This window comes from Mesorhizobium sp. M0968, from assembly GCF_040319065.1.
Taxonomy (GTDB): Bacteria; Pseudomonadota; Alphaproteobacteria; order Rhizobiales; family Rhizobiaceae; genus Mesorhizobium.
This window is the reverse complement of the sequence record NZ_JAMYNL010000005.1, coordinates 1-54,333: the sequence shown is the minus strand read 5'-3', so window position 1 is coordinate 54,333 and position 54,333 is coordinate 1. Positions and strand designations below refer to the sequence as shown.

The following is a 54,333-nucleotide window of genomic DNA, read 5'->3' as shown; positions in this document are numbered from 1 at the left end:
GAGCGGCCGCGTCAGGGCGTTTTCGGCTTGATGAGCGTCTCTATCGGAACGGCGACTTTTGGAGGCCGGACCGTACTGGTTCCACCATCGACGGCCAGCCCGCCGCTGTTGAGATAGCGTACCGTATAGTGCAGCTCATAGCCGGGAACTCTGATCCATGTAGGCTTGGGATTGAACTGGTCCGGCGGCCTCGAATACCACTTCGGGATCTGCATGATCTTGGAACCGGCACCGAATCCCGCAGTCTTGGCCGCTACTGCGAAGGCGCTGTCTCTGGGGTCGTTCGGCGGCTGGTCGACATTGCCGATGACGACCAGCGAATCGTATTTTCGCGCGTCCAGCCGTACTGCGGGAAGGTTCAGCGCAGCCACGTCGCCTTCGCGCATCGTCAGCGCCTTCTGACGGCCATCCTCATTGGCATAGACGTTGAGGTTTATGGCCTCGGATTCCGCATAGACGACATTGTTGTGGAAGTCGCGGGCTGGCAGGCGTGTGAGGCTGTCGAAGGTCACTTCAACCGTCGGCTTGGCTATGGCGTCCGTCACCACCAGGTTGCGCCGCGGCACCGTCCAGAAGATGAGATCATCGCCGGTGGCCTGCGTGCCGGCATCGGAGCCGTCTATTGCCGAGCATTTCGAATTTGGAACCGGCGTCGTCACCGGCAGGGGTGCCGAAAACGAGCTGCGTACCTGAGCGTCGATGTAATTGCCGACGTTGAAAACGTCTTCGAGGATGTTGCCGCCCTCGAAGCTCGCTGGGCCGGGTTGCGAGCGGATGATGACCTGGCTGGAATCGGTCTGCCAGCCGCTGCAGAAGACGTTGACGTCTATGGGAATGCCGATGTGGCGGTCGGAGGTCACCGGGATCGAGACTTTGATGGTCAGGATGTAAGGAACTTTGACAAACCAGCTGTTCGGCTGGTTCAGCATCTGCGTCGCAAAGCGCGACGGCCGCCATTGCTTCAGCGATTCGATCGATGCGCGTGACGATCGTCCCTGGGCGGCCAGCTGTGCGTTGGTGGCGTCGACCTTGGCTTGCGCCAGGTTGCGGACGGTGTTGGTGATCAGGAACACGCCGAGTTCGGCTTTGCAGGGCCTGTTCGATTGTGTGGCGTTGCATGGGGCAAGTGCCGCACTGGGAACCGGCGGCCCCGAAGGCGGCGGCTGGGCGGCCGCGGCGGCCGCCATCAGGCAGAAGAACAGCATCGTGCAGGTTTTCAACATGGTATCCTCGCTCTTTCGGTTGGAAACCACCCTCCGGCTAGACAACACCATTTCTTCGACAGCGGTTCATCGCCCGCATGGGGGACGAACCGCGAAACATCGGGCCGGCCCAGCGACGTCGAGCCGCCGTCCTTTCGGATTGGATATCTACTGCTTCACGACGCCTTTGGTTGTCGCCATCGGCGCGACGACCTTGGGCTTGGGGGTTTTCGGGCCGGGGTCGACTACCAATGCGGCCGTGCAGGAGCATTTGCCCGAACCGCAGTTCAGGTCGCCCTTGCACATTTTGGAATGCCGCATATCGGTGCAGTCGGCGGTCCCGGAGCAGGAGCAACTGCCTTGCCCAATCGTTCCGGACTGACATTTGAAGCTCCATGCCGGATCGGCGGCAAGGCCGGCCACAGCGAGCGATACGGCAAAAAGCGTCGTCGAGATGAGCTTGCGCATGAATACCTCCCGGTTCTATCGAGCGATGGAACCACGAAGCAGCAACGCCTTCATCTCCCGCGCGGGGGACGAACTCGCATACCGGTGACGATCGTCAATGCTGTCCCTTCAGCACGACGAGATAGCCGCGTTCGACGCGAAGCCGGAACGCGATTTGCCCTGCAGTGCCGGGATCCTTGGAAACCTTGTCGATGACATAGCCGCTGGGATGCGAGCCAAGCCATTCTTCCGGTTTGTCGGTGCTTTCGAACGGCTTTTGCAACCGGGCCAGGAAGCCGACTTCGCCCTGATAGTCGAAAGCCACGGCCCAGTCCGCATCCTTTCGCTCGTAGATGAAGTTGGCGAGCGGCGTCAGATCATAGCGTTTGAACGCGGTCGCCGACGCCACCGCGTGGCCAATGCCGAAAAGGACAAGCATGACGATGGCCGAGCTCTTCAGCCTGGCGAGCGGGATCTCCGCCATGAAATAGCCGAACAGGATGACCACGAACGGCAACATCGGCACGACATAATGAGGCTGCTTGCCGGATATCGCGCTGAACACCAGAAAGACGGCAACGAACGAGAATGACAGCAGGCGCAAGGCGCGCAGATCCGGCGACTTCGCGTCGATCAGGCTGCGTATCCGCGTGAGCAGCTTCAACCGCCACACCTCGGGTATGAAGATCCACGGTATGAACATGACGGGCAGCAGCAGCAGATAGAAATAGAACGGCCGGCCATGCGAATTGCGCAAATTGCCGGTGACACGCCCCGCCGACTGGTTCCAGACGAGATCATAAACGAAATTGCCTTTTGTCAGGATGGTCGCCGGCACCAGCCAGATCGCCACCGGAATCAGCGCGGCGAGCAGGGCTAGGCCCACTCCAGCGAGGAAGTTCGGTGTCGTCAGTCCCGCCCGCCGGTCGCGCCAGAACGGGTAGAACAGGATGGGCGCGCCGATATGGATCAGCACCACTGGGCCTTTCGTCAGCACGCCCGTGCCGATGAACAGCCCGGCCAGAACGGCCTGCCAGCGGTTGCCGCTGCGGGCAAAGGCAATCAACGACAACAGCGCGGCGAGCACAAAGACCGTCAGCAACAGGTCGAACAGGATCAGCGTCGAATAGATGACGAACACGCTGCTTCCGGCAACCAGCCAGGGGATGCGCCGCGCGATGTCGTCGCGGCCCGGAAACAGGGTCTTTGCCAACGCCGTCGTCAGCCAGATGACGAGCGAGGAGGCGGCGAAGATGACCAGCATCGCCGCCGGCCGGCTGGCGCCGAAAATGTTCCAGACAAGGTCGATAAGCCAAAACAGCAGTGGCGGCTTCTGCAGATAGGGCGCGAAATTCATCGTCGGGACGAAGATCTGTCCGCTCAGATACATTTCCCAGGTGACGCTGAGATATCGCGTTTCGTCGACGGGCAGCAGTGGCCGGAAAGCGACCGCGATTACGATCAGCCCAAGCAGAAAGAGGTAGGGGAGCAGTCGCTCGGTAGATGTCGGTGTCAAAGATCGAGATCCGCGCCAGAAACCATTTTCATTCCAGCCGAGCATAGTGCCGCGTTTCTGGACCGCGAACGACCGCACCATGATTTTGGCCGAATTGCAACGATGCCGGTTTCGTTTCCCAGATTTTGCGGACGATGGTGTCAAAGGTTTGAAAAACTTACCGGCCGAGTCTTTTGGACCGCTGCCGGTCCGGGGAACCTGAGCAAAATCAACTGGAGCGCAACGGCGGTGACAATTCGCGCATCAACAGTTCGAGCTCGCGCTGATCGCCGGTACCGGTCTTGTCGAAGATCGTCGCCAGCTGCGACTTGACGGTGCCGTCCGAGACGCCGCCGGCCGCGGCGATTTCCTTTCGCGTCAGGCCGGCGGCAACGTGACCGGCGACTCGCCTTTCTGCCGCGGTCAGTCCGAACAGCGCCGCAATGGCGTCCAGCGCCGGGGTCGGTGTCGAACCCGCCGCGGCGATGAAGATCGCTGCGGCGGCGCGTTGCGAGATGCGCGCCGAGATTTCACGCCGCGCCAGCGGCATGACATGGGCCACCGCCGGAACCACCGTCCTGGCCAGGGGAATGTTGATGCCGCAAGGTCCGAGCGCGAATTCGTCGCGCGTGCCGAGCTGGACGGCACGGCCGATCGCGGCGTTGGCGTTGGCATAGGTGAAGGAAAGCTGTCCGCGCACGCTAGCGACCGAGATGTTTTCGGCGAGCAGCGCTTCGGCTGACGGGTTGGCGAAGATGATGGTCATGTCTTCGGCCACGATCAGCACCGGATGGTCGAGGCTTTCGATGATGGAGCGGAAGATTTCGGCCCTGCGCCGCTCGGCCTCGAACAGGTCGCCGATGGTCACCGCGCGCCGCACATGCGGTGCCAACAGGCAGACAAGCTCGAGATCCTCGCGGGAAATCTGGCGCCTGTCCCTGTCGGTCACCACCATCAACGTGCCGATCCGGGTCGGCCGCTTCATCAACGCCACCCAGAAGAAATCGTCCAGGCGGTTGGGTTGCACCCATTCGCGCACGATGCGGCTTTCGAGCCATCTCTGTCGCGTATCCGGGCCTTGCAAAGCGTAGATCGAATCGACGGTGAACGGCACGTCGATCTCCATCTTGGGAACCGCCGCATAGAACGGCACTTGCGAGCCGTAGTCATGCTTCAACGGCTCAAGAACTGCGGGATCGCCGCAGGACACCGAAAATCGCGCGGAGCTGCTGATCGTGTCGATGACGGCGAGCATGGCAAGCTGGCCTTCCGCCAGATTGCAGATGGCCTCGAGTGTCGCCTGCCAGCGGTCGACGTCGGCAATCGAATCGTAGATCGCCTCAACGACCTGCGGCAAGGCCGTGCCCGCCAGCGATGACATGAGCCCCTCTCATTTGCCGTCCTTGAGGCAACGAAGCTTCAACTGCTAGAATAACGCTGCGTAAGGTTGCCAACAACCTATTTCATCTGCTTCGGACGGCCGCGAAAATAGCATGAACGTATCGCTTTCCCGTCAGCCATTTGCTCGCCTGTTGCGGCAAGACCCTTGCCTTCGCAATGCCGTGACGCCATAAGCAGGAACAGGCGCCGCAGCCGCCGCGAGGACTTGCTTCAAGGACTTGCCACGAGGATTTGGATGAAGACTTTCCTTCTGCAGTTTTTCACCTGGTGGAACAGCCAGACATTGGGAACGCGCTTCCACACCTGGCGGCACGGCAAGAAGGTCGGGCAGGACGAGGTCGGCAACGTCTACTATGAGGGCGGCGTCGATTCGGAAGGCCGCACCCGTCGCTGGGTCATCTACCGCGACTATTCGGAAGCCTCGGCGATTCCGCCCGGCTGGCATGGCTGGATCCATCATCGTGTCGATGTTGCGCCGCCAAGCGAAGACTACAAGCCACGCGACTGGCAAAAGCCGCATGTGCCGAACCTCACCGGCAGCCCCGCGGCCTATCGCCCGAAAGGCTCGGTGCTGACCAACCAGCATCGTCCGCAGGTGACGGGCGACTACGACGCCTGGACGCCTGGTTCGTGATCGATCGCCGCGACACGCGCGCGGTCCCCACGGGGGCGGTCCCACGAGGGCGGTCCTTTGTCGCCACAATTGCTGTTTAGCTGTTTGCTGATCCGACAGCAGCAACTAGCCTTGGCGTTAAGAGAATCACCCGGGCGCAAACCACCGGACCTTGCATGAGCATGTTCAGCCGAATTTTGACGGGCGGATTAACCGCGGTCGTTCTCGCTTCTATGGTGGCGCTCGCTACTGCGCAGGAATTGGCGCCGCCTGCGCCGGACGCGTCGGTGGCGCCTGCAGCACCGGCAGTATCCGAGCGCATCACCAATCCAGTCGCTGAATTCGCCGGCATCGACAAGATCACCGGCCGTATCATCACCTTCGATGTTTATATCGACGAGACGGTTCAGTTCGGCGCTTTGCAGGTGACGCCGCGCATCTGCTATTCGCGGCCCGAAAACGAAGAGCCGAAGACGGATTCGTTCGTCGAGGTCGACGAGATCACGCTCGATCGGAAAATACGCCGTATCTTCACCGGCTGGATGTTTGCCGAAAGCCCCGGGATCAACGCCGTCGAGCATGCCGTCTATGATATCTGGCTGAAGGGCTGCAAGCAGAAGTCCGACGTGCCGGCACCCGCCGCCCCCAAAACCAACTAGAATCTGTCAGTGCGCGGCGCATACCGCGCCCTGCGGAACCGCCGCGTTGCCCGAGCGTTGGTGCCTCTCTACGGAGGAGGTTGCCATGATGATGGCCAACAAGAACGAACTTCTCGACATCGAAAGGGGATTCTGGAGCGGCGGTACCGACTATTTCAAGGCCAATGCCGATACCGACTGCCTGGTGGCTTTCCCGCAGATGGCGCGGGTGATGAGCAATACCGATCTGGCCGCAACTGCCACGGACCCGAACCGCTGGCGCGATCTCGACATCGACCTCAAGGGCATCATCGAGCCGGGCAGCGACATCGTCATGCTGACCTACGAGGCGCGTGCGACGCGGCAAGATGGCGAAGCCTATGCGGCGCTGGTCAGCACCGGCTATGTCCACCGCGTCAATGGCTGGAAGATGATGTTCCACGCACAGACGCCGCTGGTGACGGCAGCAAAAGGCTGACCGGCCGCAAGAGCAATTCCAGGAAGTGTGAACGGCTTTCCGTCCGGAATTGCGTTTCCGTGAAACGATGAGCCATTCCAGGTTATGGAAAAAACACGGCCTCGCCCTTCAGCGCCTCGGCCAGCATCTTCTCGTACTTGCCGCGCGGCACGTCGATTGCACCGAAGCGTTTGAGATGCTCGGTGGTGAACTGCGTATCGAGCAGTGCAAAGCCACGCGCCTTCAGGCGTTCGACGAGGTGAACCAGGCAGGCCTTTGACGCGTCGGTCTCCCTGGCGAACATGCTCTCGCCGAAGAACACGCGGCCGAGCGATACGCCGTAGAGCCCCCCGACCAGTCGGTCGTTGTGCCAGGCCTCGACCGAATGGCAATGGCCCATCCGATGCAGCTCGATATAGGCTTCGCGGATCGGCGCGTTGATCCAGGTCGACCGACGTTCCTCGCGCCTTTCGGCACAGGCCTCGATCGTTGCCTCGAAGTCGAAATCGATGCGGAACTCGAACAGGTTCTTGCGGATCGTCTTTCTCAGGCTTTTCGGTATGTGGAACCCGTCGAGCGGAATGATGCCGCGCGTCTCCGGCCGCACCCAGAATACTTCGGGGTCATTGGCGCTTTCGGCCATCGGGAAGACGCCGGAGGCATAGGCTTTGAGCAAAAGGTCGGTCGGGATGCGATAACCGGGTGCGTAGGGACGGGTCATCGCTTCGCCCTGTATCACTCGCCTTCGGCCAAGTATTTTTCCAGCCAGTGGATGTCGTAGTCGCCATTGGCGATGTCGGCGTTGCCAACGAGGTCGCGAAACAGTGGCAGCGTCGTCTTGATGCCGTCGACGACGAATTCGTCGAGCGCGCGCCGCAGCCGCATCATGCATTCGACGCGGTTGCGGCCATGCACGATCAGCTTGCCGATCAGGCTGTCGTAGTAGGGCGGGATCTTGTAGCCCGAATAGACGCCGGAATCGACGCGGATACCGAGGCCGCCCGGCGTGTGGAAATGGGTGATGGTGCCCGGCGAGGGGGTGAAGGTGCGCGGATCCTCGGCATTGATGCGGCATTCGATGGCATGGCCGTGGAAGCGGATGTCCTCCTGGCGCACCGAAAGTCCGCCGCCCGAGGCGACGCGGATCTGCTCGTGCACGAGGTCGATGCCGGTAATCGCCTCGGTCACCGGATGTTCGACCTGCAGGCGCGTGTTCATCTCGATGAAATAGAACTCGCCGTCCTCATAGAGGAATTCGATGGTGCCGGCGCCGGAATAGCCGAGATCGGCGATCGCCCTGGCGCAGACGCCGCCAATATGCGCGCGCTCCTCGGCATTGAGAGCCGGCGAGGGCGCTTCTTCCCAGACCTTCTGGTGGCGGCGCTGCAGCGAGCAGTCGCGCTCGCCGAAATGCACGCCGCGCCCGGCGCCGTCGCCGAACACCTGCACTTCGATATGGCGCGGCTTCTGCAGATATTTCTCGATATAGACTGCGTCGTCGCCGAAGGCCGCACCCGCCTCCGAGCGTGCCGTCTGCAGCGCCACCTCGAGATCGGCCTCGCTACGCGCCACTTTCATGCCGCGCCCGCCGCCGCCGGCCGACGCCTTGATGATCACGGGGTAGCCGATCGCGGCGGCAATGCGCTTGGCTTCCTTGTCCTCGGTGACCGCGCCGTCGGAGCCGGGCACCACGGGAATGCCGAGGCGTTTTGCGGTACGCTTGGCCTCGATCTTGTCACCCATGATGCGGATATGGTCGCCGGTCGGGCCGATGAAGGTGATGTTGTGCGCGGCGAGGATGTCGGCGAACTTGGCGTTCTCCGACAGAAAACCGTAGCCGGGATGCACCGCGTCGGCGCCGGTGATCTCGCAGGCGGCGACGATCTGGTGGATGTTGAGATAGCTGTCGCGCGACGGCGGCGGGCCGATGCAGACGCTCTCGTCGGCGAGACGCACATGCATGGCGTCGGCGTCGGCAGTCGAATGCACCACCACCGTCTGGATGCCGAGCTCCTTGCAGGCGCGCAGCACCCTGAGGGCGATTTCGCCGCGATTGGCGATGAGGATTTTCTGGAACATCTTTCGCCTGTTCCCGGCTCTACTCGATCACGACGAGCGGCATGCCATATTCGACCGGCTGCGCATCTTCAAACAGGATCGCCGTCACCGTGCCGGCGCGCGGCGAGGGGATCTGGTTCATCGTCTTCATTGCTTCGATGATCAGCAGCGTCTGGCCTTCCTTGACCTTCTGGCCGATTTCGATGAACGGCCTGGCGTCGGGCGACGGTGCCAGATAGGCGGTGCCGACCATCGGCGAGGCAACGGCGTTCTTCGACACGTCGGGCGTCGCCGGCGCGGCCGCTGCCGCAGGCTGCGCGGCTGCCGGGGCATAGGCCGGCTGAGCTGCGGCGACAGCATGGACGGCCGGCGCCTGCCGCGAGACGCGCACCTTCAGGTCGCCCAGCTCGACCTCGATCTCGGTCAGGTTGGTGTCGTTCAGTATGCCCGCCAGATCGCGGATCAGCTGCTGGTCAACACCGTTCTTCTTTATCGACATTTTCGAGCCTTCTGTTTGTTGGCCGGTCATAGGCGTGCAGCCAGCGCCTGCAGCGCCAGCGTGTAGCCGAGCGGCCCGAACCCGCAGATCATGCCGACGGCGACCGGCGCGACCATGGAGACGTGGCGGAATGGTTCCCGCGCGTGGATGTTGGAGAGATGCACCTCAGCGACCGGCAGCGGCGCGACGGCGCGGATGGCATCGTGAATGGCGATCGAGGTATGGCCGTAGGCGCCCGGATTGATGACGATCGCGGCGGCCTTGTCGGCGGCCTCGTGGATCCAGTCGACGAGGTCGCCCTCATGGTTCGACTGTCGGAAATCGATCTCCAGCCCAAGTTCGGCACCTGCCTGCTTGCAGTCGTCGGCGATCGCGGCAAGCGTCTTGCCGCCATAGATGCCTGGCTCGCGCTTGCCGAGCGCGTTGAGATTGGGGCCGTTCAGGACGAAAACCGTTTTCAAAAAATGCCGACCTTTCCCGGCGCGGCTAAGCCGGCGCGCCGGACCCTCTATAATGGGCATAGACGCTGGCGAAAAGAGCGCAAGTGCGTTCTTTCGCCGTCCACAACAGCCGGAAAACGGCCCGTGCCGGAAACCCGCAGCCTAATCGAAACCCGAACGCTGATCAGAGCGCGGCCTTCGCCGCCTCGATCTTTTCGGCCAGCACTTCCTGGCCAAGCGCGCCGAACACCACCTCGTTGCCGACGACATAGGACGGCGTTCCGGTGATGGCGAGCTTGGTGGCGAGGTCATAGGTCTTGGAGAAGGCCTCGGTGATGCTCGGGTCCTTCATCTTTTCGCGCAGCGCCGCCTCGTCGGCGCCGAGCGACAGCGCCACCTTGATCGCCGCCGCCTCGGTGGCGCGCCCCTGGCCGCCGAGCAGCGCATTGTGGAATTCGCCGTATTTCTCCGGCTTCATCAAATGGAAGGCCATCGAGACGACGCTCGCCTTCTGCGAATCCGGGCCGAGGATCGGGAACTCCTTGAGTACGAAGCGCAGGTCCGGATCGGCCTTGGTCAGCGCGCGCATGTCGTCGATGGCGCGTTTGCAGTAGCCGCAATTATAATCATAGAATTCGACGATGGTGACCTTGCCGTTCGGATTGCCGACAACACCGTCGAATGAGGAATTGAAGATCTGGTCCTTGGCGTCTTTGATGACGCCGAGACTGGCGACGCGCTGTTCTTCCTTCTGCTTGGCCTCGAGTGCCTGCTGGGCCTCCAGAAGCACTTCCGGGTTCTTCAGCAGATAGTCGCGGACGATGCCTTCGACTTCGGCACGGTCGAGCTTGGTACCTGAGGACGTCGTCTGGGCAAGCTGTGCCGTGCCGGCCTTCGCCGTCTGCGGATTGCCGGCGACGAAGCCGAACGCCAGCATGGCGAGAGCCGCTGCCACTCCGGTAGTGCCCAGCAGAATTGCCTTGGTCATGATCCTCGATCCTCTTGCCTGTGTTCGGGTCCGCCCGGTTTGGCTGTGTCGCAGCCTGCGTCCGAAAGGTTCACTTCTTCTTACCTGATGGTGCGTAGTTTATAATGTCCTGCGCGCGAAGCCAGCCCGGCTCGCCCCGCTTCATGCTCTGCTGCGCCCGCATGGCGAAGATTTTCGCATTCTTGTAGTCGCCGGAATAGAAATGCCCTTCGGCGGTTGCAAGCTCGGCGGCCGGGATGTTGCCGAGTTCCCCGTAAGCCTGTGCCAGATAGCGGTATCCGGCGGCGTTTTCGCGATCCCGTCCGAGGCCGGTGTTGATCTGCGCCACCGCCTTCTTCAGCGAATCCTGCGTGCCGATCGCCATCAGCGCCTGGCCGTAAGAGACCGGCAGCAGCCCCGATCGCGCCGGATCGAGGCTGACCGACTTGGCATAGGCGTCCGCCGCATCCTTCGGCCGGTTCGCCTTCATCAGGATGTCGCCGCGTAATTCCTGGAAATAGGGATTTTTCGGCTGTTCCTTGATCAACGCGTTGGTCTTGGTGAGCGCCGACGCCAGATTGCCGAACAGATAGGTCATCTGCGCGTCGCCATAGCGTGAGGCGACGCTGCCGGGGTTCTTGCGCATCAATCGCGACGCCGCCGCCTGGCCCTGCATGTAGGCGGCGATCTTTATGCGCATCATGTCGTGGCGCTGCTGCAGTGCCGGCGGGTCCACCTTGTCGACGTAAGGGCTCTGCTTCACCAGCACTTCGAGATTGGCGATACGCTCCTGCGGCATCGGATGGCTGATCCTGTAGGGATCGACTTGCGCGCCCGAGAGCGACAATGCGTTCTGGAAGCGGCCAAACGTCTTCAGCATGCCCATGCCGGACTGGCCGGTTGCATTGAGATAGGTGATCGCCGAACGGTCGGCGGTCATCTCTTCGGTGCGCTGATAAGCGAGGATACTGCGTTGCGCCATCTCGCCGCCGCCGGCCACCACGCCCATGCCGGCGCCGGCGAGACCGCGGCTGTTGCTGGTGGCGCCGGCCACCATGGCGCCGGCGCCAAGCAGCGTCGCCAGGATCGCCATCGTCTTGGCGCGCTCGAGCTGTTCTCGCAATTTCTGCTGGTGTCCGCCGGCGATATGGCCGGCCTCGTGGGCAATGACGCCAATGATCTCGTTGGGCGTTTCGGCCGTCATCAGCGCGCCGGTGTTGATGAACAGCCGGCGGCCGGCAACAAAGGCGTTGAAGCTCTGGTCGTTGACCAGCACGATGTTGATGGCGTCGCCCGACAAGCCCGCCGCCTTGAAGATCGGCCGCGCGTAATCGCGCACCAGCGCCTCGATCTCGGCATCGCGCACAACCGGCACATTCTGCGCAAAGGCATTGACCGAGCCGGCTATGGCGACCACCACGGCAAGCGAAAGCATCGCGAGGGCGCGCGCTGTCCTGGCGATCGTCGATTTGGGTCGGCTCAACATGGCAGGTCCACTGGTAGACGAGTGGGCGAAGGATGAAAAGTCGGCAGCCTAAACTTACCGAACTTGTGATCCCCACACCAATCGGGCATTTGTGCGGCGCGGCCAGCATGGCCGGCACGTGCGGACAAGTGTGGTGGATTGAAAATGGTTGTTTCGCTTTCGCGCCGCGGCGCGGTCGAACCGTTCCATGCCATGGACATCCTGGCCGAGGCGAATCGGCTGAAAGCCAAGGGCCTGCCGGTCGTTTCCATGGCCGTCGGCCAGCCTTCCGATCCGGCGCCGGCCGGGGTTCGCGAAGCGGCGGCCAATGCCTTGAAAACAGGCCGCATCGGCTATACCGACGCGCTGGGCCTCGCCGGCCTGCGCAAGGCGATCGCGGCGCATTATGGCGAGCATTACGGGCTTGACGTTTCGCCCGAGCGGATAGCCGTCACCACCGGATCGTCGGCTGCCTTCAACCTCGCTTTCCTGGCAATGTTCGATCCAGGCGACCGCGTCGCCATCGCTGCGCCCGGCTATCCTGCCTATCGCAACATCATGGCCGCGCTCGGCATCGACATCGCCGAGATCGAGTTGGACGGCGCCGCCTATCTGCATGCCGAGCACCTGCAAGCCGCGCATCGCGAAAAACCGCTGAAGGGCGTGCTGTTCGCCAGCCCGGCCAACCCGACCGGCGCGGTCATTCCCGCCGGCGATCTCGAGGCGCTGGTCAAAACGGCGCAAGAGCTCGGCATCGCCGTCATCTCGGACGAAATCTATCACCGGCTGGCCTATGCGGCGCCCGACACGACGGCGCTTGCTTTCGGCGCGGATGTGACGGTGATCAATTCCTTCTCGAAATATTATTGCATGACCGGCTGGCGCATCGGCTGGATGGTGCTGCCGCAGGAACTGGTGCGGCCGGTCGAGCGCATCGCCCAGAGCCTCTACATCTCGCCGCCCGAACTGTCCCAGATTGCCGCGATCGAGGCGTTCAAGGCGACGCCAGAGCTGGAAGCGGTGAAGGCGCGCTATGCCTGGAACCGCGAGCTCCTGATGCAACGCCTGCCGGAGCTCGGCTTTGCTTTGGCCGCGCCTATGGACGGCGCGTTCTACGCCTTCTGCGACGTCACCAGGCACACCAATGACAGCATGGCGTTTGCGCGCCGGATGCTTGCCGAGGCGCATGTGGCGGCGACGCCGGGCCGCGATTTCGACCCGCTGCAAGGCCATCGCACGATGCGCTTTTCCTATGCCGGCAGCCACGACGACATGGTCGAGGCGATGGCGCGTATCGAACGCTGGCTGAAGTAGCGGGGGCGACGATGCCGGAGCTTGAACAGGCGCCCCAGCTTGAACAGGCGTTGCGCGAGGTCGCTGCCGAAATGGCGGAGCGTACCGATCGCGGCGACGTCGCCAGCTATATCCCCCAGCTCGGCAAGATCGATCCGAAAAAATTCGGCATTGCCGCGGTGACCAATGACGGCCGCATGCTGACCGCGGGCGACGCCGACGAGGCGTTTTCGATCCAGAGCATCTCAAAGGTGTTCACGCTGACGCTGGCGCTCGGCAATGTCGGCGACGCGCTGTGGCAGCGGGTTGGGCGCGAACCTTCGGGCAATCCGTTCAACTCGATCGTCCAGCTCGAGCACGAGAACGGCATTCCGCGCAATCCATTCATCAATGCCGGCGCCATCGTCGTCTCCGACATCCTGCTTGCCGGCCATCAGCCGCGCGAGGCGATCGGCGAGATCCTGCGCTTCATCCAGTTCCTGGCCGATGACGACACCATCGTCATCGACCGCGAGGTCGCGGCGTCCGAACGCGCCACCGGCTTTCGCAATTTCGCGCTTGCCAATTACATGAAATCGTTCGGCAATCTTCACCATGCGCCGGAACTGGCGCTGGGCGTCTATTTCCACCATTGCGCTATCGCCATGAGCTGCCGGCAACTGGCCCTGGCTGGCCGCTTCCTTGCCAATGGCGGCAAGAACCCGGCGACCGGGCATTCCGTCGTCTCGGCAGAGCGCGCCCGCCGCATCGGCGCGATGATGCTGACCTGCGGCCACTATGACGGCTCCGGCGACTTCGCTTTCCGCGTCGGCATTCCCGGCAAGAGCGGCGTTGGCGGCGGCATATTGGGGATCGTGCCGGGCGTCGCCTCGCTTGCCGTATGGTCGCCAGGCCTCAACGCCAACGGCAATTCCAGGCTGGGTTCGATCGCGCTGGAAAAACTGGCGAAGACGATGAACTGGTCGATCTTCGCGCCATAGTGTTGTCGCCTGAATTGGAGCAAAAAATCCCGCGCAGCCGATCGGCAGCGCGGGACTTTTTTTTAATCAGAAAGTCTGGCTAATGCGCGGAAAGGCTTAGAAAAAGCCCTTCCGCTGCCACCAGCCGGCACGCTTCGGCTTGTCCTCGGCCTTTGCTTCCTCGGTCTTTGCCTCGTCGGCCTTTGCCTCGTCCGGGACGATCGAGGAGACGACCGGCACGACCGGAGCATCCACCGGTACGGGCTTGCGCCGCGACGGCCGGACCTTCGGCGTTTCCTCGGCAGCCGCCACTTCGGTCTCCTGCGGCACCGGCGCGGGGGTCTCGCCGGAAGCCACGGAGGCGGCCTCGGCAGCCGATGTCTCGGCGCCCGCAATCTCGGCAACTGCTTCCGCCGCAACCTTCTTCGGCTTGGCGGCGCGGCGCGGCTTCTTCGGCTTTTCGGCGCTCGGCGTGTCGTCGTTCGCCGGAGCACGCACCGCAAGCTCTTCGGCCGGCGGCGCACCTTCCGGCTCGCCGGTTACGGGCTGTGCTTCCGACACCGCACCTTCCGTTATGGCGGCTGGCTCGCCGGGGGCAGCTTCCAAGCCGTCCTCGCCGTCCTCACGGCGATTGCGCTTGCCGCCGCGCTTGCCGCGCCGGCGCTTCTTGCCGTGACTGTCGTCCGCCACTTCCGCCGTTTCGGCCACAACACCTGCCGGCGCTTCATGTTCCGCTTCGGCGCCTTGATCGCCGGCGGCTACGAAGGCATCGTCTATCGGCGCCGAAACGGAAGCACCTTCCACAGCAGCGCCATGCTCGCGATCGCCATGTTCGCGTTCCCCGTGTTCACGATCCCCGTGTTCACGATCCTTGCCGCCGCGCCGTCTGCGGCGCTTGCGGCGCTTGCGATCGCGGCCTTCGCCGTCCTCGCCGGTCCTTGGCTGCTGCGGCTGCTGGGCAGGGCGTGGCTGCTCGGCCTGCACCGGTTCCTCGTCTTCCTCTTCGATGACGATCTCGTCCTCGGGTTCTTCCGGCTCGACATAGGCCGGGAACGTGCGCGCCTCGACAAAGCCTTCCGGCTTTTCGGCCAGCGCGCCGCGGAAGATGGCATAGTGTTGTGCACCGACCGCGTCATCGGCTTCGATGGTGATGGTCACGCCGAAGCGATGCTCGAATTCCACCAGCGTGCCGCGCTTGTGATTGAGCACATAGAGCGCGGTCGCCGCCGGCGTCCGCACCGTGATGTGGCTGCGCGAATCCTTGAGCAGGAATTCCTCGATTGCCCGCACCACCATCAGCGCGACCGACGAATCGGAGCGCACATGGCCGGTGCCGCCGCAATGCGGGCAAGGCTTCATCGTCGATTCCAGCACGCTGGCACGGATGCGCTGGCGCGACATCTCCATCAGGCCGAAATGCGAGATGCGGCCGACCTGGATGCGGGCACGATCGTTCTTGAGGTGATCCTTCAGCCGCTTCTCGACGGAGCGGTTGTTGCGGTTCTCCTCCATATCGATGAAGTCGATGACGATGAGGCCGGCGAGATCGCGCAGCCTCAATTGCCGGGCGACTTCCTCGGCGGCTTCCAGATTGGTGTGAAGTGCGGTGTCCTCGATCGAGTGCTCCTTGGTGGAACGGCCCGAATTGACGTCGATGGCGACCAGCGCTTCCGTCTGGTTGATGATGATGTAGCCGCCGCTCTTCAGCGTCACCTGCGGCTGCAGCATGCGGTCGAGCTGCGCTTCGATGCCGTTGCGCACAAAGATCGGCGTCGTGTCGCGGAACGGCTGAACCACCTTCGCGTGGCTCGGCATCAGCATGCGCATGAAGTCCTTGGCCTCGCGGTAGCCTTCTTCGCCGGAAACCAGGATCTCGTCGATATCCTTGTTGTAAAGGTCGCGCACCGAGCGCTTGATCAGGCTGCCTTCCTCGTAAACCAGGGCAGGGGCCGTGGATTGCAGCGTCAGATTGCGGACGTTTTCCCAAAGCCGCATCAAATATTCGTAGTCGCGCTTGATCTCTGCCTTGGTGCGGCTTTCGCCTGCCGTACGCAGGATGACACCCATGCCTTGCGGCACTTCGAGATCGGCGACCACTTCCTTCAGCCGCTTGCGGTCCTGCGCATTGGTGATCTTGCGCGAAATACCGCCGCCGCGGGCCGTGTTCGGCATCAGCACCGAATAGCGGCCGGCCAACGACAGGTAGGTGGTCAGCGCTGCACCCTTGTTGCCGCGCTCTTCCTTGACGACCTGCACCAGCAGGATCTGCCGGCGCTTGATCACTTCCTGGATCTTGTACTGGCGACGGACCGGCTTGCGGCGGTTGCGCACTTCTTCCAGCGCGTCCTCGGCGCCGACCGATTCGACCTCGTGATCGTCCGGATGCGAGGATTGCACCTCTTCCAGCATGCCGCGATCATTGTCTTCGGAGGTTGCTTCGCCGCTTGTCTCGGCCCCGCTTGTCTCGGGCCCGCTTACCTCGACTTGCGGGACGGCTTCCGAGATTACGTCGGCATCGACGCTGGCAGCGATGGAACTCGAACCGCCTTCGGACGGCTCGGTCTCACCGCGATCGGCGGCTTCATCGCTCTGCCCGGCGGCACCCTCGCTCTGTCCGGCAATGTCGGACATGGTGTTGTCGTCAACCGCATCCAGCTTTTCTGCGACGGCATCTTCGCCATTCTCGCCGTCGGCCGCGCCTGCCTCGCGCCTGTGCTCGCCGCGGTCGCGGCTCTTGCCGCCGCGCCGGCGTCCGCGCTTGCCACGGTCGCGGCTCTGGCGGTCCTCGCCTTCGGCGGCTTCCTCGTCCTCTTCGTCCTGGGCTTCCTGTGCTTCCGCACGCAGCAGCGCCTGACGGTCGGCGACCGGAATCTGGTAGTAGTCGGGGTGTATTTCACTGAAGGCGAGGAAACCGTGACGGTTGCCGCCATATTCGACAAAGGCTGCCTGAAGGGAAGGTTCGACGCGCGTTACGCGGGCGAGATAGATGTTTCCTTTGAGCTGCTTCTTGTCCTGGGATTCAAAGTCGAATTCTTCAATACGGTTACCGCGAACGACGACAACGCGTGTTTCCTCCGGGTGGGAGGCGTCTATCAGCATTTTGTTGGGCATTATTTCGTTTCCTCCCGGCAGCCGTCGGCCGCAGCTTGCGAGGCAATGCCCGCTGCCGTGGACCTGGAACATGGGTGCCGGACAATTGAACGTCCGCCGGCCGCTGCCTGAGCGCCATGGCGGTGCCGCCCGCAGCCGTAGTGGCGCGGTTTGTTGCGGACCTTTCCATGATTGCGCTTGAAGCCATCGTCACCAGCAGAACCTTTTGAACCAAAGCCCGGAAAAAACCGGACCAGCTTGTTTGCTCATACAGAGCCGGCACGGGACAATCCCGGCCGTTTTGCTCACGCAGGCGATTCCCCCGCCACGGGAGCACGCCTGCGAAAATCGTCGCGATCACCGATGCCTTCTTCGCCTGAAGCGAAAGGAGCCGTCTTGCGTCTGACCTGTAGCAGGAAGCTGCGGAGGAGGACGGTTCCAGGATTGCAGTGATCCACCATCGCTTTTATGATTTGGCGGGTTGGAAGGCAACCCCGATTCCCGATGCCGGCAAAAAGCCGTTCCGCAGCGGAAGCCCCGGTCCCAAGCCTTCCATGAAAAGGCTTGGTTAACCTTCTCTGGATACCAATCGTTAATCGAGTTCGCGGTCTGCCGGCACTTTGACAAGCGGCAGGGCACTTCGACAAGCGATCGGGCATGACGCCAAAACGGGAGCGACTGGTAGAAAGATGGGACTGGCAGGCGTCGCAGACAAGGGCCGTCATCATGGAGGCTGGTTCTTCCGTACCGTCTACCTGCTGTCGCTGATCCTGGCTTGCCTGGTCTTTTCGCCGCTTTCGCGTGCTGCCGACGCACAGCTTGGTGCCACAAGCTACAAGATGGCCGGCGATGCCACCAAGATGCGCATCGTCATCAATTTCGACCGCGAGCCCGACATCAAATGGTTCCTGCTGCGCGGCCCCGATCGCCTGGTCATCGATCTGCCGGCCACGAGATTCGCCTTCAATGCCAAGGATGTAAAGCCGCGCGGGCTTGTCCGTGCCGTGCGTTACGGCGAACTCGGCGAGGGGAAATCGCGGCTGATTCTCACCGGCAAGGGACCGTTCGCCGTCGACAATCTCGACGTGCTCAAGAACGGTGACGGCAACGGCTACCGCATCGCCATCGACATGTCGGCGGCCTCGCAGCGGGAATTCGATGCAGCGCTCGCCAATCAGGCGCTGACCACCGGTTCGACGGTCTCCGCCGACAAGGCCGGCAGGGTCGGTACCGGGCCGGTCTCCAATCCGGGCCATCGTTTCACTGTCGTCATCGATCCCGGCCATGGCGGCATCGACGGCGGTGCCGAGGGCCTGAACGGGACGGTCGAAAAGAACGTGACGCTCGCCTTTGCCATGGAACTGCGCGACAAGCTCGCCGCCAGCGGCAAATACGACGTGTTCCTGACGCGCGAAACGGACGAGTTCCTGCGGCTCGACGACCGCGTGCGCATTGCCCGCCAGCATGAGGCCGACCTGCTCATCTCGATCCATGCGGACACGATCAGCCTCAAGGGCATTCGCGGCGCAACCGTCTACACCGTGTCCGACAAGGCTTCCGATCCCGAGGCGCAGGCGCTTGCCGACCGTGAAAATCTTTCCGACCAGTTCGCCGGCATGGAGATCAAGGACGACAGCAAGGAAGTGACCGATATCCTGATCGACCTGATCCGCCGCGAGACGCATAATTTTTCGATGAGCTTCGCCCATACTCTCGTCGGCCAGCTTTCCACCAGCGTCGGTCTGATCAACAACCCGCAGCGTTCTGCCGGCTTCAAGGTGCTGAAGGCGCCGGACGTTCCATCCGTGCTGGTCGAACTCGGCTATCTGTCGAACGCCAAGGACGAAGCGCAGTTGCTCAGCGCCGATTGGCGCAACAAGGCGACCCAGAGCATAACCAACGCCGTTGCCCTGTTTGCTTCGGCCAAGAGCGGAACGGGGGCCGGAGGCTGAAATGTCCGCCGGCGCCCACAACCTGAAGCAGCGTTGCACGGCGACAACACCCTGTGCTTTTATTTCCGGCATTCGAAACCGAAATCCCGCGCTGCCGTATTTTGCCCACATGGTCGCGACATGGATTTTGCGATTACGGTTTGGGATCGTCCCGAAAGCTTGCGTGAAGGGCGGCTTCGTTTAGGAAATTCCCGAACCAAGGACTGGAGCGGGTATGATTCGTCTCATTGGCTATTTCTTCGGCATCGGCACGACGCTGGCCCTTTTGGTCGCGGCGGGCGTGGCGATCTATATCGGCCATTTGTCGAAGGACCTGCCCGATTACGAGGTGCTGGCCAAATACGAGCCGCCGGTGACGACCCGCATCCACGCGTCGGATGGCGCGCTGATGGCCGAATATGCGCGTGAGCGGCGGCTTTATCTGCCGATTCAGGCGATCCCGGATCGTGTCAAGGCGGCCTTCCTGTCGGCCGAGGACAAGAATTTTTACAATCACCCCGGCATCGACGTGACCGGCCTTGGCCGGGCCATTGTCGTCAACCTGCAGAATGTTGGTTCGGGAAAGCGCCAGGTCGGCGCCTCAACGATCACCCAGCAGGTGGCGAAGAACTTCCTGTTGTCTTCAGACCAGACCTACGAGCGCAAGATCAAGGAGATGATCCTCGCCTTCCGCATCGAGCAGGCCTACTCGAAGGATCGCATTCTCGAGCTCTATCTCAACGAGATTTTCTTCGGCTTCGGCGCCTATGGCGTCGCCGGTGCTGCGCTAACCTATTTCGACAAATCGGTGAACGAGCTCACCGTGGCCGAAGCCGCCTATCTCGCCTCCCTGCCGAAGGGGCCGAACAACTACCATCCCTTCAAGCATGCCGATCGCGCCTTGGAGCGCCGCAACTGGGTCATCGACCAGATGGTCGAGAACGGCTACGTCACGCATGAAGAAGGCGAGAAGGCCAAGGCCGAGCCGCTCGGCGTCACGCCGCGCCGCACCGGCAACTATCTCTTCGCCGGGGAGTATTTCACCGAGGAAGTGCGTCGCCAGATCATCGCGCGCTACGGCGAGAATGCGCTCTACGAAGGCGGCCTTTCCGTCCGCACGACGCTCGATCCGAAGATGCAGCTGATTGCCCGCAAGGCCATGCAGAACGGACTTATGAAGTTCGACACGCTGCGCGGCTACCGCGGGCCGGTCACGAGCATCGACGTTTCCGGCGACTGGGGTGTGCCGCTGGGCAACGTCAAGCGGTTGGAGGATGTGCCGGAATGGTCGCTGGCCGTCGTGCTCGACAGCTCGGCCACCGGCCTGTCCATCGGCCTGCAGCCGACGCGCCAGATCTCCGGCGAAATCGTCAAGGACCGCGTCGAAGGCACCGTCAGCAAGGAAGACATGAGCTTCGCCATGCGCCACGTGGTCGACGGCAGGACCGTCAAGGCGAAGTCGCCGGCCGACGTGCTGAAGCCGGGCGACGTGATTTTCGTGCAGAAGAACGACGGCTCGGACAACAGCTACAGCTTGCGCCAGGTTCCCGAAGTGGAAGGCGGCCTGATCGCCATGGACCCGCATACCGGACGCGTCCTGGCCATGGTCGGCGGTTTCTCCTACGCGCAGTCGGAGTTCAACCGGGCGACGCAGGCCATGCGCCAGCCGGGGTCGTCGTTCAAGCCGATCGTCTATTCGGCCGCCCTCGACAATGGCTATACGCCCGCCTCCGTGATCATGGACGGGCCGATCACCATCCAGAGCGGTAACACGACCTGGACGCCCAAGAACTACGACGGAACGGTGGCCGGCCCGGCGACCTTGCGGTCCGGCATCGAGAAATCGCGCAACCTGATGACGGTGCGGCTTGCCAACGACATGGGCATGAAGCTGGTCGTGGAATATGCCGAGCGTTTCGGTGTCTACGACCACCTGGCGCCGTATCTGCCGATGGCACTGGGATCCGGCGAGACGACGGTGATGCGCATGGTGTCGGCCTATTCGATCATGGCCAATGGCGGCAAGTCGATCAAGCCGTCGCTGATCGACCGCATCCAGGACCGCTACGGCAAGACCGTCTTCAGGCAGGACGAACGCGGCTGCTCGAACTGCAACGCCGCCGAGTGGCAGAACCAGCCAGAGCCGGAGCTGGTCGACAACTCCGAGCAGGTGCTCGATCCGATGACCGCCTACCAGATCACATCGATGATGGAGGGCGTCGTGCAACGCGGCACCGGCGCCACCATCAACGAGCTCGGCCGTCACATCGCCGGCAAGACCGGAACGACCAACGACGAAAAGGATGCCTGGTTCATCGGCTATACGCCGAACCTCGTTGTCGGCCTTTATATGGGCTACGATCAGCCGAAAGGCCTTGGCAAGGGCGCGACCGGCGGCGGCCTTGCCGCGCCGATCTTCAAGGATTTCATGCGCGTGGCACTGGACGGCACGCCCAATGTCGACTTCAAGGTTCCGGACGGCATGAAGCTGATTGCGATCAATCGCAAGACCGGCATGCGAGCCAACGCGGGCGACGCCGGAACCATCATCGAAGCCTTCAAGCCGGGTACCGGTCCCGCCGACAGCTACTGGGTGATCGGCATGGGCGCGGACGGCTCCAACGCCACCGGCGGGGCGCTGTCGCCGCAGGCCAACCAGGCCATCCAGTCGGGCGGCGGCGGGCTCTACTGACAATCGCTACATCGGGTCGGGCCGGCTTGACGATGATGGTCGAGCCGGTCCATTCCGCTTTACAGGGGCCGGTACATTACAGGGGCCGGCGCTTTACAGGAGACCGTGCCGTCCCTATGTATCGCGCCATCAAACCGCCATCCAGCAACAGGACAGAACAGCCAGCCATGCGCGCGGAAACGCAAAATATTGTCGACGAGATCAGGCAGGCGATCACCCTGCTGAGGAGGCATCTTTGACTGGGACCAAGCCATAAAGCGGCTTGAGTACCTGAACGTCCGTGCCGAGGATTCGAGCCTCTGGAACGAGCCGCTGGAAGCACAAAAGCTGATGCGCGAGCGTCAGGGCCTCGAGGAAGGCATTGCCGCGGTCAAAGGCCTCACCCAGGCCCTGGAAGACAATATCGGCCTGATCGAGCTTGGCGAGGAAGAGGGCGACGAGGGCGTCATCGCGGAGGCCGAAGCGGCGATCCGCTCGATGCGCGGCGAGGCCAAGGCGCGCCAGATCGAAACGCTGTTGTCGGGCGAGGCGGACGCCAACGATAGCTATCTGGAAGTTCATGCCGGCGCCGGCGGCACCGAAAGCCAGGACTGGGCCTCGATGCTTCTGCGCATGTATACGCGCTGGGCCGAGCGCCGCCGCTTCAAGGTCGAGGTGCTGGAGGTGCATGACGGCGAAGAGGCCGGCATCAAGTCCGCCACGCTGCTGATCAAGGGCCACAACGCCTACGGCTGGCTGAAGACGGAATCCGGCGTGCATCGTCTCGTGCGCATTTCGCCGTATGACAGCAATGCGCGCCGCCACACCTCCTTCGCCAGCGTCTGGGTCTATCCCGTCATCGACGATACGATCGACATCGACGTTTCCGAATCCGACGTCCGTATCGACACGTATCGTTCCTCGGGATCGGGCGGCCAGCACGTCAACACCACCGATTCGGCCGTGCGCATCACCCATCTCGCCACCGGCATCGCGGTCGCCTGTCAGGCCGAGCGCTCCCAGCACAAGAACAAGGCCAAGGCCTGGGAAATGCTGCGCTCGCGGCTTTACGAGGAAGAGCTGAAGAAGCGCGAAGCGGTGGCGAACGCCACGGAAGCGTCGAAGAGCGATATCGGCTGGGGCCACCAGATACGGTCCTACGTGCTGCAGCCCTATCAGTTGGTGAAAGATCTGCGCACCGGTGTCGAGAGCACCAGCCCGTCGAGCGTGCTCGACGGCGACCTCGACGATTTCATGGAAGCCTCGCTGTCGCAGCGGATCGAGGGTGGCGCCGGCGAAACGGTGGCCGATATCGACTGAGGCCGCCGGGCACCAATCCGGCAGGAATGTGGGTTCATCACGCGAGAGTTACGGCCATCGTGCGAGAGTGACGAGCTCTCAATTTGCACCTACCTGTCGTTCTACAACTTTGTTTTTCGTAGAGTTTTTCAAAATCGATTTCGGCTTTTGACGCGGATGCCTCGGGCCTGCCGGTGCCAAGCCTGGAACCAGCGCGAGCCAAATCCCGTTATTGGCGATCCCGCTGCCGGGGTTGACCAGGTTTCGTCAATCAGGACGGCAGGTTGGTTCCGGCTGCAGAGGTCGGCGTTCAGTTGCGACAGCAATTGCTTGCGCCGACCAAGGAATCAGCCCAGCATTCATGCGCTGGGGAGGAAAAAAGCATTTATGGCCGGACGCGGCGTATCTGCGACCTGACGATCCGGCCACTGGGAAGACACGTTCCGGGAACGGGCAAGCGAAATGCTTGACAACCGTTGATAGGAACTGCGCTCATGCCTGCTCTCACAACCAGACCGGCCCCAGTCGCCCGCACGGCGCGCCGACTCCTGAATTCACTTGTCGCGGCAGTGGTTTTGATAGCTGCCGCCATTCCATTTGCGGCGCCTGCTCTGGCGCATGATGCCAAGCCGACCGCGGCCATGCCGCAAGGCTGGAGCTATCCCTTCTCCTGCTGCTCGGGCTATGATTGCCGCGAGGTCTCTCAGACATCGATCAGCGAACGTCCCGAGGGCTATGTCATCAAAGGAACCGGGGAAGTCGTGGCCTATAGCGACAAGCGGATCAAGAATTCGCCCGACGGCGAATATCATTGGTGCTCCGTTGCCGGTGCCAATGACGGAAAGACCATCTGCCTGTTCGTGCCGCCATCGTCCTACTAGCGCATGACGCCCAAAAGCTTGCCCACGGGCTGACCCGAGCGTGTGCAGCGGTTTTGGATCGATGGGCCTTCGATCTGTGCATCGCAGGCTCACAAGCCTGCTGACCGGCAGTTGTCAGGAGCGTTTCTTTATGCTGCCTTTGCCGTACGGGGCGGCGGCATTGTGAGGGACCAATTCATGACCATCAAGGCAAGCTGCCACTGCAAGGCGACGACGTTCGAGGTCTCGCAAGCGCCGCAGACAGTGACGCGATGCACCTGTTCCTTCTGTTCAAAACGCGGTTCGTTGTGGGCCTATTACACCCCGTCGCAATTCAGGCTCACCAGCCCGCCGGAGAATGTTTCATTCTACCAGTGGGGATCGAAAACCATAAAACACGGTTTTTGCGCCACCTGCGGCTGTGGGACCTTCACCGAGACGCCGGACTGGTCGACAGGCGAGCCGAATTTCGACAATCCGAAGATCAGCGTGAACTCGCGGCTGTTCGACGATTTCGATCTCGACAAGGTCGAAGTGGTGGTCATCGACGGCAAGAATCTCTGGTAGCCGGTCGAATTGCGGTGGTCGCGCGAGCCGCTGCAGGCGTGTGGAATTGAGCCGGGGAAAGCCGCGGCAGCGGCTTTTGCTGGTCCGCTTTTCGCCGCATTTCATGTTACAAGTCGCTGGAAGGGCTGATGCGGTGCGCCGTTGCGCGGCCGTGGAATGGAGAGGGACCACCATATGAAAAAGATTGTGCTCGCCGTCGTGGCGACGGCTGTGCTCGTGAGCGCATGCACCACCGATCCCTACACCGGGGAACAGAAGGTTTCCAACACCGCTGCCGGCGCCGGTCTCGGTGCTTTGGCGGGTGCCGGGCTCGGCATGCTTGCCGGCGGTAACGACCGCCGCAACGCGCTGATCGGCGCGGGCATCGGCGCGCTTGCCGGCGGTGCCATCGGTGCCACCATGGACCAGAACGAGGCCGAACTGCGCCGACAGCTTCAGGGCACCGGCGTCAGCGTCACCCGCACCGGCGACCAGATCATCCTCAATATGCCGTCCGACATCACCTTCAACGTCGACCAGGACGCGGTGAAGGCCGGTTTCTATCCGGTGCTGAATTCAGTGGCCCTTGTGCTGAAAAAGTTCCGCCAGACCACGGTCGACGTGTTCGGCCACACCGACTCGACCGGCGGCGACGAGCACAATTTCGACCTGTCGCAGCGCCGCGCCCTGGCGGTCGCCAACTATCTGTCCGGGCAGGGCGTCGATTCTCGCCGCTTCGCCGTCACCGGCTTCGGCAAGACGCGTCCGATCGCCTCCAATGCGACGGCTGCCGGCCGGGCTCAGAACCGCCGCGTCGAGATCCAGCTGTCGCCGCTCACCTGAGGCAAGCACATGAACCGAGAGCGGCCCCGCAAGGGGCCGCTCCAATGGTTATGCCGGGCCACCGACCGTCGGCGCCCTTCGTTCGTGATGTCAGGACCGGGCCGGCTGATCGACAATCGCGGCAACGATCCGGCGCACGATCGGAAGCACAATCAGCAGACTGGGAAACGCGACAAGCCATGAAGCGCCCCATGCATAGCTCCAGGCCGCTATAAACCCGTTCGTCCAGCCTGCGCCGATTGCCGTCGAAACCGCCGAGACAATCGAGGACATCAGAATCGAAAGAACCAACGGCATCACCACCGCGCCGTAGGAGGGCGGCAGCTTTCTCAACTTGAAGGCTCGATCCGGTGATGCTTGCATCGAAATCTCCCAATCAGAAAAAATGTGCGTCAGCGTTACTGTGAGGACGATCAGGCGGCATATGCCGTCTGCAGCGCCAATTCCCGAATGAAGCTTCGCAGCGAACGCGGCTCGCGGCCAAGCGCGGCACGCAACGTCAGGCTGTTCCCGCCGAGGCCGTATTTGGCGTAGTGGCTGTGTACTTTGGCCAGCATCTGCAACTGCCGGTCGGTATAGGGAAGGCGGGCCTTCGCCGCCCAGTCCTGAAATGTCGGCTCGCCCGCCGAAACCGGCCGGCCAAGCGCTTCGCTCATCATGGCGACGACCTCTTCGCGGCTGTGCATACCGTCGGCGCACAGCTCGAGGGTCGCATAGGACAAACGCGCTTCGGTCAGTGCGATTGCCGCCACTTCAGCCACATCGCGATAGTCGACGCGGGCGAGCTTCGCCGTCCTTGGAAACGGCTCGGCGAAAACGCCGTGCTCGACGACGGACGGCCAGGCCGGCGCGATATTTTGCATGAAATTGGCCGGGTGCAGAATGGTGTACTCCATGTTCGTCGAATAGAGGGCAGCTTCAACGGGTACCTTGCTTGCATGGTTTTCCAGCCTCGTATTGGTCGGCTGGATCACCGACGAAAAGACGAACTTTCGAACGCCTGCTCGCGCCGCCGCCTCAACCATGGCAACCCCCATGGCGGCTTCGTCGGGAGCAAAGGCCGGTCCGATGTGAAAGACACCGTCGACACCTTTCACGGCCTGCTCAAGGCTCCGATGGTTGCGCAGATCTCCGATCGCGATCTCGGATGCGCCGCCTTTCCGGGCTTTTTCGGCACTCGCGGCGTCACGAACAAGCGCTCGAACCCTGGCATTGCGGCGGACGAGTTCAGGCACCACCAAACCGGCAACGCGGCCTGCGGCGCCTACGACCAGGACCGTTGGACTGGGTGTTCGCATGACGATCTCCTTCCTTCGAGTCTGCCTTTCGGCCTGTGCAGGGAAGATAAAATCTAGCGAACTTCGTTACAATTGATCGATTTTGCGATAGGTTCTCCCGATTTTCGGTAGAAAGGAGCGATGAGCGATGAGCCGGATAGATGATTTCGAAGCCTTCATTGCCATTGTCGAGCATGGCAGTCTGACGGCTGCCGCACGCCGGCTGAACCGCTCACTGCAGTCGGTCAGCCGGTCCCTGGCGACATTGGAGGAATCAATCGGGGTCGAGCTTCTGCACAGGACGACACGCCGCTCGACGCCGAGCGAAGCCGGAGCGGCCTTTTTCCAGCGCATCAAACCCGCCGTCGAGGAAATTAACGAAGCCAGGCTTCAGGCGGCCAATCGACGGTCGGAGCCATGGGGCATCCTGCGTGTCAGTGCCCCGGTTCTGTTCGGCCCGGACTTCCTCGTGCCGGTCATCGCCGATTATATGCGGACATATCCCCGGGTCGAGGTTGACCTCCAGCTTTCCGATGAATTTGTCGATCTCGATGCCGAGCGCCTCGATTTGGCTGTCCGAATCGGCAATTTGCCGGATTCCAATTTACGTGCGAAGCGCCTGGGCGCGCTGCGGCGCGTGGTGTTCGGCGCACCTGCCTACTTCCAGCAACACGGCCGACCGGCCCATCCGCTCGAATTGCGTGAGCATCAATGCATCGTACGAACCGTCGACGGCCGCCCAGGCGAATGGATGTTTCAGATTGAAGGCAAGCCCCGGCCGGTGAAGGTCGCGGGTACCTTCCGGTCGAATTTGATGATATCGATCTATGCGGCCGCGGTTCACGGATTGGGTCTGGGCTACTCGCCGCTTTGGCAGGTAAAGCACCTGGTGGACGATGGCCGCCTGGAACTGGTTCTAACCGAATTCGAGCCGGTGCCGGTGCCGATACACGCCGTGTGGCCGGAAGGCAGGTCGTCCTCAGCCAAAGTTCGCGCTTTTCTGGACCTGCTGGCATCCCGCCTGGAGCTCAGGGATCTTTAGCTACATAGCGAGCCTAGCGGCATACGGATCGCCGGCAGCACCAAAATCGACCGCCTCGCAGCAACGCCACAAGATTACCGAGAGCAGTACTTCTCAAAAGAGGGTGTTTCGCGCGTCGGCGGGGCCGCGCGCGAGCCGTGTCAGACCTTGGCCACGATCCGCATGAAGGCCGGCATGTCGTCGCCGAAGCCGACGGTCGCGTCATTGTCTTCCTGGCGCTGGCGGGCAGGGCGCTCGCGCTGCGGCCTGGTGTCGCCCCGTTCCGGCGCGCGCCGTTCGTTGCGATCGGGCGAAGCCTTGCGTTCAGGTGAAGCCTGGCGCTCGCTGTTTTCCGAGCGGATCGCCTCTTTGCGGGTACGCCGCTCGTCGATGTCGGCGACGGTGGCTTCGGCCACGACCGGCTGTTCCGCGCTAACTGCTTCCGGCGCTGCTTCTTCGCTGCGCTTGGCGTGGCGTTCACGCGGTTTGCGCTCGCCCCTGTCCTTGGCGTCATCCTTGCGACCGGCACGGCGTGGCGCACCGCGGCCACGGCGCGGGGCCTCATCCTCGCCGCCTTCGCTGGCAACGACCGTCGACAAATCGCCGTCATGCCACTCGATCTTCGTGCCGATCAGCCGCTCGATGGCGTCGATGTATTTGGTGTCCGACTTGGTCGCGATGGTGAAGGATTTGCCCGAGCGCCCGGCACGGCCGGTACGGCCGATGCGGTGGACGTAATCCTCCGCGTGGATCGGCACGTCGTAATTGAAGACATGGCTGACATCGGGAATGTCGAGGCCACGCGCCGCGACATCCGAAGCAACGAGGTAGCGCAGCTTGCCGTCACGGAAATTGGCCAGCATCTGCATGCGCGCGCGCTGGTCCATGTCGCCGTGCAGGGCGCCGGCGTCGAAGTCATATTTCAGCAGCGAGCGGAACAGCTCCGATACCTCGATCTTGCGGTTGCAGAAGATGATGGCGTTCTTCAGCTCGGCATCCTCGGCTTTCATCAGATTGCGCAGCGTCTCGCGCTTGTCCCATGGTTTCGGGCCGGATTTCACCAGCCGCTGGATGATGTTGGTGGCGGCCGATGCTGCCTTCGACACTTCGACGCGCACCGGTGCGTGCAGGAATTTCTCGGTGAGCTTGGTGATTTCCGGCGGCATCGTCGCCGAGAAGAACAGCGTCTGCCTGGTGAACGGGATCATCTCACAGATACGCTCGATGTCGGGGATGAAGCCCATGTCAAGCATGCGGTCGGCCTCGTCGATGACGAGGATCTCGACGCCGTTGAGCAGGAGCTTGCCGCGCTCGCGATGGTCGAGCAGGCGGCCGGGGGTCGCGATCAGCACATCGGCGCCGCGCTCGAGCTTCTTGTCCTGCTCGTCGAAGGACACGCCGCCGATCAGCAGTGCGATATTGAGCTTGTGGTTCTTGCCGTATTTGACGAAGTTTTCCTCGACCTGCGCGGCGAGCTCGCGCGTCGGCTCGAGGATCAGCGTGCGCGGCATGCGGGCGCGGGCGCGGCCCTTTTCCAGCCGGGTGAGCATCGGCAGGACGAAGGACGCTGTCTTGCCGGTGCCGGTCTGGGCTATGCCCAGCACGTCCTTGCCGAGCAAGGCGTGCGGGATAGCACCAGCCTGGATCGGCGTCGGCTCGGTGTAGCCGGCATCGGTAACTGCGGAAAGGACCTTCGGCGACAGGCCGAGGTCTGCGAAGGTCAACGCTTCTTGAGCGATCTGGGTGTCTGAGGACAAGTTTGGCTGTCTTTGGCTGGTTCGGGGGCGCAACATATGCAGTCGCGGCAAGCGCCGCGCGCCTGCAAGATCGGTATTGCAGGTAGGCGCAAGCCCACGATTTGTCAACACAAACGGGCGGCATTGGCGCGATTGTGAAGCCGTAAGCTTAATCGCGATGGTTACCGCTCGTCGATGGCCCGCTCTTCAGCAAGGCGACATTCTCGCACCAGCGCAGGTGTTGCAGATCAGCAACGCCAGGATGCATTCATTCTGACCACACGCCAAAGTGCCATTTGAGATTTGAAATAACTCAGAAACTAGCCACAAGTGATTCATCTATTTTTCTTGGCTAAGGGGGCCACATTATGAAGAAAGCTTTTCTCTCCGCAGCGTTTCTGGCAGCGGCCTTGACTCCGGCGATCGCGGCCGATGTCGTGGAATTGCCGGTCGCATCAACGTATAACTGGACGGGCCTCTATCTAGGCGCACATGTCGGCGGTGGCAGCAGCAAAGTAGACTGGGAATATACTGTTGGCGGGACGGCTGATCATGATGGCAGCGGCGCCCTGGGCGGCGTCCAGGCCGGTTACAATTTCCAGAGCGGAAATATAGTCTATGGCGTCGAGGCGGACATCTCGGCCGCCCATATCGATGGCGGCACGGATTGTCCGAACCCCACCTTCTCTTGCGACTCCGATGTAAAGATGCTCGGATCGCTGCGTGGCCGAATTGGCTATGCGATGGATAGGCTGCTGATCTACGGTACCGGCGGTCTCGGCTTCGGCAGGGTTGAGATTAGCACAAGCGGTCCGATCGGGACCAACGGCACCTCGAAAACCAGAGCAGGCTGGACCCTGGGCGCGGGCCTGGAATATGCCTTTACCGATCACTGGTCGCTCAAGGGCGAATACAAATATTTCGATCTGGGCAAGAGCGATTATGCAGTCGACACCGGCCTGAATGTCGAAGCAAAGGTCCGCATACACACCGGAGTCATCGGCTTGAATTACAAGTTCTGATCGCAACGATCGGCCGCCGCAACACTTGTGTTGTCAAATAGGAACCCGGCCTCGTGCCGGGTTTTTATTTGCACGGTCTGTTCAATACCTGAACTGTTCGGCGAGAATGCGCTCGTTCCACGAATGGTTGGGATCGAACAGCAGCGTCGCCGTTGCCGTCGGCGATTCCCTCACCGTGACCGTCGTCACCGCCTTGACCTCGGTGTGGTCGGCGGCGGCGTTCACCGGCCGCTTTTCCGGCTCCAGAATGTCGAAACGCACGATCGCCTTGTTGGAGAGCAGCGCGCCGCGCCAGCGGCGCGGACGAAACGGGCTGACCGGGGTCAGCGCCAACAGCGGAGCGTCGAGCGGCAGGATCGGCCCGTGCGCCGACAGATTATATGCGGTCGAGCCGGCCGGCGTCGCAATCATCACGCCGTCGCAGTGCAATTCCTCCAGCCGCTCTTGCCCATCCACGGTGATGCGGATCTTGGCCGTCTGGTACGACTGGCGCCAAAGCGCAACCTCGTTGATCGCGAGCGCCGAAATCGTCTCGCCTTCGGCCGTCACCGCCTGCATCTCCAGCGGACGGATCGTTTCGGCAACGGCCGCCGCGATGCGCCCGGTCAAGCCGCTGGCGCGGTATTCGTTCATCAGGAAACCGATGGTGCCACGGTTCATGCCGTAGACCTTCTTTCCCGTGCTCATCGTCTCACGCAGGGTCTGCAGCAGAAAGCCGTCGCCGCCGAGCGCCACGACGATCCCGGCTTCTTCGACGGATGCCTGGCCGTAACGCGCAGAAAGGCTTTCCAGCGCTGCATTGGCGTCGGCCGTACCGGATGAGACGAAGGCGAAACGGCTGGCGGTTTTGCTCATGGCTCTCAACGACAACCGATTGGCGACGACCGTCTGGCGACCGATTGGCGGCGACCGGTTGCTGGGCCGCGCCAGCGCCGGGTTAGCATGGGTGGGCATTTCTGCAAAGGGAGGGAGGTGCCTGGAGATGGCGACCAAACAAGCCGCACTCGCGCATCATGTCGGAGGACAAAATGATGTGATGGTTAAGGCCCACCTTAAACTCTCGTAAAGCCGGATCGATCATGTTAGCCGGCAGCGGACGGGCGGCGTGGGGGCTAACCAGTCGAGGCCGATCTATTGCCGCTGGCACGCTTGATTATTGTCTTCCTGATGCTGGCAAGTTTTGCCCTGGCTTTTGCGGAACTGGTGCGCCAGTCGGAGGAAAAGAGCTTTAGACCCGAGCCCACGGCCTCACGCTGCGGCGACGCGGCGGGGACACCCTGTCCGCAAAGGGCGCTTTGACGCCACAGCGCCAGTGCTTATCGGGCTTGCAACAGATGGCAGCCGGCCTGGCGCTTTTGCGCGAGATACTCGTCGACAAGCTGGCGATAGCGGACTTTGCCGAAGCTCGGGAAATGGCCGCCGTGCACGACCGAGACATCGAGATCGCGCATGCGCAGCAGCGTTTCGACATAATCGTCGATATCGGAGTGATAGACGTCGTCGATCAGCGGGCCGTCATAGATGATGTCGCCGGAAAACAGGATGCCCGTCCTGTTTTCGTAGAGCGCAATGCCGCCGGGTGAATGGCCGGGCGTGTGGATGACCTCGAAGGCACGGTCGCCGAGATCGACGATGTCGCCTTGCTCGAGCAACCGGCCGGCTGGTGCGGGCAGGATCCGGTAGCGCTTCGTGTCCCAGCCTTGCGGCATGCCGTCGAACATCTCGTCGGTGGCATAGCGGTCGGCAACCGTCCATTCGTTGCGTGGATCGGCGAGGATTTCGGCCTCGGCCGGGTGCACGCAGCGGTCGGGAAATTCGTGATGGCAGCCGATGTGATCGAAATGGGTGTGGCTGGCCACGCAGGTGAGCTTGCGCTCCGTGACCAGCGGCACGAGGCGGCGCAGACTGAAATGGCCGAGGCCGGTGTCGAACAGAAGATCGCGGTCGCGGCCGCGCACATGCCAGATGTTGCAGCGGAAGAACGGCTTGATCCACGGCTCGTGGATCAGCGTCACGCCATCGCCCATGCGGATAGTTTCGTACCAGTCAGGAGCGTCGATGATTGGAAGCGTGCTCATGTTTGGTCCGCAAGCAGGATGACGTCGCCAGCATCGCACGATACCGCGACAACGTCGCCCGCCTGGACGGCCGATGCTGCCGCGACCTTGGCGATGAAGTGCAGCGCCGGGTCGGTCGTGGAGGTCCCCAGCACACGCTTGAAGCTGCCCTGGAAGACGACGTCGCTGACCTTGGCCGTACCGAGCGCCACGGCACCGCCGGCAGCGCCGAAGACAAGATGCTCCGGGCGGATGGCCAGCGCAACGGTCGAGCCGGCCGGCAATGTGCCGGGCAGCGAGAGCGACCCAAGCTTCGTGGTGACGGCGATTTTGCCGCTCTTCGCCTCGGTCACCGTTCCCGATATCAGCGTGCTTTCGCCCATGAAAGTCGCGGAAAAGCGCGTCGCTGGCCGGGCATAGACGCGCTCGGGCGGTCCTTCGTCCTCGATGCGCCCGTCATTCATCACCACGCAATGATCGGCCAGCGCCATCGCCTCTTCCTGGTCGTGGGTGACGTGGATGAAGGCTGTGCCGACGCGTTTCTGGATCGCCTTCAATTCGTCCTGCATCTGCCGGCGCAATTTCAGGTCGAGCGCGCCGAGCGGCTCGTCGAGCAACAGCACCGCCGGCTCGACCACCAGGGCGCGCGCCAGTGCCACGCGCTGCCGCTGACCGCCGGAAAGCTGGTGCGGCTTCTTGTCGAAGGCAGTGGCCAGCCCAACCAGCGCCAGCGCCTCGCGCGCCCTTGCTGCCCGGGTTGCGGCATCGACACCCCGCATGCGCAGGCCGAAGCCGACATTGCTGCCGACGCTCATATGCGGAAACAGCGCGTAGTCCTGGAACACGGTCGTCGTCGGCCGCTTCGCCGGTGGCACGGCAGTGCAGTCCTCGCCGCGGATCAGCACCTTGCCTTCGCTCGGCGTGACGAAGCCGCCGAGGATGGACAGAAGCGTCGTCTTGCCGGACCCGGACGGCCCGAGCAGGATCGTGTAGCTGCCAGGCTCGATCGTCAGCGAGACGTTCTTCAGCACGGTATGCTGGCCGAAGCGATGCGAGACGGAGCTTATATCGACCAGTGGCGCACTCATGCCGGCTTCCTCCGCAACAGCATCAGCTCGAACAATACCACCAGCACGATGGAGACGGCGAAGACCAGCGAGCCGACGGCGTTGGTCTTGGGATTGAGGCCGGAGCGCAGCAGGTTCCAGATCTCGACCGGCAGCGTCGTATCGAAGCGCGTCAACAGGAACGAGATGACGAATTCGTCCCAGGAGAAGGTCATCGACAGAAAGAAACCGGCGAAGATCGCCGGTGCCATGACAGGCACGGTGATCAGCAGCAGCACCTTCCATTCGGGCGCGCCGAGGTCGCGCGCGGCGCGCTCGATGTTGATCTGGTGGTCGCCCATCTGGCTGTAGACGATGGCAAAGCAGAGCGGCAGGTTGATCACGACGTGGCCGATTCCGGCGGCAGTGAGCGACTTCGGCACGCCGGCCCAGTTGAACAGCACCAGCAGCCCCATGCCGATGATGAGATAGCTGACGGTCAAGGGCAAGGTGATCAGCCCGCGCATCAGCCCCGAGCCCGGCAAAGCGAAGCGCGCAAAACCCCAGGCCGAGAGAAAGCCCAACGTGACGGCGGCAGCCGAGGAGACGACCGCCACCAGCAGCGAATTGACCAGAGCCGAAGTCAGCCGCGTGTCGGCGAGCACTGCCTCGTACCAGCGCAGCGACGGTCCGGTGAAGGGCGGGATCGGAAACGACGTTGCCTGCAGCGAAAACAGCACCAGAACGATGACCGGTAGAAAGATGAAGCCGTAGATGGCGATGGCGTAAAGGCCGGAGACGAGGCGGATGAGCGCGCGCATGGTCAGGCCCGCTCGATCTTCAGCCAGCGGGAGCAGGCGAGATAGGCAATGGTGACCACCGCCATCAGGATGATCGACAACGCCGAAGCGAGCGGAAAGTCGCCGCGCCGGCCGATCTGCATCATGACGAGCTGCGGCATCAAAAGCTCGTTGTTGCCGCCGAGGATCTGCGGCGTGATGTAGTCGCCGATGCACAGCACGAAGGTGAGGAAGGCGCCGACCATGATACCGGGGAGCGTCAGCGGCAGAACGACATGCAGGAAAGTCCGAACCGGCCCGGCGCCGAGGTCGGCGGCGGCCTTGCGATAGCTGGGGCTGAGCTGCTTCAGATTGGCGAAGATCGTCAGCGTCAACAGCATGACGAAGAAATGCACGAAGCCGATGACGGTGGCCAGCCGCGTATTGGCGAGCTGCAGCGGTTCGCTGAACAGGCCGGAGCCGGTCAACGCATGGTTGACGACGCCGTTCTGCGCCAGCACCAGCAGCCACGAATAGGAGCGCACGACATAGGAGGTCCAGAACGGCAGCACTGCCAGCATCAGCGCCAGCCGCTGCCAGCGCTCCGGCACCTGCTCGGCCAGGATCCAGGCAAAAGGATAGGCGAGCAGCACGGAGATCACGGTGACGATCGCTGTGACCTGCAGCGAGTTCACCATCGCCTGCCAGTAGGACGGATTGGCAAAGAACTGGCTGTAGTTGGACAGCGTGAAGCCGCCGCCTTCATGTGCCGTCAGGCTGGATACCGCCATGGCGACGAAGGGCAGCACAAAAAACAGCAGCGTCCAGCCGAGCGCCGGCGTGACCAACGCCCAGGGCAGGGCACGCCCACTGTTGACGGCGTTCACGACCGGCAGCCGGTCATTGCGCCTGCAGCATTTCGGTCCAGACGTCCTGCATCTTCTTGTCGAGGTCGGCGTTCGGCGCAGGATAGGACTGGGCGCGGGCGAGGAATTCCGGCTGCTCGTCAAAGCGCAGGATCTTCTTCTGCTCGTCGCTCAACGCCGCCTTGCTGTTGGCCGGCATTCCCCAATAGCAGGACGAGGTGGCGAGCCGCGCCTGGCCTTCGGGGCTCATAATGTACTGGATGAATTTAAGCGCCAGCTCCTTGTTCTTGGAATCCTTGAACATTGCCAGCGACTGCGACCACAGCACGGCGCCTTCTTTCGGGATAGAGAAGTCCAGGGCAGGGTTTTCCTTGGCCAGCCCCGCCGTCACCCATTCGCCGCCGCCGACCAGAATGTCGACCTCGCCGGTCGCCAGCGCCGTCTGGCTGGCGGTCACTTCGCCGACCAGCTTGGCGTTGGCCTTCATTTTGAGCAGCTCTTCCTTGATGGCGGGAAGGTCGGCTTCGGTCAGGTCCGCCGTCTTCTTGCCGATCGCCAGTGCGGCCATGCCGATGACCGGCAGGTAATAATCGTAGATGGCGATCTTGCCCTTGTATTTGTCGCCGGTCAGCGCGGCAAGCGACTGCATGTCGGCCGGGTCGACCTTGGTCTTGTTGTAGCCGATCGTGTTGTAGCCGAACTTTTCGGTGATGCCGTAACGCTTGCCGTCAACGACGGTGGAGCTGTCCATCTTCACCTGCGGAAACAGGTCGGCTAGCGGCAGCTTGTCTTCCGGCAGCGGCTCGAACAGGCCTTTTTCGACGCCGCGCGGTACGTCGATGCTGTCGATCACCATCACGTCCCAGTCGCCGGGCTGCGATTGTTCGACGATCGCCAGGCCGGCGCCGGTGCCTTCAAACTCCTTGACATTGACCTTGACGCCGTTCGCTTCCTCGAACGGCTGCAGCAGCGCCGGATCGGCGTGATCGCACCAGATCAGCGCGTTGAGATCCTGCGCCTGAGCGAGGCTGCCCGCCGCCAGCAGCAGTGCTGCCGCGGCACACGCGCCTTGGAGATGGCTCTTCAGAACGGAAAGCGGATTCCTGACGGTTGGATTGGGGGTCTTTGGATTAATGGACATCGAGTGTTCTCCCATGCCTTTTTGGCTTGTAGGAAAAAATTGAACCAATTCTAAAATTGAGTCAATTCTGTTTTTGTGGCAAACAGCCGCTATGAGCGGATTGCGGGCAAGGCAGAAGGCGGATCGGCACCGCCGCATCATCGAGGCGGCGGCGGCGCTTTTCCGCGATGCGGGTTATGAAGGCGCCAAGATCGAGACCATCGCCGCGCAGGCCGAAGTCTCGGTCGGTACCATCTACAATTACTACCAGAACAAGGGCGACATCCTCGGCGCCATCGTCTCGATGGAGGTCAACGAGGTGCTGAATGCCGGGCGCGGCGTCGTCGCCAACCCACCGGCCAATGTCGGCGACGCTCTCGATACGCTGCTCGGCATCTATATCGAGCACTCGCTGCATTATCTCAGCAAGGAGATGTGGCGGCAGGCGATGGCGATCTCGACGCAACTGCCCGACAGCCCGTTCGGCCAGGCCTATACGGGGCTGGACCGCGCCCTGACCGAGCAGATCCGCGCGCTGATCGTCCGCCTGCAGGCGCTCGGCCTGGTGCGTCGCGACATCGACGGGCCGGCACTCGGCGAACTCATCTTCAACAACATGAACATGATGTTCATCGAATTCGTGAAGCGCGAGGAGGCGAGGATTGCCGAACTGCGCACGGCGATACGCAGGCAGAACAGGATATTGGTGGCGGCGATCGGAGTGTAAGAAGATCAAGAGCGAGTTGGGCCTGCAACACAAATCGCCGCAGCCGGAGCATCGCCTACCGGCTGATCAGCCATAGAATGGCCGAGAGCACGATGCTGACCAGTATCCCCGTGGTGATAGGGACATAAAGCCTGAAGTTCTCACGCTCGATCACGATATCGCCTGGCAGCCTGCCAAGGCCGGTCCGAGCCAACCAAGGCCACAGCAGGCCTATGGCAACTATGCTGAGACCAACCACGATCAGAGTTCGCGACATGGCAGCATCCTGCCGATAAAAATGCCGGACGCCTAGTATGGACCCGGATCACCCAGCCGTTAGGCCTGCTCGAGCGAGGATTTCAGGAGCCGGCATGACATGCCCGTGCGGCTTGCAGTAGACGGGGTCGATCGCGCGATAGCCGAGCAGATGGCCGAGTGGCGCCAGGATCCCCAGCGCCACTCGCTGAATCGCAGGTGGCGGGTGCGTGAAGACGATCACGTCGGCAAATTCTCTGGCGATGACTGCTGCCTGAAGCGGCGAAGGTCTACCTTTTCTGTCCACCTTGCCGGCATTGGCCAGGCCGAAGAGCATGCCGATCAGCAGCTCGAAACGGTTCGGGTCGACATTGTCCGCACCTGGCGCCCGGTCGACTTCGACCAGGACATGCGCTTCTTCGGTTTTGCTGCTGTTCCACCAATCATGTGCGACGCCTGCTTCGACCATGGCGGATTGGCCAGGCCCCAGGGACAAACTTTTCCCGGCGATGCAAGCGTCGAGACGGCCACGGAGGATGGTAAACCGTTCCGTCAGGTTCGGGTGGAAGTGCTCGCCCACCACTGCGGCTCCCGGCCGGGCGGTCAGATGAGCGATGCCAGGTCCCTGGCCGCGGTCTTCGGTGCCACGCAGGATGACCGCATATTCGCCGGTCACCTTGTTCTCGTAGACATCTCCACAGCGTGACATGGATCGGCTCCGGAGTTTCAGAGCACCACTGCCCGGCAACTCTATCGTCAAAGGCTTGGTCGTTCAACGACGCTCCAACGGGCGATTGCGGAAACACCAGTTGCCGGCTCTTCGTCAACGCGGGCGATCAGCGCTCTACCGAACATGCTTAGGCGGCCGCGCACGCGGAAACGGCACGACCGTCAGTGGCGCCTTGCGGAATTCCGCGATGGCTATTTCTTCAATCAGCGCGTCGAGGGCCTCGTTGACGCGTCGGCTCGTTTCATCCGCGCCGCAGAGGCGGTTTTGTGCGCACTCCAAAAGCTCGCGCGCCGCGGCGAAATCACTTCGCATGACAACACCCTTTGGTTTTTGGCCCGCCGCACCGACATTGTCGGCGCGCTTAATTGAGCGAGTGCTAATATACACAGGGGCAATTTAATCGAATGCTGTTAAATGGCTTGGGGACGAGATCGGAAGAATCACTCGACGCCGGCGGCTGATCAAGGCCGTAGGCTCAGAAATTCCGTCCTTTAAAAGCCTCCATAATTCGGTCATCGCTTAAGGCCACGTCCAGAACACCAATCAGCCGCTCGCGAGAATTTAGAGCCTTCTGGCGTGACGGGGCGTGGGCAAAGAAATTCGTGGTCACCGAACCAGTCAGTCCGTTGAACCCATCTAAATTGACCTTGATGGGGGCTAGCTCAAAATGAACGGTCCAGTCGTCGCTCGCCGATTGGTTTTCGATGGCGTCGCCAACGGAATTGAAAAGACTCGCCCAATCTTGCGGCGCGATTTTTGAGTACCAAGAGCTTACGACTTGGACGTAACCACCCGCTATTTCCCTTCGATGCTTTTCAAGCGCCAAATCGGTATGGGATCCCAGATCGCATCCCACCGAAAATAGAGGCGCCTCGCTAGCGGCCAACCTCATCAAAAAGCCTTTGAGATTCGCTGAGTTCAAACACTCAGGGATTTGCGCAGCAAGATCAGCGCGGCCTCTGATGTCGACGAATCCGCAGTTACTTCTGGTCGCGCTGTGGAATGCCGGATACGGCACTGTGATTGCCTCAGTCTTTTCCGAATTGGAAATCTCTGCTGCCATTTCGACAAACATCCTCGCTAACGATAACTTATATTTCTTGTGGTGGATTCTCAAACGCCCGTTCTCTGCATCTCAAGGAGATTATTCCATGGCCGAAACCAGCATTGAGTGGACCGACGCGACCTGGAACCCTGTGGCGGGTTGCTCGATCGAATCGGACGGCTGTAAATTTTGCTATGCTATGCGGATGGCAGCACGCTTAGAGGCGATGGGCGTAGAAAAGTACCAAGGCCTGACTCGGAAGAGTGGCGGCCGTGCGAAATGGACAGGCAGGGTGACGCTGGACAGAAAGTCTCTTTTGATACCGGCAACATGGTCTAAGGCCCGTCGAGTGTTCGTGAATTCGATGTCGGATCTGTTTCACGAGGATGTGCCTGCTGAGTTTATACGCGACGTTTGGAGCGTGATGGCTGAAACACCGCGTCACACGTATCAGATATTGACAAAACGACCTCGGCGGATGACCGAGGTTCTCAAGCGGGATGATTTTCCGGTTTTGCAGAACGTTTGGCTCGGTACGAGCGTCGAGGACGGAAGGGTGCTGGCGCGGCTGAACGAACTCCGCGACGTTCCTGCCGCGGTTAGGTTTGTTTCGTTCGAACCGCTGATCGGCTCTGTCGCCAAAGCAAATTTGTCGGAGATACATTGGGCAATCGTAGGGGGAGAAAGCGGGCCTGGAGCCCGCCATATGGAACCCGGCTGGGTGGACGAGATCGAGGCACTGTGCCGGCGTGCAGGCACGGCGTTCTTTTTCAAGCAATGGGGCGGCCGAAACAAGAAAGCGACAGGCCGCACGCTTAACGGTCGAACTTATGACGAAATGCCTGCATCGGAATGCATCATGCAGATTTGACTATTGCACTGAAGAAATACCCGCTGCAACATATCGTCTGCCGTAGGTCGACGTTTGCTTGGCCATACGGTCCGGGGGCAGCAACACGTGCAAGAAATTTATTCGGGCCGCGAGCAGACGGCGGCGAAACACTTTATTCTGCAAAAATACCTGCAGTCCCTAGCGTTTAAGGTGCTCCTCGGTGGCTATCCTACGTTGACCTACGTCGACGGATTTTCTGGACCATGGGAGGCCCGGACTACCGACTATTCGGACACATCCTTCATGATCGCGATCCAGATGCTAAAGGATGCGCAGCAGCGCATCCAGGATCAGACAGGGAAGACTAAGAACATTCGCTGCTTTTTTGTGGAAGCTGATCCGACTGCTTTCGCGGAGCTCGACAAAGCCGTAAGGGCTTACCATGATCCATCCGGTGGTTTCCATGTTCACACATTTTGCGGCCGGTTCGAGGACTCGGTCGATGCGATCATCGAAGTCATAGGGGCATCTTTTGCTCTGACTTTTATCGATCCCACTGGGTGGACCGGATACGAGTTCGACAAGGTCAGGCGCATAGTTGGATACAAGCCAGGTGAGGTCCTGCTCAACTTTATGTTCGACCACGTCAACCGGTTCACAGCATGGGACGATCCCAAAATCGAAGCTTCATTTGACGGCATCTTGGGCATCGGGTGGAAGACCCGGCTAGATCCACTCTTACCCCGAGAGATTGCTGTCCAGACGCTGTTCAGCGACGAGTTCCGTGAGGCAGGCCAATTCCACCATGTCCTTCTGACGCCTATAGAAAAACTAGCAGACCGCCCCTTTTTCTGCATCGCCTACGGAACCCGCAACATCAACGGGCTGGCCACCTATCGAGAGGTGGAGTTCGCTGCGCTCAAAGACCATGGACTGCGAAGGATCGGTGCTCGCCAAGCAATTGAAACTGCAAAGACTGGGCAGATGGACCTACTAGCTGCATCCGGCTTTAGCGGTCCGACCCCGGTTGAGAGACAGGTCCCGCTCATCAAGGCCGGCGCCCGCCAGTGGCTACTAACCAAGCTTCGGCAGAACAAGCATGCAATCCTCTTTGGGAAAGTTTGGCCGCCGATGATCGAGACATTCATGTTGCGAAAAACAGACGCTGGACAGGTCTGTGTCGACCTCGCGACCGAAGGATTCGTCCGGGCATCGTGGCGAGACAATGGGTCGAAGCGACGCACCCCAAACGATAGTGACGCAATCGAATTAACAGCGAAGGGGGGTGGCGCGCTGTAAGGCGACTACGGGCGAATTATGCCCTCTTGCGGCGCTGCTCCGTTAGCTTCTGATAATCTGCGTCCGCTATCCGCTCGGTCTCCGCGATCAGCCACGCCCAAGCATGAAGGTGCTTTGCTCTGAATTCTAGGTAGGAGTGCACATCCGCGATCAGGATGTTCGCTAGGCACTGATTCATGTCCCAATACTCGATCAGATAGCCATGCCGGCCAGCGTTGTAGACATGAACCGTGTCAAGGTCTTTTCCGAATTGCTGCTCCAAGTGAATGCCGTTGCGCGCTAGGATCGGAGCCCAATCGCCACCTGTGGCGTCGGCATCGCGCAAGACGTTGGCGTACCACTCAGGCGGCTCGCAGGGCTGTAGCGAGGTACCGTCGAAGCGAAGGCAGCTTTCATGCGTCATGTTCGATTCCTTATGATTCGGGGGCCGATCATGACTCGGCCGCGCGATCGGCCGCAAACAAATACACGTTTTTAGGTTTGCGATTTAGGGGCCTGTTTGGCCTGCTTAGGTGTTGCCTTCGCTTTCTTTGGACGAGGCGGAACCTTAGCTTTCATTCTGGCGATCTTGGCGGCGGCGGCCTTCTTCCTAGTTGGAACGACGAATGAATCGTATATGAAACCTTCAAGTGTATCCATAAGCACATCGAGATCGTCCACCGATGGTCTCCATCCGCGATGGGCAGACGCGCTTCCTGCGTCAATCAGAACGTCCAGATGCTCTCGCTCAGAATCCTTGATCAGCTTCCTTGTGACCATATTATCCAACTTCTGTTGGAATGGCAGGCCTGCATCTATCCCTAGAATCTCTGCCGCAATATCAAAGGATGTTCTCACGCCAATCGCAGCAAGCATTTTTAGGTCGTGATCTAGGGCTCCGTAGAGTTCCGAAAGCGATTGATCTAGCAGGACAACGCCTTCAATATCTGTGGCGATACCGTTGACTATGAACCATTCTGGACGTTCTCGCTTGAACTTTGCAGGCCAGGTCCGGATCGTCTCCTCATGAACAGCCTCCTGTTCCCCCTGAGAATTGTAGTCATAGTAGTAGCTTTCGGAATCGGTGCTGATGGACTGAGCAAACACGTGCTCGCAGCCGCAGCAAACAAGAAGATACCAGCCTGTATGCCACTGGTAGTTTCCTCCTCCATCCTCGCCGCGTTCCGAGTGGTATCCCGCTACGTCGCAGTTCCGATCACCACGGCAATTCGAGCAGAATGCCTTTAGCTTCGTGCCGATCTTACCCCCGGTTTCCACGGCTTTCTTCCCGCTTCGCTATTCCCGGGCGACCGTTGCGCCATCGGAAAGCCAGCGTCAAGTCTTCTCCCGAAGGGAGTTCTCGACGGCAATCCATTGTGAAAGCAACGCGTCTGTGGGTGTGGAGCCGGACCAGCGAAGCTTAGTCGAATGGCATTAAATGCGCGGGGAGCAGGAGATGCCAGCCGGTCCGCATCGTGGTTCGATTGAATTTTTATAATGCCCGGACGCGACCCGGAGGGCTTTGCGTTGCAAAACGCGGGGATTAGTCCGGATACGTCCTTGGGCGGCTTATGTATTCTCTGGCGGCGGCAATCTGGCGTCGGTGCTCGCGCAGGAAGGCTGCGCCGAAACAAATGGCGAAGGCCAGTACGGAAAGGCTTGTCGTTGCTCTTGATGTTGGATCGGGGTCGGGACTTGTCAGCAAACGAAAACCGAACGCGAAGGCGAAGACGATAAGGCCGCCAAACATCCCGTTGATGAAGGGGGCGGTCGTGCGTTTCTGCTCCAACGAAGACTCCTAGGTTTTCCGCTAGGGAACTATGGTTTCCGCTAGGGAATATATGCGTTGAAGCTGATGTGCTACCGATCCTGACGGCCCCGGCCTGTGGATATCGGGGATGAGCAGATATCAAGCGCCCCGGAGGTCTCAAGAAGCCCGTACTGGTGCCCCCGGACGGAATCGAACCGCCGACCTTCGGTTTACAAAACCGCTGCTCTACCAGCTGAGCTACAAGGGCACGGCGCTTCGGTTACCATATTTGATGCGCCAGTAAAGACAAAACTCCGTTTTTCGGTTCCCGGCGAACGCGCCGGTTCTGCCGCCGGGGCGTCCTGAAAACGGCCAATTCGCTTCCTATATTGATGGAAGGTGCAATCGCATCAGCGAGGCAGTCGCATGATCAGGTTTGTCATCATTCTCCCGCTCGTCGTCGTGGCCTGGGTTCTCCTGGTGAAGCTCATCAAGGACCTGAAGCACGTCAATATCGACTGGACCGGCGTCACCACCATCGTCGGCTTCATCGCGCTCGCCTTCTGGCTTCGCCACATCACCGGGATGGGGTGAGGCCTGCCGGTTGTTCCGGTGAACTGTCGACGGCGCGACCATTCGTGGTCGCGCATCAGACCGCGCGATTTCGCCCGCCGAGAAAAAATCCAAAAGGACCTTCGAACCTTTTTCCTTGCCGCAACGACTGATGGTCAAGAGGCGGTTGGATCGCCTCCGACAACAAGGAGATCGTCATGTTCAAGCGCACCGTCGTTTCCGGCCTCGTCGCCACCACTGTCGCCGCCGCCATGCTGGTCGGCACCGTTCAGCCGTCGGCCGCCCATCACAAGCACAAGCACCTCGGCATCGGCATTGCCGCAGGTGTCGGCGGCTTCCTGCTCGGCAGCGCGCTGGCCCAGCCGCGCACCGTCTATATCGAGGAAGACGGCGGCTCGTGGCACGTCCGGCGCTGCCTCAATCGCTACCAGAGCTACGACCCGTACTCGGACACCTATGTCGGCTACGACGGCTATCGCCATCGCTGCTGGCTTTGAGGGCCACGATGCCAGCTTGGGAGGACGTGACCGTTTCATGCAACCGGAAGGGCGCCCCACTGGCCCTTTTTCTGTTGTTCGGCGATAGGCTTCCTGTCGAAATCGACTGACTATCAGTGTCGGCGCTGCCCCTCATCTGCCTGCCGGCATCTTCTTCCCGTATAGTGACGGGGAGAAGGGACGCTCTCGGCGATGATTTCGCCAGTCTCCAGCGCTGCAAGAGGGCGCCAAGGTCGCGGTCAGCTTCTTTCTCCCCGTCACTATACGGGGAGAAATGCCCGGCAGGGCAATGAGGGGCAGCGCCAGCTTCAGTCTCCAAGCAATTTAGCTATCATTTGTCTCCGATTTCACCAGGAACCCGGCAGTATACAGCGATTTCCCAACAGCCTAGTCTGCACCGATAGCGAAACAGGGAGAGGGCGCTTGGGCGAGCACGATCCGAACGAAGAGCCGATCGAGACGGTTTTCCGCAACGGCACAATCACCACCGTCGGCATCCTGCTGGCGTTCTCGCTGGGCTTCATCACGCATTGGGCCGCCAACCCGATACCTTGGGAAATCTATCACCTGGCCGCCGTCGTGCCGATTTTGATCGGCATTGCCCTGCAGATACGAGCGCTGCGGTTGCTGCTCGACTTAACGTCTCTACAACGGCGCGTTTATGAACGCGCCAATCGTATCTTCATTGCCGGCCTAATCTTCACCGCCTGCGGAGTTGGGCTGGCGATGCTGCTTGATTTCTACGACCTATCGACCAAGAGCGCGGTGCCCGGGGCCTAGCTTTGGCCATCCTGGCAGATGTCGCACCATTCGACGCTGGTCAGCGCAGCCATGCGCTCGGTTCGCTGCGAAGGCCGGGAGGGGTCGGCAGCCCGCCGATCATCCTTGTCACCTTCGCCGCCGCATCGTGCACAAGCGGGCCGATCTCGGCCAGCCGTTCCGGCGTTACCCGCACCGTCGGCCCGGAAACCGAAACGCCGCCGATCGGCTCGCCGAACTCATTGAAGATGGCGGCGGCAACGCAGCGCATGCCCGGATGCCGCTCCTCGTCGTCTACCGACCAGCCGCGCAGCTTGATCGTCACCAGGTCGCGGGCGAGCGCCGGGATATCGGACAGCGTGTTTTCGGTGAAGCGCTCCAGCCCGGCCCGGCGCAGGATGGTGGCGACGCGTTCCGGCTCGAGATGCGCCAGCACTGCCTTGCCGATGCCCGAGGCATGGAAGGAGCTGCGCGTCCCCGGCCGGAAGAAGGCGCGGATCGCCTGATGCGTCTCGACCTGACTGACAAAGACGACGCAATCGTCCTCGGCGACGCCGAGATTGGCGGTCTCGCCGGTCTTCTCCATCAATTCCTGCATGACGATACGGGCGCGGTCGACCAGCTTGCGGCGGCGCAGGAACGCCGCGCCCATGCGATAGGTCTCGACGCCGATCGACCACAGCTGGTCGGTACCGTCGAACTCGACCATGCCGTGGTTCTCCAGGGTCGTCAGCATGCGGTAGGCGGTGGATGCCGGCAGACCGGAACTGGCGGCGATCTCGCTCAGCGACAGGCCGCTGCCATCGGCAACGATTGCCAGGATGCGCAGCGCCCGGTCCAGCGACTGCACCGAAGCAGCCTCGGCCGGCCCGTTGAAGGCGCGCGGCCGGCCGCGCTGGCGTTTTTCGGTGGTTTCCATCGGGCCATTCTTCGCTCTGTTCGCCCAGCAAGGCAATGAAAAAGTTTTTCATCGATTTGCGAAGCGAATTCGTGGAAAACAGAAAGTCAAATCAATTCAATCTACAAGAGCCGTTTTCTAGAAATGAAAATATATTCTGAAAAAATTGAAAAATCATTGGTGCGCTGGCATCATCGGCTATCAACAATTCCGTGGAGGCTGACATGGCCAAGATGCGCGCAGTCGACGCAGCGGTTCTCGTTCTCGAAAAGGAAGGCATCTCCTGTGCCTTCGGCGTGCCGGGTGCTGCGATCAACCCGCTCTATTCGGCGCTGAAGGCGAGGGGCAGTATCCGCCACATCCTTGCGCGGCACGTCGAGGCGGCTTCGCATATGGCCGAAGGGTTTACCCGCGCCAGATCGGGCAATATCGGTCTGTGCATCGGCACTTCGGGTCCCGCCGGAACCGACATGATCACCGGCCTCTATTCGGCCGCTGCCGATTCAATTCCCATCCTCTGCATCACCGGGCAGGCGCCGCGGGCGCGTCTCAACAAGGAGGATTTTCAGGCCGTCGACATTGCGGCGATCGCCGCACCCGTCGCCAAATGGGCGGTTACGGTGATGGAACCCTATCTGGTGCCGATGGCGCTGCAGAAAGCGTTCCATCTGATGCGCTCGTCGCGGCCGGGGCCGGTGCTGATCGATTTGCCTGTCGATGTGCAACTGACCGAGATCGAGTTCGACATCGATGCCTACGAGCCGCTGGTGCCGTTCAAGCCGGCAATGTCGCGCGCTCAGGCCGAGAAGGCGTTGACGATGCTGAACGGGGCGGAAAAGCCTGTCATCATCGCCGGCGGCGGCATCATCAACGCCGATGCGTCCGATCTGCTGATCGAATTCGCCGAAGTCACCGGCGTGCCCGTCATCCCGACGCTGATGGGCTGGGGCGCGATCCCCGACGACCACCGCCTGATGGCCGGCATGTGCGGGCTGCAGACCTCGCACCGCTATGGCAATGCCACGATGCTCGAAGCCGATTTCGTTTTCGGCATCGGCAACCGCTGGGCCAACCGCCACACCGGTTCGGTCGACGTCTACACCAAGGGCAAGAAGTTCATCCACGTCGACATCGAGCCGACGCAGATCGGCCGCGTCTTCGCGCCGGACCTCGGCGTCGTCTCGGACGCCGGTGCGGCGCTGAAAATGCTGCTCGACGTCGCCACCGAGTGGAGGACGGCCGGAAAATTGCGCGACTGGTCGGGCTGGGCCGGCGAATGCCGGCAGCGCAAGAAGACAATGAAGCGCAAGACGCATTTCGACCAGGTGCCGCTGAAGCCGCAGCGCGTCTACGAGGAGATGAACAAGGCGTTCGGCCGCGACACCACCTATGTCACCACGATCGGCCTGTCCCAGATCGCCGGGGCGCAATTCCTGCACGTCTACAAGCCACGCAACTGGATCAATTGCGGCCAGGCCGGCCCGCTCGGCTGGACATTGCCGGCAGCCCTCGGTGTTCGCGCCGCCGATCCGGACCGCACAATTGTGGCATTGTCCGGCGATTATGATTTCCAGTTCATGATCGAGGAACTGGCGGCCGGCGCACAGCACAAATTGCCCTACATCCATGTCGTCGTGAACAACGCCTATCTCGGGCTGATCCGCCAGGCGCAGCGCGGCTTTTCGATGGATTTCGAGGTCAGCCTGGCCTTCGAGAACGTCAATCGACAGGGCGATGCCGAAGCTGGCTATGGCGTCGACCACCTCGCCGTCGCCGAGGCGATGGGCTGCAAGGCGGTCCGGGTGCGCCGGCCGGAGGAATTCGCCGGCGCGTTCAAGGAGGCGCAGCGCCTGATGAACGAGCACCAGGTTCCGGTGGTGCTCGAATTCATCCTCGAGCGCGTCACCAACGTTTCGATGGGTACCGAAATCGACAAGATCACCGAATTCGAGGAGCTAGCCGAACATCACGAAGATGCCCCCACGGCGATCGTCATGCTCGATTAAGCCGCATATGAGGAACTACTGCCATGCCACGGTTCTCAGCCAATCTTTCGATGCTCTTTGGCGAGCATGACTTCCTCGACCGCTTCGATGCCGCCGCCCGCGCGGGCTTCAAGGGCGTCGAGTATATCGGCCCCTATGACCATGCGCCGGATGTCGTCGCAGCCAGGTTGAAGAAGAACGGGCTGACGCAGGTCCTGTTCAACCTGCCTGCCGGCGACTGGGCCAAGGGCGAGCGCGGCATCGCGATCCTGCCCGACCGCGTGCCGGAGTTCCGGCAGGGCATTGCCAAGGTCGTCACCTATGCGCACGCATTGGGCTGCGAGCAGGTCAACTGCCTCGCCGGCATCGCGCCGCAAGGCGTCGACCGCTCCGTGCTGGAAGACGTCTTCGCCGAAAATCTGGCTTTCGCGGCGGAAAAGCTGGAGCAGGCCGGCATCAGGCTGCTGATCGAGCCGATCAACACCCGCGACATTCCGGGCTTCTTCCTGAATTACTCGGACCAGGCCCTGGCGCTGATCGACCGCGTCGGCTCGAAGAACCTGTTCCTGCAATACGATATCTATCACATGCAGATCATGGAGGGGGATCTCGCCCGTACCATCGAGGCAAACCTCAACCGCATCGCGCATATCCAGCTTGCGGATAATCCCGGCCGTCATGAGCCGGGGACGGGCGAGATCAATTTTCCCTTCCTGTACAACCACATCGACCGCATCGGCTATTCCGGCTGGGTCGGGGCGGAGTACAAGCCGAAGGGCGGAACGGAAGCCGGGCTTGGGTGGTTCAGGGACCTGGCCGGGCAGGGAGTGCGGCGGCATAGACGCAACGTGTCGCACGTCGCGTTCCTGCGCGCCCCCTTAACAAGAAACGGAGAAGGACATGGAAACCATCGGCTTCATCGGCCTCGGCATCATGGGCGCGCCGATGGCGGGGCATCTGCTAGACGCCGGTTATCAGGTCGTCGCCAGCGACCACCGCTCGAAGCCGCCGGCCGATCTCGTCGCCAAGGGCCTGAAGGCCGTCACCGGCCATGATGCCGTTGCCCGCGCGGCCGACATCGTCATCACCATGGTTCCGGATACGCCGCAGGTGGCCGATGTGCTGTTCGCTGAGAATGGCGTCGCGTCAGGCCTCACTAAAGGCAAGCTGGTCATCGACATGAGCTCGATCTCGCCGATCGAGACCAAGGAATTCGCAAAAAAGATCAACGATGTCGGCTGCGACTATCTCGATGCGCCGGTGTCGGGCGGCGAGGTCGGGGCCAGAGCGGCATCGCTGACCATCATGGTCGGCGGCGAAAAAAATGCCTACGAACGCGCCAGGCCTATCTTCGAGAAGATAGGCAAGAACATCACTCTGGTCGGACCCAACGGCGTCGGCCAGATCACCAAGGTTGCCAACCAGATCGTCGTTGCGCTGACCATCGAGGCCGTCGCCGAAGCGCTTGTTTTTGCATCGAAAGCCGGCGCCAACCCGGCCAAGGTCAGGCAGGCGCTGCTGGGCGGGCTCGCAAACTCGCGCATCCTGGAAGTGCATGGCGAGCGCATGATCAAGCGCACTTTCGCGCCCGGCTTCCGCATCGAACTCCACCAGAAGGACCTGAATCTCGCCCTTGAAGGCGCGAAAGCGCTCGGCGTCGCACTGCCCAACACTTCAACGACGCAGCAATTGTTCAACTCCTGCGCGGCCAACGGCGGCGCTAAGGAAGATCATTCGGCGCTGGTTCGGGCGCTGGAGCGGATGGCGGGATGTGAAGTGGGTGAATAGTGAATAGTGAATAGTGAATGGTGAATAGGTAGTCAGTTGCAGATAGGTGAGTAGTTGGTAGTGAATTGGTCACGACTTACGGACAGTCTCACCATTCACCATTCACCATTCACCATTCACCATTCACCCTTTCAAAAATTTCCCCGCCGCATAAAGCGCCACCGCGGCGGCATTCGACACGTTGAGCGAGCGGATGGCGCCCGGCATGTCGAGGCGGGCGAGCGTCGTCACCGTTTCGCGCGTTTTCTGGCGCAGGCCTTTGCCCTCGGCGCCAAGTACCAACGCGATCTTTTCTCCGGCAAAGCTGGTTTCAAGTTCCGCCGGCCCGTCCGAATCCAGCCCTATCGTCTGGAATCCGGCCTCGCGCAGCTGCTCCAGCGCATCGGCGAGGTTCTTCACCTCGATCTGGTCGATGTGCTCCAGCGCGCCGGAGGCCGACTTCGCCAGCACGCCGGATTCCTGCGGGCTGTGGCGCGCCGTGGTGATCAATGCACCGGCGCCGAAAGCCACCGCCGAGCGCAGGATCGCACCGACATTATGCGGATCGGTGATCTGGTCGAGCACCAGCACCAGCCTGGTGTCGCCGAGCGCATCGAGGCGTTTCGGTTTCAGCGGCTCGGCCTCGATCACCACGCCCTGGTGCACGGCATCCGAGCCGGTGACCTTGTCGATGTCCCTGGGTTCGACCAACTCCGCCTTGAAGGGCAAAGCGCCAAGGTCGGCGATTGCCAGCCGCTCGGCAGCGTTGCGCGTCACCAGCATCTTCTTGATTTTGCGGCGCGGATTGTCGAGTGCGGCCCGCACCGTGTGCAGCCCATAGAGCCGCACCAGCCCATCCGCCGGGTTCTCGCCGGGCGGCACCGGCTGGCGTGGCCTGAATGCAGGCGCGCCACCGCTCTTCTCGTCGCGATGCGCGCGGCGCAGCTTGGCGTAGTGGGTGTCTTTAGGGGTCTTGGATTTGTTATCGTTGCTCATGGCCGGCTTCTATAGCCGTGTCGTCCGGTCATGGATACAGCCGCAGAAGCTGCTTGTCGGGCGAGGCGTGAGATTCAGCGCTTTTTGGCGGGCTGTTGCGGTTGACAGTTTTGGGCGCTGCCGCCATAAGGCGCTTCGCGGAAGGGCTGCTTTGGCAGCCGCGACGCGTCGATGCCTCGTTGCATGGCTCCGGCGGCAGACTGGAGAGGTGCCCGAGTGGTTAAAGGGGACGGACTGTAAATCCGTTGGCTATGCCTACGTTGGTTCAAATCCAACCCTCTCCACCACTGCCGGCCCGGAAGCCCTGAAACGCAGAGCGAGCGTCGGAGCGGATCCGATGCTTGACTGAAAGGCGCGGGTATAGCTCAGTGGTAGAGCAGCAGCCTTCCAAGCTGAATATGCGGGTTCGATTCCCGCTACCCGCTCCAGATTTCCCCCAAGCCGCGGCGCACCTCGCGCACGATGCCGAAGCAGGCAGCCCCAAGCGAAGCGCTTTGCCGATAGTTCAAAGTATTCGTTGCGCGTCCAGACGGACGCGCATCTTAATCTGTGTTATCGTTGTCCCGAACCGCAGGCGGCGTTGGGCGACAGGCGTCAGCTCGCGAATTTGCTGAATATGGACGCGAGCTGGTTCTGCTGCGGCACTTGCCCGTTCGGCGTCAACTGGTCGACAAGCCCTGGCAGGGCTGCGGATAGTTGCTTGAGCAGGTCCTGCTGGTTCAGGCCCGTCCTTTGCGCGATCTCCTGGATGATCTGCGGGCCGAGGGCACTGCCCAGATCGCTGGGGTTGATCGGCTGGTTCTGACCGGTGCCGACCCACGAATTGGCGACGTTGCCGTGGCCGGCGTCCTTCAGTTTGTCGAGCAGTCCGCCCAGACCGCCGAGCAGTCCGCCGTCGGCGGATGCGGTTGTATCAGGCGGGACGGGGGCAGGGCTCTGCGCCGCCTCCGGTTGGGCGGAACTTCCACCGCTCAGCATTTTTCCCACCAAAAGTGCGCCGAGCGCGATCATCAGCGGCTTGGCGACGTTGCCGCCGGGAACGGCATTGTCAAACAGTCCCATTGTGGCTCTCCATGTCAAATTGCCCGTCCGTCTCCAACAATGACGCATCCATGGCGAATTTCAAGCCGGTTTGAGCTTTCCGTAATCATGATTTTCAAGTTGGCTTGAGCTTTGCTTAATAATGTGGAAGTAATCGGGTGCGGGGAACGGAGAGGAAAAATGTCAATATTAAGCTGGATTATTCTCGGCGTCATCGCCGGCTTCATAGGCAGCAAGATCGTCAATAAAAGCGGGCAAGGCCTGGTGCTCGACATCGTGCTCGGGATTGTCGGCGCCATCGTCGGCGGGCTCATCTTCAGCGCCTTTGGCGCGTCGGGCGTTACCGGGCTCAACATCTATAGCCTGATCGTAGCCGTGGTCGGTGCCGTGGTTGTCCTGTGGGCCTATCATCAGTTCAGCGGCAAGAGGGCACTCTAGAAGCCGTCCGGCAGTTGCGTCGGCATTCGGGTGAATGCCGACCGCCTATCTGATCCTTTTGAGGATTTCGCGGATCAGCGTGTTGAGGCCGGCTTCCAGCCCTCTCACCATGATCGGCCATAATTCCTCGAGCAATCGCTGCCATACGGCATCGCGCCCAATCCTCACCGGCAGATTTGGCATCGCGCCCATTGCCGCCGTCACGTCGCGGCGCAGCCGCTCGCCACAGGCGCTTGCGCCGCTGATCGTCGGATCGAAGGGCAGCCGGGTGAAATCCCATTTTCCGCGCTGCTCGATGCCGAGATTGCTCTCGACTTCGGCATGCGACAGCACCGTTTTGGGCGTGACCTTGATACGGTAGTATTTGCAGAGTTCGGCGACAACGGCGGTCATCGCGTCCCACTGCGCCCTGGTCATCGGATAGCGGCCGGCATCGAACGGGCCTTTCCTCCGCCCCGGCCATGCAGCAGAGCGAAACCCCGATCGAGCCGCCGTTGCAGTTGAGCGTGTGCGCGGCATATCCCGGTTTTACCCGGCCTGAATTGAGCGTGATCGAAGGCCGGCCCCTGACCAGGCGGCCATTCCCCTCGACCAGTATGTGATACGCATCCCTGTCGGTATCGCCGGCCGAATGCGAGCCGGCCGTCCAGTGGCAAATGACGCGCCTCATCGCAACATTGGGCAACCAGTCGGGCGGCAATGCCACAGAAATCCCCGCGACATAAGTTCAGTGACGGAGCACAGTATAGTTTCCTTGGCGGCGGACGCGAAAACGAAACGATAATTTGGTTGAGCGTTTTCTAACGGTCAGCTATTCGCCGGCATCTCCGGCGACCGCGTGTTCTCTGTATTGCGGCAGATCGTCGGTGATCGTGAACCACTTCGCCTTGGAGCCGACGAAGATGTGCTGCGTCGGGCGGATGGTCGGCTCGTCGACCAGGGTTCCCATGGCGACATGCACGAAGGCGCCGTCGCGGACCACCGAATAGAGCAACGAGCCGCAGGTCTTGCAGTGCGCGTCATGGCCGGTTTCATCGCCGAAGATCGTGAGATTGTCCTCGCCCTTGGTCAGGCTCAGCCTGTCGCGCTCGATGCCGGCGAATGGCTTGAACGCCGAGCCGGTGGTGCGCCGGCAGTTCGAGCAGTGGCAGTTCGCGGCATAGACGAACGCGTCCGCCACCGCGTACTGAACGGCGCCGCACAAGCACTTTCCGATAAGCCTGCGGTTGCGTGAATTCTGGTTGTCATCCGGGCTTGCCACGCGCTCCTCCCATTATGCAGGCTGATTTCAGTTTCAAGCGACGACGGTCAACCGGCGCTTGCGCTCGTCGAGCGAGACGATGGTCAACCCGCTGGCCACCACCAGCAGGATGCCGCAGATGGCCAGCGCATTCGGGAGCTGCCGGAAAACCACCAGGCCTGAAATCACCGCCCAGACGGTAAAGCAATAGTAGAACGGCGCCACCACGCTGGTCGGCCCGACGCGATAGGCCATGAAGATAAAGAAGTGGCCGAAGATCAGGAACAGTCCGGCGCCGCCCATCAGCAGCAGGTGACGGATTTCAGGTACCACCCACTGCTCGGAAACCAGATGCGCAACGCCGGCGCCGGCGAGCACCACAATCACCGCGGAAATAGCGACGATCATCCCCGGCACGTCGGCGGCGACCTTGCGTCCGGCCAGATCGCGCGCCGCGGACAGGGCTGCATTGCCTAGCGCCAGCAGGGCATAGACCGAAATCCCCTGCATTGTAGGTTGTGCCACCATCACTGCGCCGATAAAGCCGAGCCCGATCAGCGCCAGGCGCAGCCCACCGATCCGTTCGCCAAACAGCATCGAGGAGCCGACCAGCATCAGCAAGGGCGTGATCTGTCCGAGCGCGGTCGAATCGGCGATCTGCATGTTGGCGAGCGCCACCACGTAGCAAAGGATCGCACCCAGTTCGAGCATGTTCCTGCGCAAAACCTTGGCGTCGAGGATCAGCGGGATCTGCTTGCCGTAGCCCAGCATGAACAGCAGCGGAATGCCCCACAATGTTGCCGCAGCGCCGCGCAGGAACAGCACCTCATAGGGCGGCAGTCCCGCGGTTGCGAGCTTCATCATCGTGTCGTTGACGATGTAGGACCCGGTCGAAACGACCATGAACAGCGGGCCTCGTATGGCAGTCGGGATGAAATGCATAGGCCCACGAAATCAGACCGGCGCCAGGGCGGCAATGGGCCAGATCCGGCTGTAAATCCGTCAAAGCCGTCAGCCGCCGCCACAACCATTCCAATTGCCCTTGTTCGTTCCTATATCCGCGCCACATTCTCCGAAACCGGATCACGCGTTCGGGCGGGCGAGCGCGCTCGGCGACAAGGCACTTGTGTTTTTCGGCCTTAGTCGCTAATCGCCCCGCATTCGACTGAACTGAAGGTCCAGGCCATCCCCAGGCCGTCCAAGGAAAGAGACTATGGCAAAAGGTAAATTCGAGCGCACTAAGCCTCATGTGAACATTGGCACGATTGGTCACGTCGATCATGGCAAGACGTCGCTGACGGCGGCGATCACCAAGTATTTTGGCGAGTACAAGCGCTACGACCAGATCGATGCGGCGCCGGAAGAGAAGGCGCGCGGCATCACCATTTCGACGGCGCACGTCGAATACGAGACCGCCAACCGCCACTATGCCCATGTCGACTGCC

General features: G+C 61.6%; 57 protein-coding genes, 3 tRNA genes and 1 pseudogene. 27 read left to right on the top strand and 34 right to left on the bottom strand.

What is annotated here, in order from left to right; all coding sequences use genetic code 11:
• Nucleotides 1–11: 11 nt before the first annotated feature.
• From NKH67_RS10450 to NKH67_RS10435, 4 genes are all read right to left on the bottom strand, one after another.
• A complete protein-coding gene (locus NKH67_RS10450; protein ID WP_352501643.1) occupies nt 12–1,223 on the bottom strand; it encodes a hypothetical protein in 1,212 nt (403 codons plus the stop codon).
• A 147-nt stretch (nt 1,224–1,370) separates the two neighbouring features.
• A complete protein-coding gene (locus NKH67_RS10445; RefSeq protein ID WP_352472757.1) occupies nt 1,371–1,670 on the bottom strand; it encodes a hypothetical protein in 300 nt (99 codons plus the stop codon).
• 94 nt (nt 1,671–1,764) lie between these two features.
• The gene (locus NKH67_RS10440) at nt 1,765–3,165 is read right to left on the bottom strand and encodes an ArnT family glycosyltransferase (protein ID WP_352501644.1); all 1,401 of its coding nucleotides are present in this window, start codon (nt 3,163–3,165) and stop codon (nt 1,765–1,767) included.
• A gap of 208 nt (nt 3,166–3,373) precedes the next feature.
• Nucleotides 3,374–4,525 carry a helix-turn-helix transcriptional regulator gene (locus tag NKH67_RS10435; protein ID WP_352501645.1) on the bottom strand — a complete coding sequence of 384 codons (1,152 nt, stop codon included), beginning with the start codon at nt 4,523–4,525 and terminating at the stop codon, nt 3,374–3,376.
• A gap of 255 nt (nt 4,526–4,780) precedes the next feature.
• On the opposite strand from NKH67_RS10435, the gene NKH67_RS10430 reads away from it, so the two are divergent.
• The 3 genes from NKH67_RS10430 to NKH67_RS10420 all read left to right on the top strand — a co-directional run bounded on the left by NKH67_RS10430 (nt 4,781) and on the right by NKH67_RS10420 (nt 6,274).
• Nucleotides 4,781–5,179, top strand: coding sequence for an NADH:ubiquinone oxidoreductase subunit NDUFA12 (locus NKH67_RS10430; RefSeq protein ID WP_023674818.1), 399 nt, complete (start codon nt 4,781–4,783; stop codon nt 5,177–5,179).
• A 155-nt stretch (nt 5,180–5,334) separates the two neighbouring features.
• On the top strand, nt 5,335–5,817 hold the full coding sequence (locus NKH67_RS10425) for a DUF2155 domain-containing protein (RefSeq protein ID WP_023674819.1): 483 nt from the start codon (nt 5,335–5,337) through the stop codon (nt 5,815–5,817).
• Between the two features lie 88 nt (nt 5,818–5,905).
• Nucleotides 5,906–6,274, top strand: a complete 369-nt coding sequence (locus NKH67_RS10420) for a hypothetical protein (protein ID WP_352501682.1) — start codon at nt 5,906–5,908, stop codon at nt 6,272–6,274.
• Nucleotides 6,275–6,356: 82 nt separating this feature from the next.
• On the opposite strand, the gene aat is transcribed toward NKH67_RS10420, so the two are convergent.
• From aat to NKH67_RS10390, 6 genes are all read right to left on the bottom strand, one after another.
• Complete coding sequence (gene aat, locus NKH67_RS10415) at nt 6,357–6,974, bottom strand: leucyl/phenylalanyl-tRNA--protein transferase (protein WP_023674821.1); 618 nt, start codon at nt 6,972–6,974, stop codon at nt 6,357–6,359.
• A gap of 14 nt (nt 6,975–6,988) precedes the next feature.
• Nucleotides 6,989–8,332, bottom strand: coding sequence for an acetyl-CoA carboxylase biotin carboxylase subunit (gene accC / locus NKH67_RS10410; protein ID WP_023674822.1), 1,344 nt, complete (start codon nt 8,330–8,332; stop codon nt 6,989–6,991).
• Between the two features lie 19 nt (nt 8,333–8,351).
• The gene (accB, locus tag NKH67_RS10405; protein ID WP_292662508.1) at nt 8,352–8,810 is read right to left on the bottom strand and encodes an acetyl-CoA carboxylase biotin carboxyl carrier protein; all 459 of its coding nucleotides are present in this window, start codon (nt 8,808–8,810) and stop codon (nt 8,352–8,354) included.
• A 26-nt stretch (nt 8,811–8,836) separates the two neighbouring features.
• Nucleotides 8,837–9,271 carry a type II 3-dehydroquinate dehydratase gene (gene aroQ / locus NKH67_RS10400; protein ID WP_352501646.1) on the bottom strand — a complete coding sequence of 145 codons (435 nt, stop codon included), beginning with the start codon at nt 9,269–9,271 and terminating at the stop codon, nt 8,837–8,839.
• A 163-nt stretch (nt 9,272–9,434) separates the two neighbouring features.
• On the bottom strand, nt 9,435–10,238 hold the full coding sequence (locus tag NKH67_RS10395; protein WP_352451092.1) for a DsbA family protein: 804 nt from the start codon (nt 10,236–10,238) through the stop codon (nt 9,435–9,437).
• A gap of 70 nt (nt 10,239–10,308) precedes the next feature.
• A complete protein-coding gene (locus NKH67_RS10390; RefSeq protein ID WP_352501647.1) occupies nt 10,309–11,703 on the bottom strand; it encodes a M48 family metalloprotease in 1,395 nt (464 codons plus the stop codon).
• A gap of 144 nt (nt 11,704–11,847) precedes the next feature.
• Here NKH67_RS10390 and NKH67_RS10385 point away from each other — a divergent pair, with 144 nt between their 5' ends.
• Both NKH67_RS10385 and NKH67_RS10380 read left to right on the top strand, forming a co-directional pair.
• Nucleotides 11,848–12,996 carry a pyridoxal phosphate-dependent aminotransferase gene (locus NKH67_RS10385; protein ID WP_352501648.1) on the top strand — a complete coding sequence of 383 codons (1,149 nt, stop codon included), beginning with the start codon at nt 11,848–11,850 and terminating at the stop codon, nt 12,994–12,996.
• An 11-nt stretch (nt 12,997–13,007) separates the two neighbouring features.
• On the top strand, nt 13,008–13,955 hold the full coding sequence (locus NKH67_RS10380) for a glutaminase (protein WP_352501649.1): 948 nt from the start codon (nt 13,008–13,010) through the stop codon (nt 13,953–13,955).
• Between the two features lie 96 nt (nt 13,956–14,051).
• Here the strand turns inward: NKH67_RS10380 and NKH67_RS10375 are convergent, their stop codons facing one another.
• On the bottom strand, nt 14,052–17,045 hold the full coding sequence (locus NKH67_RS10375) for an Rne/Rng family ribonuclease (RefSeq protein WP_352501650.1): 2,994 nt from the start codon (nt 17,043–17,045) through the stop codon (nt 14,052–14,054).
• Nucleotides 17,046–17,713: 668 nt separating this feature from the next.
• Here NKH67_RS10375 and NKH67_RS10370 point away from each other — a divergent pair.
• The 7 genes from NKH67_RS10370 (at nt 17,714) to NKH67_RS10340 (ending at nt 25,174) form a co-directional block, all read left to right on the top strand.
• A complete protein-coding gene (locus NKH67_RS10370) occupies nt 17,714–18,976 on the top strand; it encodes an N-acetylmuramoyl-L-alanine amidase (RefSeq protein ID WP_352501651.1) in 1,263 nt (420 codons plus the stop codon).
• A 1-nt stretch (nt 18,977) separates the two neighbouring features.
• Entirely contained in the window at nt 18,978–19,160 is a 183-nt protein-coding gene (locus NKH67_RS10365; RefSeq protein ID WP_352457449.1) for a hypothetical protein, read from the top strand.
• A gap of 30 nt (nt 19,161–19,190) precedes the next feature.
• Entirely contained in the window at nt 19,191–21,647 is a 2,457-nt protein-coding gene (locus NKH67_RS10360; RefSeq protein WP_352472768.1) for a penicillin-binding protein 1A, read from the top strand.
• A gap of 167 nt (nt 21,648–21,814) precedes the next feature.
• A protein-coding gene (prfB, locus tag NKH67_RS10355; RefSeq protein ID WP_352451084.1) for a peptide chain release factor 2 occupies nt 21,815–22,946 on the top strand; the annotation gives its coding sequence in 2 pieces (ribosomal slippage) (nt 21,815–21,880 and nt 21,882–22,946; 1,131 coding nt in all).
• Nucleotides 22,947–23,419: 473 nt separating this feature from the next.
• Entirely contained in the window at nt 23,420–23,806 is a 387-nt protein-coding gene (locus NKH67_RS10350) for a hypothetical protein (protein ID WP_031212810.1), read from the top strand.
• A gap of 177 nt (nt 23,807–23,983) precedes the next feature.
• Entirely contained in the window at nt 23,984–24,352 is a 369-nt protein-coding gene (locus NKH67_RS10345) for a GFA family protein (protein ID WP_023679923.1), read from the top strand.
• Nucleotides 24,353–24,526: 174 nt separating this feature from the next.
• Entirely contained in the window at nt 24,527–25,174 is a 648-nt protein-coding gene (locus tag NKH67_RS10340; protein WP_023679922.1) for a YiaD family glycine zipper/OmpA-like lipoprotein, read from the top strand.
• A 90-nt stretch (nt 25,175–25,264) separates the two neighbouring features.
• Here the strand turns inward: NKH67_RS10340 and NKH67_RS10335 are convergent, their stop codons facing one another.
• Both NKH67_RS10335 and NKH67_RS10330 read right to left on the bottom strand, forming a co-directional pair.
• Nucleotides 25,265–25,537 (bottom strand): DUF2798 domain-containing protein, encoded by a 273-nt coding sequence (locus tag NKH67_RS10335; protein ID WP_023679921.1) that lies wholly within the window; start codon nt 25,535–25,537, stop codon nt 25,265–25,267.
• 50 nt (nt 25,538–25,587) lie between these two features.
• Nucleotides 25,588–26,472, bottom strand: a complete 885-nt coding sequence (locus NKH67_RS10330; protein WP_352501652.1) for an NmrA/HSCARG family protein — start codon at nt 26,470–26,472, stop codon at nt 25,588–25,590.
• Nucleotides 26,473–26,599: 127 nt separating this feature from the next.
• On the opposite strand from NKH67_RS10330, the gene NKH67_RS10325 reads away from it, so the two are divergent.
• Nucleotides 26,600–27,493: a LysR family transcriptional regulator gene (locus tag NKH67_RS10325; RefSeq protein ID WP_352472770.1), complete on the top strand. Its 894-nt coding sequence runs from the start codon at nt 26,600–26,602 to the stop codon at nt 27,491–27,493.
• Between the two features lie 140 nt (nt 27,494–27,633).
• Here the strand turns inward: NKH67_RS10325 and NKH67_RS10320 are convergent, their stop codons facing one another.
• Nucleotides 27,634–29,229, bottom strand: coding sequence for a DEAD/DEAH box helicase (locus tag NKH67_RS10320; protein WP_352472771.1), 1,596 nt, complete (start codon nt 29,227–29,229; stop codon nt 27,634–27,636).
• A gap of 347 nt (nt 29,230–29,576) precedes the next feature.
• Between NKH67_RS10320 and NKH67_RS10315 the strand changes: the two genes are divergently transcribed.
• Entirely contained in the window at nt 29,577–30,230 is a 654-nt protein-coding gene (locus NKH67_RS10315) for an outer membrane protein (RefSeq protein ID WP_352472772.1), read from the top strand.
• Nucleotides 30,231–30,311: 81 nt separating this feature from the next.
• On the opposite strand, the gene NKH67_RS10310 is transcribed toward NKH67_RS10315, so the two are convergent.
• The 6 genes from NKH67_RS10310 to NKH67_RS10285 form a co-directional block, all read right to left on the bottom strand.
• Complete coding sequence (locus NKH67_RS10310) at nt 30,312–31,085, bottom strand: NAD kinase (RefSeq protein WP_023679915.1); 774 nt, start codon at nt 31,083–31,085, stop codon at nt 30,312–30,314.
• A gap of 461 nt (nt 31,086–31,546) precedes the next feature.
• Nucleotides 31,547–32,308, bottom strand: a complete 762-nt coding sequence (locus NKH67_RS10305; protein WP_352472773.1) for an MBL fold metallo-hydrolase — start codon at nt 32,306–32,308, stop codon at nt 31,547–31,549.
• Nucleotides 32,305–33,375, bottom strand: coding sequence for an ABC transporter ATP-binding protein (locus tag NKH67_RS10300; RefSeq protein ID WP_352472774.1), 1,071 nt, complete (start codon nt 33,373–33,375; stop codon nt 32,305–32,307). Before NKH67_RS10300 ends, NKH67_RS10305 begins: the two co-directional genes overlap by 4 nt.
• On the bottom strand, nt 33,372–34,154 hold the full coding sequence (locus tag NKH67_RS10295; RefSeq protein WP_352501653.1) for an ABC transporter permease: 783 nt from the start codon (nt 34,152–34,154) through the stop codon (nt 33,372–33,374). The genes NKH67_RS10300 and NKH67_RS10295 overlap by 4 nt, the downstream gene beginning before the upstream one ends.
• 2 nt (nt 34,155–34,156) lie before the next feature.
• Nucleotides 34,157–34,999 (bottom strand): ABC transporter permease, encoded by an 843-nt coding sequence (locus NKH67_RS10290; RefSeq protein WP_352472776.1) that lies wholly within the window; start codon nt 34,997–34,999, stop codon nt 34,157–34,159.
• 13 nt (nt 35,000–35,012) lie between these two features.
• Nucleotides 35,013–36,119: a polyamine ABC transporter substrate-binding protein gene (locus tag NKH67_RS10285; protein ID WP_352501654.1), complete on the bottom strand. Its 1,107-nt coding sequence runs from the start codon at nt 36,117–36,119 to the stop codon at nt 35,013–35,015.
• 91 nt (nt 36,120–36,210) lie between these two features.
• Here NKH67_RS10285 and NKH67_RS10280 point away from each other — a divergent pair, with 91 nt between their 5' ends.
• Entirely contained in the window at nt 36,211–36,825 is a 615-nt protein-coding gene (locus tag NKH67_RS10280; protein ID WP_352472778.1) for a TetR/AcrR family transcriptional regulator, read from the top strand.
• Nucleotides 36,826–36,880: 55 nt separating this feature from the next.
• Here NKH67_RS10280 and NKH67_RS10275 read toward each other — a convergent pair whose 3' ends face one another.
• The 4 genes from NKH67_RS10275 to NKH67_RS10260 form a co-directional block, all read right to left on the bottom strand.
• A complete protein-coding gene (locus NKH67_RS10275) occupies nt 36,881–37,081 on the bottom strand; it encodes a DUF2905 domain-containing protein (protein WP_352501655.1) in 201 nt (66 codons plus the stop codon).
• A 48-nt stretch (nt 37,082–37,129) separates the two neighbouring features.
• Nucleotides 37,130–37,735 carry a cupin domain-containing protein gene (locus tag NKH67_RS10270; protein ID WP_352501656.1) on the bottom strand — a complete coding sequence of 202 codons (606 nt, stop codon included), beginning with the start codon at nt 37,733–37,735 and terminating at the stop codon, nt 37,130–37,132.
• A gap of 168 nt (nt 37,736–37,903) precedes the next feature.
• A complete protein-coding gene (locus NKH67_RS10265; RefSeq protein ID WP_084641813.1) occupies nt 37,904–38,101 on the bottom strand; it encodes a hypothetical protein in 198 nt (65 codons plus the stop codon).
• A 163-nt stretch (nt 38,102–38,264) separates the two neighbouring features.
• Nucleotides 38,265–38,852, bottom strand: coding sequence for a hypothetical protein (locus NKH67_RS10260; RefSeq protein WP_352501657.1), 588 nt, complete (start codon nt 38,850–38,852; stop codon nt 38,265–38,267).
• Between the two features lie 88 nt (nt 38,853–38,940).
• On the opposite strand from NKH67_RS10260, the gene NKH67_RS10255 reads away from it, so the two are divergent.
• Nucleotides 38,941–39,705 carry a DUF5131 family protein gene (locus NKH67_RS10255; protein ID WP_353030731.1) on the top strand — a complete coding sequence of 255 codons (765 nt, stop codon included), beginning with the start codon at nt 38,941–38,943 and terminating at the stop codon, nt 39,703–39,705.
• 87 nt (nt 39,706–39,792) lie between these two features.
• Nucleotides 39,793–40,965 carry a three-Cys-motif partner protein TcmP gene (gene tcmP / locus NKH67_RS10250; protein WP_352501659.1) on the top strand — a complete coding sequence of 391 codons (1,173 nt, stop codon included), beginning with the start codon at nt 39,793–39,795 and terminating at the stop codon, nt 40,963–40,965.
• Between the two features lie 16 nt (nt 40,966–40,981).
• Here the strand turns inward: tcmP and NKH67_RS10245 are convergent, their stop codons facing one another.
• From NKH67_RS10245 to NKH67_RS10230, 4 genes are all read right to left on the bottom strand, one after another.
• A complete protein-coding gene (locus NKH67_RS10245) occupies nt 40,982–41,368 on the bottom strand; it encodes a hypothetical protein (protein ID WP_352501660.1) in 387 nt (128 codons plus the stop codon).
• A gap of 71 nt (nt 41,369–41,439) precedes the next feature.
• Nucleotides 41,440–42,222: a DUF4145 domain-containing protein gene (locus NKH67_RS10240; RefSeq protein ID WP_352501661.1), complete on the bottom strand. Its 783-nt coding sequence runs from the start codon at nt 42,220–42,222 to the stop codon at nt 41,440–41,442.
• A gap of 265 nt (nt 42,223–42,487) precedes the next feature.
• Complete coding sequence (locus NKH67_RS10235) at nt 42,488–42,733, bottom strand: hypothetical protein (RefSeq protein ID WP_352501662.1); 246 nt, start codon at nt 42,731–42,733, stop codon at nt 42,488–42,490.
• Nucleotides 42,734–42,886: 153 nt separating this feature from the next.
• Nucleotides 42,887–42,962, bottom strand: a tRNA-Thr gene (locus NKH67_RS10230).
• Between the two features lie 158 nt (nt 42,963–43,120).
• Here NKH67_RS10230 and NKH67_RS10225 point away from each other — a divergent pair.
• The 3 genes from NKH67_RS10225 (at nt 43,121) to NKH67_RS10215 (ending at nt 44,544) form a co-directional block, all read left to right on the top strand.
• Nucleotides 43,121–43,288, top strand: a complete 168-nt coding sequence (locus NKH67_RS10225) for a hypothetical protein (protein ID WP_352501663.1) — start codon at nt 43,121–43,123, stop codon at nt 43,286–43,288.
• Between the two features lie 176 nt (nt 43,289–43,464).
• Nucleotides 43,465–43,764 carry a BA14K family protein gene (locus tag NKH67_RS10220; protein ID WP_352501664.1) on the top strand — a complete coding sequence of 100 codons (300 nt, stop codon included), beginning with the start codon at nt 43,465–43,467 and terminating at the stop codon, nt 43,762–43,764.
• Between the two features lie 423 nt (nt 43,765–44,187).
• Nucleotides 44,188–44,544, top strand: coding sequence for a hypothetical protein (locus tag NKH67_RS10215; RefSeq protein WP_352501665.1), 357 nt, complete (start codon nt 44,188–44,190; stop codon nt 44,542–44,544).
• A gap of 40 nt (nt 44,545–44,584) precedes the next feature.
• On the opposite strand, the gene bhcR is transcribed toward NKH67_RS10215, so the two are convergent.
• On the bottom strand, nt 44,585–45,442 hold the full coding sequence (gene bhcR / locus NKH67_RS10210; protein ID WP_352472784.1) for an HTH-type transcriptional regulator BhcR: 858 nt from the start codon (nt 45,440–45,442) through the stop codon (nt 44,585–44,587).
• Between the two features lie 203 nt (nt 45,443–45,645).
• On the opposite strand from bhcR, the gene gcl reads away from it, so the two are divergent.
• The 3 genes and pseudogenes from gcl (at nt 45,646) to NKH67_RS10195 (ending at nt 49,194) form a co-directional block, all read left to right on the top strand.
• A complete protein-coding gene (gene gcl / locus NKH67_RS10205) occupies nt 45,646–47,427 on the top strand; it encodes a glyoxylate carboligase (RefSeq protein ID WP_352501667.1) in 1,782 nt (593 codons plus the stop codon).
• Between the two features lie 23 nt (nt 47,428–47,450).
• Nucleotides 47,451–48,233, top strand: a pseudogene (gene hyi, locus NKH67_RS10200) (hydroxypyruvate isomerase); the annotation flags it as partial.
• A gap of 73 nt (nt 48,234–48,306) precedes the next feature.
• Entirely contained in the window at nt 48,307–49,194 is an 888-nt protein-coding gene (locus NKH67_RS10195; protein ID WP_352501668.1) for a 2-hydroxy-3-oxopropionate reductase, read from the top strand.
• A 123-nt stretch (nt 49,195–49,317) separates the two neighbouring features.
• On the opposite strand, the gene rlmB is transcribed toward NKH67_RS10195, so the two are convergent.
• Complete coding sequence (rlmB, locus tag NKH67_RS10190; RefSeq protein WP_352501669.1) at nt 49,318–50,169, bottom strand: 23S rRNA (guanosine(2251)-2'-O)-methyltransferase RlmB; 852 nt, start codon at nt 50,167–50,169, stop codon at nt 49,318–49,320.
• A gap of 202 nt (nt 50,170–50,371) precedes the next feature.
• Here rlmB and NKH67_RS10185 point away from each other — a divergent pair.
• Nucleotides 50,372–50,456 (top strand) — tRNA-Tyr (locus NKH67_RS10185).
• Between the two features lie 67 nt (nt 50,457–50,523).
• Nucleotides 50,524–50,597, top strand: a tRNA-Gly gene (locus NKH67_RS10180).
• A 166-nt stretch (nt 50,598–50,763) separates the two neighbouring features.
• Here NKH67_RS10180 and NKH67_RS10175 read toward each other — a convergent pair.
• Nucleotides 50,764–51,231 (bottom strand): YidB family protein, encoded by a 468-nt coding sequence (locus tag NKH67_RS10175; RefSeq protein ID WP_023680430.1) that lies wholly within the window; start codon nt 51,229–51,231, stop codon nt 50,764–50,766.
• 159 nt (nt 51,232–51,390) lie between these two features.
• On the opposite strand from NKH67_RS10175, the gene NKH67_RS10170 reads away from it, so the two are divergent.
• Entirely contained in the window at nt 51,391–51,648 is a 258-nt protein-coding gene (locus tag NKH67_RS10170) for a GlsB/YeaQ/YmgE family stress response membrane protein (RefSeq protein ID WP_023717513.1), read from the top strand.
• A 45-nt stretch (nt 51,649–51,693) separates the two neighbouring features.
• Here the strand turns inward: NKH67_RS10170 and NKH67_RS10165 are convergent, their stop codons facing one another.
• From NKH67_RS10165 to NKH67_RS10155, 3 genes are all read right to left on the bottom strand, one after another.
• The gene (locus NKH67_RS10165) at nt 51,694–52,065 is read right to left on the bottom strand and encodes a peptidoglycan recognition protein family protein (protein WP_352501671.1); all 372 of its coding nucleotides are present in this window, start codon (nt 52,063–52,065) and stop codon (nt 51,694–51,696) included.
• 394 nt (nt 52,066–52,459) lie between these two features.
• Nucleotides 52,460–52,909, bottom strand: a complete 450-nt coding sequence (locus NKH67_RS10160; protein WP_352501672.1) for a GFA family protein — start codon at nt 52,907–52,909, stop codon at nt 52,460–52,462.
• 33 nt (nt 52,910–52,942) lie between these two features.
• Nucleotides 52,943–53,830, bottom strand: a complete 888-nt coding sequence (locus NKH67_RS10155) for a DMT family transporter (protein ID WP_352501673.1) — start codon at nt 53,828–53,830, stop codon at nt 52,943–52,945.
• Between the two features lie 271 nt (nt 53,831–54,101).
• Between NKH67_RS10155 and NKH67_RS10150 the strand changes: the two genes are divergently transcribed.
• Nucleotides 54,102–54,333, top strand: a 232-nt coding sequence (locus tag NKH67_RS10150; RefSeq protein ID WP_352552241.1) for a GTP-binding protein, incomplete at its 3' end; no start/stop codon positions are given.

What these genes read in the sequence shown, in the direction of transcription:
- NKH67_RS10450 (WP_352501643.1), bottom strand. Translation starts at nt 1,223, where the DNA reads ATGTTGAAAACCTGCACGATGCTGTTCTTCTGCCTGATGGCGGCCGCC.
- NKH67_RS10445 (WP_352472757.1), bottom strand. Translation starts at nt 1,670, where the DNA reads ATGCGCAAGCTCATCTCGACGACGCTTTTTGCCGTATCGCTCGCTGTG.
- NKH67_RS10435 (WP_352501645.1), bottom strand. Translation starts at nt 4,525, where the DNA reads ATGTCATCGCTGGCGGGCACGGCCTTGCCGCAGGTCGTTGAGGCGATC.
- NKH67_RS10430 (WP_023674818.1), top strand. Translation starts at nt 4,781, where the DNA reads ATGAAGACTTTCCTTCTGCAGTTTTTCACCTGGTGGAACAGCCAGACA.
- NKH67_RS10425 (WP_023674819.1), top strand. Translation starts at nt 5,335, where the DNA reads ATGAGCATGTTCAGCCGAATTTTGACGGGCGGATTAACCGCGGTCGTT.
- NKH67_RS10420 (WP_352501682.1), top strand. Translation starts at nt 5,906, where the DNA reads ATGATGGCCAACAAGAACGAACTTCTCGACATCGAAAGGGGATTCTGG.
- aat (WP_023674821.1), bottom strand. Translation starts at nt 6,974, where the DNA reads ATGACCCGTCCCTACGCACCCGGTTATCGCATCCCGACCGACCTTTTG.
- accC (WP_023674822.1), bottom strand. Translation starts at nt 8,332, where the DNA reads ATGTTCCAGAAAATCCTCATCGCCAATCGCGGCGAAATCGCCCTCAGG.
- accB (WP_292662508.1), bottom strand. Translation starts at nt 8,810, where the DNA reads ATGTCGATAAAGAAGAACGGTGTTGACCAGCAGCTGATCCGCGATCTG.
- NKH67_RS10395 (WP_352451092.1), bottom strand. Translation starts at nt 10,238, where the DNA reads ATGACCAAGGCAATTCTGCTGGGCACTACCGGAGTGGCAGCGGCTCTC.
- NKH67_RS10390 (WP_352501647.1), bottom strand. Translation starts at nt 11,703, where the DNA reads ATGTTGAGCCGACCCAAATCGACGATCGCCAGGACAGCGCGCGCCCTC.
- NKH67_RS10385 (WP_352501648.1), top strand. Translation starts at nt 11,848, where the DNA reads ATGGTTGTTTCGCTTTCGCGCCGCGGCGCGGTCGAACCGTTCCATGCC.
- NKH67_RS10380 (WP_352501649.1), top strand. Translation starts at nt 13,008, where the DNA reads ATGCCGGAGCTTGAACAGGCGCCCCAGCTTGAACAGGCGTTGCGCGAG.
- NKH67_RS10375 (WP_352501650.1), bottom strand. Translation starts at nt 17,045, where the DNA reads ATGCCCAACAAAATGCTGATAGACGCCTCCCACCCGGAGGAAACACGC.
- NKH67_RS10370 (WP_352501651.1), top strand. Translation starts at nt 17,714, where the DNA reads ATGGGACTGGCAGGCGTCGCAGACAAGGGCCGTCATCATGGAGGCTGG.
- NKH67_RS10365 (WP_352457449.1), top strand. Translation starts at nt 18,978, where the DNA reads ATGTCCGCCGGCGCCCACAACCTGAAGCAGCGTTGCACGGCGACAACA.
- NKH67_RS10360 (WP_352472768.1), top strand. Translation starts at nt 19,191, where the DNA reads ATGATTCGTCTCATTGGCTATTTCTTCGGCATCGGCACGACGCTGGCC.
- NKH67_RS10350 (WP_031212810.1), top strand. Translation starts at nt 23,420, where the DNA reads ATGCCTGCTCTCACAACCAGACCGGCCCCAGTCGCCCGCACGGCGCGC.
- NKH67_RS10345 (WP_023679923.1), top strand. Translation starts at nt 23,984, where the DNA reads ATGACCATCAAGGCAAGCTGCCACTGCAAGGCGACGACGTTCGAGGTC.
- NKH67_RS10340 (WP_023679922.1), top strand. Translation starts at nt 24,527, where the DNA reads ATGAAAAAGATTGTGCTCGCCGTCGTGGCGACGGCTGTGCTCGTGAGC.
- NKH67_RS10335 (WP_023679921.1), bottom strand. Translation starts at nt 25,537, where the DNA reads ATGCAAGCATCACCGGATCGAGCCTTCAAGTTGAGAAAGCTGCCGCCC.
- NKH67_RS10330 (WP_352501652.1), bottom strand. Translation starts at nt 26,472, where the DNA reads ATGCGAACACCCAGTCCAACGGTCCTGGTCGTAGGCGCCGCAGGCCGC.
- NKH67_RS10325 (WP_352472770.1), top strand. Translation starts at nt 26,600, where the DNA reads ATGAGCCGGATAGATGATTTCGAAGCCTTCATTGCCATTGTCGAGCAT.
- NKH67_RS10315 (WP_352472772.1), top strand. Translation starts at nt 29,577, where the DNA reads ATGAAGAAAGCTTTTCTCTCCGCAGCGTTTCTGGCAGCGGCCTTGACT.
- NKH67_RS10310 (WP_023679915.1), bottom strand. Translation starts at nt 31,085, where the DNA reads ATGAGCAAAACCGCCAGCCGTTTCGCCTTCGTCTCATCCGGTACGGCC.
- NKH67_RS10305 (WP_352472773.1), bottom strand. Translation starts at nt 32,308, where the DNA reads ATGAGCACGCTTCCAATCATCGACGCTCCTGACTGGTACGAAACTATC.
- NKH67_RS10300 (WP_352472774.1), bottom strand. Translation starts at nt 33,375, where the DNA reads ATGAGTGCGCCACTGGTCGATATAAGCTCCGTCTCGCATCGCTTCGGC.
- NKH67_RS10295 (WP_352501653.1), bottom strand. Translation starts at nt 34,154, where the DNA reads ATGCGCGCGCTCATCCGCCTCGTCTCCGGCCTTTACGCCATCGCCATC.
- NKH67_RS10285 (WP_352501654.1), bottom strand. Translation starts at nt 36,119, where the DNA reads ATGTCCATTAATCCAAAGACCCCCAATCCAACCGTCAGGAATCCGCTT.
- NKH67_RS10280 (WP_352472778.1), top strand. Translation starts at nt 36,211, where the DNA reads ATGAGCGGATTGCGGGCAAGGCAGAAGGCGGATCGGCACCGCCGCATC.
- NKH67_RS10275 (WP_352501655.1), bottom strand. Translation starts at nt 37,081, where the DNA reads ATGTCGCGAACTCTGATCGTGGTTGGTCTCAGCATAGTTGCCATAGGC.
- NKH67_RS10265 (WP_084641813.1), bottom strand. Translation starts at nt 38,101, where the DNA reads ATGCGAAGTGATTTCGCCGCGGCGCGCGAGCTTTTGGAGTGCGCACAA.
- NKH67_RS10260 (WP_352501657.1), bottom strand. Translation starts at nt 38,852, where the DNA reads ATGGCAGCAGAGATTTCCAATTCGGAAAAGACTGAGGCAATCACAGTG.
- NKH67_RS10255 (WP_353030731.1), top strand. Translation starts at nt 38,941, where the DNA reads ATGGCCGAAACCAGCATTGAGTGGACCGACGCGACCTGGAACCCTGTG.
- NKH67_RS10245 (WP_352501660.1), bottom strand. Translation starts at nt 41,368, where the DNA reads ATGACGCATGAAAGCTGCCTTCGCTTCGACGGTACCTCGCTACAGCCC.
- NKH67_RS10225 (WP_352501663.1), top strand. Translation starts at nt 43,121, where the DNA reads ATGATCAGGTTTGTCATCATTCTCCCGCTCGTCGTCGTGGCCTGGGTT.
- NKH67_RS10220 (WP_352501664.1), top strand. Translation starts at nt 43,465, where the DNA reads ATGTTCAAGCGCACCGTCGTTTCCGGCCTCGTCGCCACCACTGTCGCC.
- bhcR (WP_352472784.1), bottom strand. Translation starts at nt 45,442, where the DNA reads ATGGAAACCACCGAAAAACGCCAGCGCGGCCGGCCGCGCGCCTTCAAC.
- gcl (WP_352501667.1), top strand. Translation starts at nt 45,646, where the DNA reads ATGGCCAAGATGCGCGCAGTCGACGCAGCGGTTCTCGTTCTCGAAAAG.
- NKH67_RS10195 (WP_352501668.1), top strand. Translation starts at nt 48,307, where the DNA reads ATGGAAACCATCGGCTTCATCGGCCTCGGCATCATGGGCGCGCCGATG.
- rlmB (WP_352501669.1), bottom strand. Translation starts at nt 50,169, where the DNA reads ATGAGCAACGATAACAAATCCAAGACCCCTAAAGACACCCACTACGCC.
- NKH67_RS10175 (WP_023680430.1), bottom strand. Translation starts at nt 51,231, where the DNA reads ATGGGACTGTTTGACAATGCCGTTCCCGGCGGCAACGTCGCCAAGCCG.
- NKH67_RS10170 (WP_023717513.1), top strand. Translation starts at nt 51,391, where the DNA reads ATGTCAATATTAAGCTGGATTATTCTCGGCGTCATCGCCGGCTTCATA.
- NKH67_RS10165 (WP_352501671.1), bottom strand. Translation starts at nt 52,065, where the DNA reads ATGACCAGGGCGCAGTGGGACGCGATGACCGCCGTTGTCGCCGAACTC.
- NKH67_RS10155 (WP_352501673.1), bottom strand. Translation starts at nt 53,830, where the DNA reads ATGCATTTCATCCCGACTGCCATACGAGGCCCGCTGTTCATGGTCGTT.